44 protein-coding genes are annotated in these 47,225 nt (G+C 68.7%); 29 read left to right on the top strand and 15 right to left on the bottom strand.

Going from position 1 to position 47,225, the window contains the following annotated elements; genetic code table 11:
• The 4 genes from CRP45_RS14305 to CRP45_RS14290 all read left to right on the top strand — a co-directional run.
• Positions 1–621: ferredoxin--NADP reductase domain-containing protein (locus tag CRP45_RS14305; RefSeq protein WP_483869973.1), on the top strand; the 621-nt coding region annotated here is incomplete at its 5' end.
• A 103-nt stretch (positions 622–724) separates the two neighbouring features.
• Positions 725–1,594, top strand: a complete 870-nt coding sequence (locus tag CRP45_RS14300) for an amidohydrolase family protein (RefSeq protein ID WP_067791606.1) — start codon at positions 725–727, stop codon at positions 1,592–1,594.
• Positions 1,595–1,695: 101 nt separating this feature from the next.
• Positions 1,696–3,024 (top strand): glycosyltransferase 87 family protein, encoded by a 1,329-nt coding sequence (locus CRP45_RS14295; protein WP_245910113.1) that lies wholly within the window; start codon positions 1,696–1,698, stop codon positions 3,022–3,024.
• 66 nt (positions 3,025–3,090) lie between these two features.
• A complete protein-coding gene (locus tag CRP45_RS14290; protein ID WP_097245517.1) occupies positions 3,091–3,729 on the top strand; it encodes a class I SAM-dependent methyltransferase in 639 nt (212 codons plus the stop codon).
• Positions 3,730–3,959: 230 nt separating this feature from the next.
• On the opposite strand, the gene CRP45_RS14285 is transcribed toward CRP45_RS14290, so the two are convergent.
• On the bottom strand, positions 3,960–4,397 hold the full coding sequence (locus CRP45_RS14285) for a DoxX family protein (protein WP_097245382.1): 438 nt from the start codon (positions 4,395–4,397) through the stop codon (positions 3,960–3,962).
• 368 nt (positions 4,398–4,765) lie between these two features.
• Between CRP45_RS14285 and CRP45_RS14280 the strand changes: the two genes are divergently transcribed.
• From CRP45_RS14280 to CRP45_RS14270, 3 genes are all read left to right on the top strand, one after another.
• A complete protein-coding gene (locus tag CRP45_RS14280; RefSeq protein WP_097245381.1) occupies positions 4,766–5,215 on the top strand; it encodes an RpiB/LacA/LacB family sugar-phosphate isomerase in 450 nt (149 codons plus the stop codon).
• Between the two features lie 78 nt (positions 5,216–5,293).
• Positions 5,294–5,929 carry a type 1 glutamine amidotransferase family protein gene (locus CRP45_RS14275; protein WP_097245380.1) on the top strand — a complete coding sequence of 212 codons (636 nt, stop codon included), beginning with the start codon at positions 5,294–5,296 and terminating at the stop codon, positions 5,927–5,929.
• A complete protein-coding gene (locus CRP45_RS14270; protein WP_097245379.1) occupies positions 5,926–6,381 on the top strand; it encodes a MarR family winged helix-turn-helix transcriptional regulator in 456 nt (151 codons plus the stop codon). Before CRP45_RS14275 ends, CRP45_RS14270 begins: the two co-directional genes overlap by 4 nt.
• A 15-nt stretch (positions 6,382–6,396) precedes the next feature.
• On the opposite strand, the gene CRP45_RS14265 is transcribed toward CRP45_RS14270, so the two are convergent.
• Positions 6,397–7,152 (bottom strand): HAD-IIA family hydrolase, encoded by a 756-nt coding sequence (locus tag CRP45_RS14265; RefSeq protein WP_179830877.1) that lies wholly within the window; start codon positions 7,150–7,152, stop codon positions 6,397–6,399.
• A gap of 202 nt (positions 7,153–7,354) precedes the next feature.
• Here CRP45_RS14265 and fgd point away from each other — a divergent pair, with 202 nt between their 5' ends.
• Positions 7,355–8,365: a glucose-6-phosphate dehydrogenase (coenzyme-F420) gene (gene fgd, locus CRP45_RS14260; protein WP_067791618.1), complete on the top strand. Its 1,011-nt coding sequence runs from the start codon at positions 7,355–7,357 to the stop codon at positions 8,363–8,365.
• A gap of 200 nt (positions 8,366–8,565) precedes the next feature.
• Positions 8,566–9,876: a ferredoxin reductase family protein gene (locus tag CRP45_RS14255; protein WP_218841139.1), complete on the top strand. Its 1,311-nt coding sequence runs from the start codon at positions 8,566–8,568 to the stop codon at positions 9,874–9,876.
• 174 nt (positions 9,877–10,050) lie between these two features.
• Here CRP45_RS14255 and CRP45_RS14250 read toward each other — a convergent pair whose 3' ends face one another.
• Entirely contained in the window at positions 10,051–10,557 is a 507-nt protein-coding gene (locus tag CRP45_RS14250; protein WP_067791622.1) for a nitroreductase/quinone reductase family protein, read from the bottom strand.
• Between the two features lie 99 nt (positions 10,558–10,656).
• On the opposite strand from CRP45_RS14250, the gene pta reads away from it, so the two are divergent.
• Complete coding sequence (gene pta, locus CRP45_RS14245) at positions 10,657–12,729, top strand: phosphate acetyltransferase (RefSeq protein ID WP_097245377.1); 2,073 nt, start codon at positions 10,657–10,659, stop codon at positions 12,727–12,729.
• Between the two features lie 103 nt (positions 12,730–12,832).
• Positions 12,833–14,032, top strand: coding sequence for an acetate kinase (locus CRP45_RS14240; RefSeq protein ID WP_097245515.1), 1,200 nt, complete (start codon positions 12,833–12,835; stop codon positions 14,030–14,032).
• Positions 14,033–14,054: 22 nt separating this feature from the next.
• Here CRP45_RS14240 and CRP45_RS14235 read toward each other — a convergent pair whose 3' ends face one another.
• The 3 genes from CRP45_RS14235 to CRP45_RS14225 all read right to left on the bottom strand — a co-directional run bounded on the left by CRP45_RS14235 (position 14,055) and on the right by CRP45_RS14225 (position 19,008).
• Positions 14,055–16,409, bottom strand: a complete 2,355-nt coding sequence (locus CRP45_RS14235) for a serine/threonine-protein kinase PknG (RefSeq protein WP_245910112.1) — start codon at positions 16,407–16,409, stop codon at positions 14,055–14,057.
• Positions 16,410–16,639: 230 nt separating this feature from the next.
• Entirely contained in the window at positions 16,640–17,620 is a 981-nt protein-coding gene (locus CRP45_RS14230) for a glutamate ABC transporter substrate-binding protein (protein WP_097245376.1), read from the bottom strand.
• Positions 17,621–17,631: 11 nt separating this feature from the next.
• Entirely contained in the window at positions 17,632–19,008 is a 1,377-nt protein-coding gene (locus CRP45_RS14225) for a hypothetical protein (RefSeq protein ID WP_097245375.1), read from the bottom strand.
• 142 nt (positions 19,009–19,150) lie between these two features.
• Between CRP45_RS14225 and CRP45_RS14220 the strand changes: the two genes are divergently transcribed.
• Positions 19,151–19,828 carry an NUDIX hydrolase gene (locus CRP45_RS14220; protein WP_097245374.1) on the top strand — a complete coding sequence of 226 codons (678 nt, stop codon included), beginning with the start codon at positions 19,151–19,153 and terminating at the stop codon, positions 19,826–19,828.
• On the opposite strand, the gene thiE is transcribed toward CRP45_RS14220, so the two are convergent.
• Entirely contained in the window at positions 19,829–20,533 is a 705-nt protein-coding gene (gene thiE, locus CRP45_RS14215) for a thiamine phosphate synthase (RefSeq protein WP_067791635.1), read from the bottom strand.
• 120 nt (positions 20,534–20,653) lie between these two features.
• On the opposite strand from thiE, the gene thiO reads away from it, so the two are divergent.
• From thiO to CRP45_RS14185, 6 genes are all read left to right on the top strand, one after another.
• A complete protein-coding gene (thiO, locus tag CRP45_RS14210) occupies positions 20,654–21,751 on the top strand; it encodes a glycine oxidase ThiO (RefSeq protein ID WP_097245373.1) in 1,098 nt (365 codons plus the stop codon).
• The gene (gene thiS, locus CRP45_RS14205) at positions 21,748–21,966 is read left to right on the top strand and encodes a sulfur carrier protein ThiS (protein ID WP_097245372.1); all 219 of its coding nucleotides are present in this window, start codon (positions 21,748–21,750) and stop codon (positions 21,964–21,966) included. The genes thiO and thiS overlap by 4 nt, the downstream gene beginning before the upstream one ends.
• Positions 21,959–22,717 (top strand): thiazole synthase, encoded by a 759-nt coding sequence (gene thiG, locus CRP45_RS14200; protein ID WP_067791642.1) that lies wholly within the window; start codon positions 21,959–21,961, stop codon positions 22,715–22,717. The genes thiS and thiG overlap by 8 nt, the downstream gene beginning before the upstream one ends.
• Before the next feature lie 96 nt (positions 22,718–22,813).
• Positions 22,814–23,758: an ABC transporter ATP-binding protein gene (locus tag CRP45_RS14195; protein WP_067791704.1), complete on the top strand. Its 945-nt coding sequence runs from the start codon at positions 22,814–22,816 to the stop codon at positions 23,756–23,758.
• On the top strand, positions 23,758–24,558 hold the full coding sequence (locus CRP45_RS14190) for an ABC transporter permease (protein WP_097245371.1): 801 nt from the start codon (positions 23,758–23,760) through the stop codon (positions 24,556–24,558). Before CRP45_RS14195 ends, CRP45_RS14190 begins: the two co-directional genes overlap by 1 nt.
• 567 nt (positions 24,559–25,125) lie before the next feature.
• Positions 25,126–25,893 (top strand): adenylate/guanylate cyclase domain-containing protein, encoded by a 768-nt coding sequence (locus CRP45_RS14185; RefSeq protein WP_067791706.1) that lies wholly within the window; start codon positions 25,126–25,128, stop codon positions 25,891–25,893.
• Between the two features lie 83 nt (positions 25,894–25,976).
• Here CRP45_RS14185 and CRP45_RS33830 read toward each other — a convergent pair whose 3' ends face one another.
• The gene (locus CRP45_RS33830; RefSeq protein WP_179830861.1) at positions 25,977–26,135 is read right to left on the bottom strand and encodes a hypothetical protein; all 159 of its coding nucleotides are present in this window, start codon (positions 26,133–26,135) and stop codon (positions 25,977–25,979) included.
• A 165-nt stretch (positions 26,136–26,300) separates the two neighbouring features.
• On the opposite strand from CRP45_RS33830, the gene CRP45_RS14180 reads away from it, so the two are divergent.
• From CRP45_RS14180 to CRP45_RS14145, 8 genes are all read left to right on the top strand, one after another.
• Positions 26,301–28,016, top strand: coding sequence for an acyclic terpene utilization AtuA family protein (locus tag CRP45_RS14180; protein ID WP_097245370.1), 1,716 nt, complete (start codon positions 26,301–26,303; stop codon positions 28,014–28,016).
• Positions 28,013–29,170: an acyl-CoA dehydrogenase family protein gene (locus CRP45_RS14175; RefSeq protein WP_097245369.1), complete on the top strand. Its 1,158-nt coding sequence runs from the start codon at positions 28,013–28,015 to the stop codon at positions 29,168–29,170. Before CRP45_RS14180 ends, CRP45_RS14175 begins: the two co-directional genes overlap by 4 nt.
• A complete protein-coding gene (locus CRP45_RS14170) occupies positions 29,167–30,765 on the top strand; it encodes an acyl-CoA carboxylase subunit beta (RefSeq protein WP_097245368.1) in 1,599 nt (532 codons plus the stop codon). Before CRP45_RS14175 ends, CRP45_RS14170 begins: the two co-directional genes overlap by 4 nt.
• Positions 30,766–30,773: 8 nt before the next feature.
• Positions 30,774–32,891, top strand: a complete 2,118-nt coding sequence (locus CRP45_RS14165) for an ATP-binding protein (protein ID WP_097245367.1) — start codon at positions 30,774–30,776, stop codon at positions 32,889–32,891.
• Between the two features lie 4 nt (positions 32,892–32,895).
• Positions 32,896–34,056: an acyl-CoA dehydrogenase family protein gene (locus CRP45_RS14160; protein ID WP_097245366.1), complete on the top strand. Its 1,161-nt coding sequence runs from the start codon at positions 32,896–32,898 to the stop codon at positions 34,054–34,056.
• Between the two features lie 72 nt (positions 34,057–34,128).
• Positions 34,129–34,911, top strand: a complete 783-nt coding sequence (locus CRP45_RS14155; protein ID WP_097245365.1) for an enoyl-CoA hydratase family protein — start codon at positions 34,129–34,131, stop codon at positions 34,909–34,911.
• A gap of 4 nt (positions 34,912–34,915) precedes the next feature.
• A complete protein-coding gene (locus CRP45_RS14150) occupies positions 34,916–35,530 on the top strand; it encodes a TetR/AcrR family transcriptional regulator (protein ID WP_067791658.1) in 615 nt (204 codons plus the stop codon).
• 102 nt (positions 35,531–35,632) lie between these two features.
• The gene (locus CRP45_RS14145; RefSeq protein WP_097245364.1) at positions 35,633–36,415 is read left to right on the top strand and encodes an SDR family oxidoreductase; all 783 of its coding nucleotides are present in this window, start codon (positions 35,633–35,635) and stop codon (positions 36,413–36,415) included.
• A gap of 169 nt (positions 36,416–36,584) precedes the next feature.
• On the opposite strand, the gene CRP45_RS14140 is transcribed toward CRP45_RS14145, so the two are convergent.
• From CRP45_RS14140 to CRP45_RS14115, 6 genes are all read right to left on the bottom strand, one after another.
• Positions 36,585–37,214 (bottom strand): class I SAM-dependent methyltransferase, encoded by a 630-nt coding sequence (locus tag CRP45_RS14140; RefSeq protein WP_097245363.1) that lies wholly within the window; start codon positions 37,212–37,214, stop codon positions 36,585–36,587.
• A 242-nt stretch (positions 37,215–37,456) separates the two neighbouring features.
• Complete coding sequence (locus tag CRP45_RS14135; protein ID WP_097245362.1) at positions 37,457–38,500, bottom strand: ferredoxin--NADP reductase; 1,044 nt, start codon at positions 38,498–38,500, stop codon at positions 37,457–37,459.
• 8 nt (positions 38,501–38,508) lie between these two features.
• Positions 38,509–39,357, bottom strand: a complete 849-nt coding sequence (locus CRP45_RS14130) for an SDR family NAD(P)-dependent oxidoreductase (RefSeq protein ID WP_097245361.1) — start codon at positions 39,355–39,357, stop codon at positions 38,509–38,511.
• Positions 39,358–39,367: 10 nt separating this feature from the next.
• Positions 39,368–40,933 (bottom strand): flavin-containing monooxygenase, encoded by a 1,566-nt coding sequence (locus CRP45_RS14125; protein WP_097245360.1) that lies wholly within the window; start codon positions 40,931–40,933, stop codon positions 39,368–39,370.
• 19 nt (positions 40,934–40,952) lie between these two features.
• A complete protein-coding gene (locus CRP45_RS14120; RefSeq protein ID WP_067791669.1) occupies positions 40,953–41,945 on the bottom strand; it encodes an AurF N-oxygenase family protein in 993 nt (330 codons plus the stop codon).
• Positions 41,942–42,898 (bottom strand): diiron oxygenase, encoded by a 957-nt coding sequence (locus tag CRP45_RS14115; RefSeq protein WP_097245359.1) that lies wholly within the window; start codon positions 42,896–42,898, stop codon positions 41,942–41,944. The genes CRP45_RS14120 and CRP45_RS14115 overlap by 4 nt, the downstream gene beginning before the upstream one ends.
• A 135-nt stretch (positions 42,899–43,033) precedes the next feature.
• Here CRP45_RS14115 and CRP45_RS14110 point away from each other — a divergent pair, with 135 nt between their 5' ends.
• Entirely contained in the window at positions 43,034–43,360 is a 327-nt protein-coding gene (locus CRP45_RS14110) for a DUF4873 domain-containing protein (protein WP_097245358.1), read from the top strand.
• Between the two features lie 24 nt (positions 43,361–43,384).
• Complete coding sequence (locus tag CRP45_RS14105; RefSeq protein ID WP_067791676.1) at positions 43,385–44,107, top strand: TetR/AcrR family transcriptional regulator; 723 nt, start codon at positions 43,385–43,387, stop codon at positions 44,105–44,107.
• Between the two features lie 386 nt (positions 44,108–44,493).
• On the opposite strand, the gene thiD is transcribed toward CRP45_RS14105, so the two are convergent.
• Positions 44,494–45,336, bottom strand: a complete 843-nt coding sequence (gene thiD / locus CRP45_RS14100) for a bifunctional hydroxymethylpyrimidine kinase/phosphomethylpyrimidine kinase (protein ID WP_097245357.1) — start codon at positions 45,334–45,336, stop codon at positions 44,494–44,496.
• A gap of 156 nt (positions 45,337–45,492) precedes the next feature.
• On the opposite strand from thiD, the gene CRP45_RS14095 reads away from it, so the two are divergent.
• Positions 45,493–46,641 carry a GTP-binding protein gene (locus CRP45_RS14095; protein ID WP_097245356.1) on the top strand — a complete coding sequence of 383 codons (1,149 nt, stop codon included), beginning with the start codon at positions 45,493–45,495 and terminating at the stop codon, positions 46,639–46,641.
• Positions 46,642–47,225: the final 584 nt, after the last annotated feature.

Raw genomic sequence — 47,225 nt, 5'->3', positions numbered from 1 at the left:
GCCATCCGCGACCAGGGCAACCGCCCGCACAAGCTGTTCCTGCACTTCTTCGAGTCCCCGGCCGAGGTGCTCGGCGACGAGAACGGCAAGGTCGTCGGTCTGCGCACCGAGCGCACCCAGCTCGACGGCACCGGCAACGTCAAGGGCACCGGTGTGTTCAAGGACTGGGACGTGCAGGCGGTCTACCGCGCCGTCGGTTACCTGTCGCAGAACATCAACCAGCTGCCGTTCGACGACCAGGCGGGCACCGTGCCCAACGAGGCGGGCCGCGTCATCGCCGACGAGAACGCCGACGGCCCGGCGCGCTACATGCCCGCCACCTACGTCACCGGCTGGATCAAACGAGGCCCTGTCGGCCTGATCGGCCACACCAAGGGCGACGCCAACGAGACCATCGCCTGCCTGCTCGACGACGCCCCCGGCTTCGCCCCGGCCGAGAACCCGGACCCGCAGGCCGTGACCGAGTTCCTCGAGGGCAAGGGCATCCCGTTCACCACCTGGGCGGGCTGGTACCGCCTCGACGCGCACGAGCGCGCGCTCGGCGAGCCCGAGGGCCGCGAGCGCGTCAAGGTCGTCGAGCGCGAGGACATGCTCCGCGCCAGCGAGCCGCACAAGGTGTGATCACGAAGAGGGGCGCCGACGAGCGCCCCTCTTTCGCTTTCCCGACCGCCCGGTAGCCGCGAGCGGATGCGACAGCGAAGAGATCTCGAGGCATTCTGTACAAGTGTTCGATGCCCATGTCCACATCATCGATCCGCGGTTCCCGCTGATCGAGAACGAGGGCTACCTGCCCGACCCGTACACCATCGCCGATTATCGAAAGCGCATGTCTCGCTTCGATATCGGTGGTGGCGCCGTGGTCAGCGCGTCGTTCCAGGGGACCGATCAGACCTATCTGAAGGCGGCGCTCGCCGAGCTCGGTGAAGGGTGGGTCGGTGTCACCCGGCTCGACCTGGACGCCTCGGACGAGGAGATCCTCGAACTCGATCGCGTCGGCGTGCGCGCGCTGCGCTTCAACCTCAAGCGCGCCGCCGCCGATATCACCCAGATGACGTTGCAGGCCCTGCGCGCCCACGAGCTGGCGGGCTGGCACGTCGAGCTGTACATGGACGGCCAGATGCTGGCCTCCCTGCAACCGGTGATCTCCAAGTTGCCCGCCCTGTCGGTCGACCATCTCGGGATGTCCGAGGAGGGGCTGCCTTTCCTGCTCGACCTCGTCGACCGCGGCGCCCGCGTGAAGGCGACCGGTTTCGGGCGGGTGGCGATGAACGTCGCGGAGACCCTGCGCCGCATCCACGCCGTGAACCCGCAGGCGCTGATGTTCGGCACCGATCTGCCCGGCACCCGGGCCGGACGCCCGTTCCGCGACTCCGACGTCGACCTGATCTGCGATGTGGTCGGCGTCGACATGTACGCGGTCCTGGAGGACAACGCCCGTTCCTTCTACCGGCTCCCCGCCAGGGAGCGCGTGGCGGAGGATCCGGTGCCGACACTGCCGCTGCATCGCACCGAGCAGCCGACGCTACCGCTGCGCCGCGACGAACTGCCGAAACCCGCACCGGCGGACACCATTCCGTTCCGGGCCATCGAGTGAGTCGTAGCTCCGGGTAACTCGCGCGTCGAATTGCGCTGCGGCGCAAGCGCGTCCGCATCCGCCGAGACCATCGAGCCGACGAGCCGATATCGTCGAGGACGATGAGGTTTGGCAACGAGTGGCTGCGACTCGGTAGGTACTTCCCGTCGCGGCGAACAGAACGTACCCCGAGCGCGCGGCCCCTGGAGTTTCCGCGGAGCACCGCGACTCTTCTCCTCCTGCTCGCCTGCGCGATCACCGCGGTGACGCTGATCTTCACCACTGTCGACCCGTGGCTGGACAAGGCGGGCATTCTGGCAGGCGGGCTCGACGTGCACGTCTATCGGGACGGCGCTTGGCGGATACTGCACGACCACCCGCTGTACACCGAACCCACCGTCCGCGGGTTGCTCTATACCTACACACCGTTCTCGGCGATCGTCTTCCTGCCGACCAACCTCATAGCCTGGGAACTTCTGAGTCCGATCTGGCTGACGCTGAACCTCGGTGTCCTGTTCGGCTGCGTCATGATGAGCTGGCGGCTGCTCGGCTACCGATGGACCGCGCGACTGGCGACGGCGAGCGGCCTGCTCGCGCTCACCTTCGCCTTCATCGAACCGGTCCGCACCACGCTGTTCTACGGGCAGATCAACCTCATTCTGATGCTGCTCGTGCTCTGGGTCTTCTCGCGTGACGAACACGCCAGGCTTCGGGGCGTGGGTGTCGGCATCGCCGCGGGCATCAAACTCGTGCCGCTGTACTTCGTCGTCCAGTTGCTCGCGTTGCGGCAATGGCGCTCGGCGGCCACGGCGGCGCTGACCTTCCTCGGCTCCGTCGTCCTGACCTGGCTCGTGCTGCCCGCCGACTCCCGCCAGTATTGGACCTCGACGTTCTTTCACTCGGAGCGCATCGCGCCGGACACCCATCCCGCCAACCAATCCCTGCGCGGCGTCATCGCGCACCTGCTGCACGGTCCCGCGCCGCTGTGGCTGTGGCTGCTGCTCGCGTTGCCGATGCTGGCCGCCGGATTGGTTCTCGCGACCGCGCTGGATCGGCACGGCGAACGGCTCCTCTCGGTCACGGTCGCGGGCCTGACTTCGTGTGTGGTGTCGCCGTTTTCGTGGGGGCATCACTGGGTGTGGTTCGTTCCGTTGCTCGTCTACCTGGTGCATCGGGCGCAATCCAACCCGCGCTGGTGGTCGGCCGCCGCCGTCCTCTGTCTCTCGATCGGTGGCTGGGCCTACCACTGGAGCGAAACCTGGGTCAGTATCGGCGTTTTCCTGCTGCCGCCGTCGTGGCCGATCGCGCCGGTGCTGATGAACATGTACGTGATCGCGTACCTGGTTGCGCTCGGTGCGATCGCCCTCATGCTCCGCCGCCGCGCTCAGGCGAGCGCCTGTGAGCGCGTGACGGAATCGGATTGCGAGGAACCGGATTTGGTTCGCTGCTGAAAGACACCTGACGCGATCTCGGCTGCCGCGGCCCGTCGCGCGTCGGCGGGGACGATGATGGTCGGCATGCGCATTGCAGATCGTTTGTGGGATTCAGTCGCCTCGCAGTTGGGACGACCGCACGGGATAGCCGGACGCGTGGTCGGCCGGATCCTCAATCGCGGCAACTACGCCACCGTGACCGCGGCGGTAGCGGCCGCGGAACCTACTCCGGGTGCGACGGTGGCCGATATCGGATTCGGCGGCGGCATCGGGCTCGACAAGCTACTGGCGGCGGTCGGCGCTACGGGTGTCGTGCACGGCGCGGAGATCGCACCGACGATGATCGACGAGGCGGCCAAGCGGTTCCGATCCGAAGTCGCCGACGGCCGACTCGTGTTGCACACCGCCGCGATGCACGAACTACCTTTGCCCGCAGCATCTCTGGATGCGGTGATCAGCACCAACACCGTCTACTTCATCGAGGACCTCGCCCCGGCGTTCGCCGAGTTGGCGCGCGTGCTGCGCCCATCCGGACGGGTGGTGCTCGGCATCGGCGACCCCGCCGACATGGCGCGGATGCCGTTCACCGAGAACCGTTTTCGGCTGCGGCCGATCTCGGAGATCACCGAGCGGCTGGCGGACGCCGGTTTGGTTTTGCGGGAGGACCGTCGTATCCGAAACGGGCGCATCGAGTTCCACCTGCTGGTCTGTGGGCGCCCATAGCCTTTTCGTTTGGGCACTCAAGGGGTTCAGCGCTGTTCGGTGGGCCTGTCGCATGGACTCAGTGAGTCCGGCCGCGACGACGGCCACCTGGTGCGGCGCCCTGCGGTGCTGCCGCGGACCAGATGGCCGCCTGATCGATCGCCGCCAACCCGACGGGCGATCGATCCGAGAACGCACGACCGGCGATCGGTGGGTGGTCCACCGATCGCCGCTCGTACTTTATGGATTTGTCATCGCGAGAGCGAGTTGCGCAGATCGGTGATGGTGGCGCGGCGCTCGTAGGCGATCCAGGCGAAGATCGCGGCAAGCACCAGCGGGAAGATTCCCATCAGGGGCTTGTCGGCGATGAAAGCCTGTGTCCCGGCGGCGAGTACGGTGAGAACGGACAGACCCGCGGCAGCCAAGGCACTGAGCCGCGGCACCATCAGGCCGATGCCACCCGCGACCTCCACGACTCCGATGAAGATCAGCAGCCCGAAGGGGATGGTCAGATTCTCGGGGGCGTTCTCCGTCAAGGTATTCGGAATAACCAACTTCGGCCCGCCCGAGGCGATGATGAAGAACAGGCCGAGCAGGATCTGCAGGGTCCACAGGACGCGGTTGCGGACCTTGCCGGGGCGGTAGGTGACGTCGTTGGAGAAGCCGGCGGTGGAGTTGGCGGTGGTCATTTCTGGTCCTTCTGGTCGGTCGCGCCGGGTTGGTAGCGCGTTCAACGGATAGGACGGAGCACCGCCCGGGAACTCATCGCTGTCCGCGAAAATTCTCGAAACAGGAGCTCAGCGGCCGCGATTCGCAAGCTCGGTGCGACGGACCTCGGCGTACATCAGGACACTCTCATCCGTCGGGACGGCAGTGTGCGTCGCAGCCTGTTCTTCCGTCTCGACCGCCCGACGACGTAGTTGTAGCGAGGTCGCATTCGGTCCGGTCGATCCGGGATGCGTACCCACGGCATTGACCGCGCTGCTCACTGGCGGTCGGGTGCCGACTCCGGCTCGATCTCGGCTCCGAGGGCTGCGCGGCGTCCTATCGTGGTGGCATGCGGATCTCGGTGGCGGCGGACGAGTGTGTCGGGGTGGCAAGGGACCTGGTCGACGAGCTGGGTAGGCGGGGGTTCGAGGGTGTGTTGACGCACGGTGCGTTGTCGGAGGTCGAGCGGGACGACTGGGCTTGGGCCAGCGAGGCTGCGGCGCGTGATGTCGCGGAGGGGCGCGCCGACCAGGCGATCGTGTGTTGTTGGACGGGGACCGGTGCGTCGATCGCGGCGAACAAGGTGGCGGGGATTCGGGCCGCGCTGTGCGGTGATGCCGCGACGGCCGCTGGTGCGCGGAAGTGGAACGACGCGAATGTGCTTGCGCTGAGCCTGCGTTCGACTTCGGCGGCCGAGCTCACCGAGATTCTCGATGCCTGGTTCGCGGGGGAACCGAGCGCGGACGCGGCCGATCGGGCGAATATCGCGCACTTGGCCAAGATCGAGCGGGGGCGCTGAGCCTTCGGGGTTACAGCCCGCTACGTCCGGTGGGATCAGATGTTGACAGCATCCTGTCAAATATGACAGCATACTGTCATGACGACGAAGACGGTGCACACCGCGATCTACGACACGCTCGCCGACTGGGAGGTGGGAGCCGCCACCGCGCACATCAACAACCCGGCCTGGCAGGTCGCGCCCGGCACGTTCCAGGTCAGGACGGTCGGACTCACTCGGGAACCGATCACAACCAAGGGCGGCATGCGCACCACGCCCGATCTCACGCTGGACGAGCTGTCCCCAGCCGAGAGCGCGATGCTGATCCTGCCGGGCGCCGACACCTGGATGACCGGCGAACTCACCCCGTTCACCCGCAAGGCGCGCGAATTTCTCGACGCGGGCGTTCCGGTCGCGGCCATCTGCGGCGCGACTTTCGGCCTGGCCAAGGAAGGACTGCTGGACGACAAGGCGCACACCAGCAACGTCGCCGAATTCCTCCTCTACAGCGGCTACGCGGGCGCGGACCGCTACGTGGAGCAGCCCGCGGTGACCGACGGCAACGTCGTCACGGCCTCGGCGACAGCCCCGTTCGAGTTCGCCCGCGAGGTGCTCGGCTTGCTCGGCGTCTACGAACCGCGCATCCTCGACGCCTGGTACCGGCTCTTCGCGCACAGCGATCCGGCGGCTTACGCGGAGCTCGACGCCTACGACAAGGCAGCATCGGGGGCATGACGCAAACACCGGAGCAGGAGCTGTTCAGCACCGCCGCGATCACCTCGTTCCGGCTCAACGGCCAGTTCCTCGCCATCGCCGAGGAACTGGCCAAACCCGCAGGCATCACTGCGGCGTGGTGGCAGGTGCTCGGCGCGGTGCTGCACGAGCCGCTGCCGGTGGCGGGCATCGCGCGCGCCATGGGCATCACCCGCCAGAGCGTGCAGCGCATCGCGGACCTGTTGGTGGACAGAGGACTAGCCGAATACCGCCCGAATCCCGCGCACCGCCGCGCCAAGCTGGTCGCCATCACCGAGGAGGGCCACGCTGCCGTCCAGCGCATCAACCCCCGGCACGCGGTCTTCGCCGACCGGCTCGCCGCCGAGCTCGGCACGGACGAATTCGCCCGCATCGTCGAAGCGCTGACCCGGCTGTCCGCAGCGGTCGATGCGATGACCGAGCGCGAAGGCTAGCCGCCGCCAGCACCCTCAGTCGAACGGCTTGTCGGTACGCCCCACCAAATCCGCCACCGAATCGATCACGCTCGTCGGCCGATACGGATACTGCTCGACCGACGCCCTGGTCGAAATGCCACTGGTCACCAGAATGGTGCGCATCCCAGCCTCCAACCCGGAGATCACGTCGGTGTCCATGCGATCGCCGATCATCACCGTCGACTGCGAGTGCGCGCCGAGGCGCCGCAACGCCGAACGCATCATCAGCGGGTTGGGCTTGCCGACGTAATACGGCTCGCGGCCGGTCGCGCGGGTGATCAACGCGGCGACCGAGCCGGTGGCGGGCAGCACGCCCTCGCGCGACGGTCCGGTGGCGTCGGGGTTGGTGGCGATGAAGCGGGCGCCGCGTTCGACGAGGCGGATGGCGGTGGTGATGGCTTCGAAGGAGTAGGTGCGGGTCTCGCCGAGCACGACGTAGTCGGGGTCGCTGTCGGTCAGCACGTACCCGATCTCGTGCAGGGCGGTGGTGAGCCCGGATTCGCCCACCACGTAAGCGGTTCCGTTGGGGCGCTGGTCGTCGAGGAAGCTGGCGGTGGCCAGCGCGGAGGTCCAGATGGCCTCCTCCGGGATGTCGAGGCCGGTCTTGCGCAGCCGCGCCTGGAGATCGCGGGGTGTGCGGATCGAGTTGTTGGTGAGCACGAGGAACGGCGTTTCGTTGGCACGCAGTTCGGCGAGGAACTCGTCGGCGCCGGGCACCAGGTGCTCCTCGCTCACCAACACCCCGTCCATGTCGGTCAGGTAGGACAGGATCGGCTCGTTGTCTGCGTTCACCAGACAATTGTCGGTTATCCCGGCGCGCGAGTCAGCGGACTCGGCGCAGATGCGGCCGGTCACACACTCGTGCGACACCGTGACTATGGTCGAAGCAGGCCGTGCGAGAACGGGGTGCGGAAGGCCGCACCGGCACAGCGAAGCGACAGGAGTGGCGCACATGGGTGATCTGAAGCTCGGGTACAAGGCGTCCGCGGAGCAGTTCGGGCCGCGCGAGCTGGTGGAGATCGCGGTGCTCGCCGAGGAGCACGGTTTGGACAGCGCCTCGGTGAGCGACCACTTCCAGCCGTGGCGGCACAAGGGCGGGCACGCGCCGTTCTCGCTGGCTTGGATGGCCGCCGTCGGCGAGCGCACAAAGCGCATCCAGCTCGGCACCTCGGTGCTCACCCCGACCTTCCGGTACAACCCCGCGGTGATCGCGCAGGCCTTCGCGACCATGGGCTGCCTATACCCGAACCGCGTCATGCTCGGTGTCGGCACCGGCGAGGCGCTCAACGAGATCGCCACCGGCTACACCGGCGAATGGCCGGAATTCAAGGAGCGTTTCGCGCGACTGCGCGAGTCGGTGGACCTGATGCGCGCGCTGTGGACCGGTGACCGCGTCGACTACGACGGCGAGTACTACCGGACCGTCGGCGCCTCGATCTACGACGTGCCCGAGGGCGGCATCCCGATCTACATCGCCGCGGGTGGCCCGCTGGTCGCGCGGTATGCGGGCCGCGCGGGCGACGGCTTCATCTGCACCTCGGGCAAGGGCATGGACCTCTACACCGAGAAACTGATGCCTGCCGTCGCGGAGGGCGCCGCGAAGGTCGGACGCACCGTCGAGGACATCGACAGGATGATCGAGATCAAGATCTCCTACGACACCGATCCCGAACTGGCGCTGGAGAACACGCGCTTCTGGGCGCCGCTCTCGCTGACCGCCGAGCAGAAGCACAGCATCACCGACCCGATCGAGATGGAAGCCGCCGCCGACGCGCTGCCCATCGAGCAGATCGCCAAGCGCTGGATCGTCGCCAGCGATCCCGACGAGGCCGTCGCCCAGATCCAGCCCTACCTCGACGCGGGCCTGAACCACCTGGTCTTCCACGCCCCCGGCCACGACCAGCGTCGCTTCCTCGACCTCTTCCAGCGCGACCTGGCCCCTCGCCTGCGCAAGCTCGGCTGAGAGGTTCGAACTCACGGATGGGTGGCGCCGTTGTTTCGGTGCCACCCATCGGCATGTTCGGCGTGCCAAGGCGGGCCGTCGCCGAGTCTTGCGGACACGCGTGACCATGAACAGGATCGGTAGCGTAGTCGCGGTTACCTTGGGACGCGTGCCGACCGGGCGCAGCCGTACACCCCTTCGATCGGGAGGTAGTGGTGTCCGTGGTGGTTCGGGGTATCGGATGGTTCGCGCTGTATGTGGCGGTGGCGGTGGTGCCGCTGGTGTTCGCCGTGATCGGGCCCGTCGAGGGCGGCCGGGGTTTCTGGGTGGAGTTCTCGGTGGCGCTGGGATTCGTCGGTATGTCGATGCTCGGCGCGCAATTCGCGTTGGTCGCCCGGTTCCGGGCCGTCGCGGCGCCGTTCGGTGAGGACGCGCTGGTGCAGTTCCACCGCCAGATCTCCTACGTGGCGCTGGCGTTCATCCTCGCCCATCCGATCCTGTTGCAGATCGGTGGTATCGACATCGTGGCGCTGCTGAACCTCGCCGAGGCGCCTTGGCGTGCCCGCTGCGCGGTCGCTTCCACGGTGCTGTTGCTGATCGTGGTGGCGACCTCGGTGTGGCGGCAGCGGCTACGGATCCGCTACGAGGTATGGCAGCTGGCGCACGGTGTGCTGTCGGTGGCCGTGGTGGGGTTGGCGTTGGCGCACATGCTGCTGGTCGGCTATTACCTCGATTCGATCTGGAAGGTGTGGCTGTGGCTATCGATGACGATCGCACTGGTCGGGCTGCTGGTGTGGGTGCGGGTCGTCGCACCGATCCGGCGGCTGCGACGACCGTGGCGCGTCGAACACATCACCGCTGAACGCGGCGACGCCCGAACCCTGACCCTGATCCCGGCCGGACACAGCGGTTTGCGTTTCGCGCCAGGGCAATTCGGGTGGCTGACCGTCGACCGGTCCCCGTTCGCGGTCACCGCCCACCCGTTCTCGTTCTCCTCCAGCGCCGAAGACCACGACCGCGTCGAGATCACCATCAAGGCGCTCGGCGATTTCACCTCCACCATCGGCGATATCGCCCCCGGAACCCGCGCCTTCCTCGACGGTCCGCACGGCGTGTTCACCCCCGACCGCCACGAAGGGCCGGGATTCGTCCTGATCGCGGGTGGTGTCGGTATCACGCCCATGAGGTCGATCCTGCGCACGATGGCCGACCGCGGCGACCGTCGCCCGTTCCTGCTGATCTACGCGGTGCGGACGGTGGCCGAGCAAACCTTCGACGACGAGATCACCGCGTTGACGCAGCGTCTGGACCTCACCGTGGTGCTGGTCCCACAGGACCCGCCGCCGGATTGGCCCGGCGAAAGCGGGTTCGTCGATAGCGCGCTGCTCCAGCGGCACCTGCCGGACAGGTATCGACGGCAGCAGTTCTTCGTCTGCGGACCCACGCCGATGGTCACCGCCGTCGAGGACGCGCTCGCCGAGCTGAACGTGCCGGCCGACCGCGTCCACACCGAACGATTCGCCTTCGTCTGACCAGGAAGGTCCGGTATGCGACACACCTACACCACCCGCGCGGTCTGGGTGATCACCGTCGTCCTGCTCGCCGCGTGCACATGGTTCGCCCTGGCCCTCGCCTGAATCCGAGCCGGCCTCGGCGCCTCCCGCTGGTCCACCGACTCGCCCGCGCGGGCGGAACGTCGGGTCGAATCAGGCGCGGGTCAGCGCGAAGATCCGCAGGTCGCGGGTGGTGCGGTCGCGGTAGGCCGAGTACGCCCCGGTCACCTCGACGAACCGCTGGAAGATCGGCTCCTTGGCCGCGCCCTCGACCGGCGTCGCGGTGACCCGGATGCGCTCGCCCGCGATGGCGACGGTCGCGTTCGGGTCGGCGAGCAGGTTGGCGGTCCAGGCCGGGTGGTGCGCCTGGCCGAAGTTGCTGCCGATGACGTACAGCGTGTCGCCGTCGTGCACGTACAGCAGCGGCTGGGTGCGCGGCTGACCCGATTTGCGGCCGGTGGTGGTCAGCAGGATCACGGGAGCGCCGATCGGTCCAAGGATCGTGTACTTGGCGTCGGTGCGCTCGAGCACTCGGCGATCCAGGGGCGTGATCTTGCGAATCACCCACGATCCCGGCTTGGTCGCGGCGAACTTGTTCGCCACGCGGGACAGAAGATTGGTGCGCGAACCCCACTGCCGGTCCGGGAACTGCGTCGTCATACGCCGGAATATAGGCGAGGTCGGTGCGGAAAGTGATTTCCCGAATATTTGCCATCGGTTGGCGGAGTACCGGCGTGGCGGCTCACTAAGCTCGGGATCATGGTCGAATCCGCTCCGTCCACCGTCTACATCGCCTCTCCGGAGGGCGACACCGGAAAGTCGACGGTCGCGCTCGGCGTGCTGCAGATGCTGTGCGCCACCACCGCGCGGGTCGGGGTGTTCCGGCCGATCACCCGCTCGACCACCGAGCCCGACTACATCCTGGAGCTGCTGCTCGAGCACAGCACCGCCGACATCGACTACGCCCAGGCCGTCGGCGTCACCTACGAGCAGGTGCACGCCGATCCGGACGCGGCGATCAGCGAGATCGTGATGCGCTTCCACGACGTGGCCAAGGCCTGCGACGCGGTGGTGGTGATCGGCAGCGACTACACCGACGTGGCCAGCCCCAGCGAGCTGCGCTTCAACGCCAGGATCGCGGTGAATCTCGGGGCGCCGGTACTGCTGGTGGTCCGCGGCGCCGAGCGCACGCCGGACGAGATCAAGCAGCTCGTCGAGCTGTGCGCGAGCGAATTGCAGCAGGAACACGCGGCGCTGATGGCGATCGTCGCGAACCGCTGCGATCCGGACGCGTTGCGCGAGATCTGTTCCATGCTGGGCGGTTTCGAGGTGCCGTCCTGGTCGCTGCCGGAAGTCCCGTTGCTGATCGCGCCGACGATGGCCGAGTTGTGCGAGGCGGTCGGCGGCGAAATGTACAGCGGCGACCCGGAACTGCTGCAGCGTGAGGCGCTGAAGGTGATGGTCGGCGGCATGACGGCCGAACACATTCTGGAGCGGCTGGTCGACGGCGTCGTGGTCATCGCGCCTGGCGACCGCTCCGATGTGCTGCTGAGTGTCGTGAACGCGCATGAGGCCGAAGGGTTTCCGTCGCTGTCGGGTATCATCATGAACGGCGGCATGCTGCCCCACCCCGCGGTCGCGCGGCTGATGGCGGGCCTGAAGCAGAAGCTGCCGATCCTCACCACGGAGCTGGGCACCTACGACACGGCGAGCGCCGCGTACCGCACGAGGGGCCGGATGTCGGCGGGCAATCCGCGCAAGGTGAACACCGCGCTGGCACTGATGGAGCAGCACGTCGACGCGCCGGAGTTGTTGCGGCGCATCAGTGTTCCGCGCAGCTCGGTGGTGACACCGCAGATGTTCGAGTACCAGTTGATCGAGCAGGCAAGGGCCGATCGCAAGCGGATCGTGCTGCCCGAGGGCGACGACGATCGCATCCTGCGCGCGGCGGGCCGTGTGCTGCAGCGCAAGATCGCCGACCTGGTCGTCCTCGGCGACGAGTCCGCCATCCGCGCCAGGGCCGCCGAACTGGGCGTCGACATCTCCGAGGCCGAGGTGCTCGATCCGCGCACCTCCGGCTACCTCGACGAATTCGCCGCCGAATACACCGAATTGCGCAAGCACAAGGGCATGACGCTGGAGCGGGCCCGCGAAACCGTCGCCGACATCTCCTATTTCGGCACGATGATGGTCTACAAGGGCATCGCCGACGGCATGGTCTCCGGTGCGGCGCACACCACCGCGCACACCATCCGGCCGTCCTTCGAGATCATCAAGACGGTGCCGGGCGTCTCCACCGTCTCCAGCGTGTTCCTCATGTGCCTGGCCGACCGGGTGCTCGCCTACGGTGACTGCGCCGTCGTCCCGGACCCGAGCTCGGAGCAGCTGGCCGATATCGCGATCTCCTCCGCGCAGACCGCCGCGCGCTTCGGCATCGACCCCAAGATCGCCATGCTGTCGTATTCCACAGGCGAATCCGGCAGCGGCGCCGACGTCGACAAGGTGCGCGTCGCGACCAAACTGGTCCGCGAGCGCGCGCCGGAACTGTTGGTGGAGGGCCCGATTCAGTACGACGCGGCGATCGAGCCGACGGTCGCCGACGCGAAGCTGCCGGATTCCGAGGTGGCCGGGCGCGCGACAGTGTTCGTGTTTCCGGATCTCAACACCGGCAACAACACCTACAAGGCGGTGCAGCGCAGCGCGGGCGCCATCGCGATCGGCCCGGTGCTGCAGGGTCTGCGCAAGCCGGTCAACGACCTCTCGCGGGGTGCGCTGGTCGCCGACATCGTCAACACCGTGGCGATCACCGCCATCCAGGCGCAGGGGCAGTGACACCGCGCACCCCACCGGAACGGAACAAACGTGCGGTGACCCGGGTTGCCGCCGGTAGGGACGTCGCTTCAGTGCGGGGTTTCGAGCAGACGCAGGAGGCATGATGAGCAACGACGACCTTGTGCTGGTGATCAACTCCGGCTCCTCGTCCATCAAGTACCAGCTGCTCGACCCGGAGACGGGCGCGGTCGCGGCCTCCGGACTGGTGGAGCGGATCGGGGAGCGCGAGGGCGCCGTCGAGCATCGCGCTGGCGAGCGCACCGTGCGGCGCACCGAGCCGATCGCCGACCACAAGGCCGGGTTGCAGCTGGTCTTCGACATTTTCGCCGAGACGGGCCACGATCTGGCCGGTGCGGGTGTGCGCGCGGTCGGGCATCGAGTGGTGCACGGCGGCGAGGTGTTCTACCAGCCGACGCTGATCACCGACGATGTGGTCGAGGAGATCTCGAAGCTGTCCGCCCTTGCGCCGCTGCACAATCCGGCCAACGTCACCGGCATCGAGAGCACAAGGGAGCTGCTGCCCGGCGTGCCGCAGGTCGCCGTCTTCGACACCGCGTTCTTCCACGGCCTGCCTGAGGCGGCGCGGACCTACGCCATCGACGCGAAAGTCGCCGCCGCGCATGGCATTCGCAGGTACGGCTTCCACGGCACCTCGCACGAATACGTGTCAGGGCGGGTCGCCGAGGTGCTCGATCGTGACCCGAAGACCTTGCGCCAGATCGTCTTCCACCTCGGCAACGGCGCGTCCGCGTCGGCGATCCGCGGCGGGCATCCGATCGACACCAGCATGGGGCTGACCCCGCTGGAGGGCTTGGTGATGGGCACCAGGGGCGGCGACCTCGACCCGGGCATCATCGGCCACCTGGTGCGCTCTGCCCACTTCGACGCCGACCGGATCGAGGAACTGCTCAACCGCAATTCCGGCATCAAGGGGCTCTCCGGCGTCAACGACTTCCGCGAGCTGCGACGGCTGATCGACGCGGGCGACGCCGCGGCCCGGCTGGCCTACGACGTCTACATCCACCGGCTGCGCCGCTACCTCGGCGCGTACCTGATCGAACTCGGCGGCGTCGACGCCATCACCTTCACCGCCGGTGTCGGCGAGAACAGCGCCCAGGTCCGCGCCGACGCACTGGCCGGCCTGTCCGGTTTCGGCATCGAGGTCGACCCGGCGCGCAACACCGCCGCCGACCGCACCGCCCGCCTCATCTCACCGCCGGACGCCCCCGTCGCGGTCCTCGTGGTGCCGACCAACGAGGAACTCGCCATCGCCCGCGCCGCCCGGCAGGTCGTTTCGGACTAGAGATCCGGCCCGGCCCGGTCTTTCAGAACCAGGTTTTGGCGCGGATGGAGTTGGCCAGGTCGACGAGGGCGTAGCGGTGTTGGCGGCCGGGGGCGTGGCGGGCGAGGGCGCGTAGGCCCGATTCGGTGCCGTCGCGGAGGTCGCGTTCGGTGAAGGCGGCGCCCAAGAGCTTGGCGTTCGGGCGTTTCGGGGTGTTGCCCGCTTGCAGCCAGGCCAAGGCGGCACCGAGGACGAGCACTCGTAGCTGAAGTGCGCGGCTCTCACCGGCGGGCAGTGCCTGCACTCGCGAGGCCGCCACGTGCAGGGTCGATTCGTCGAGCTCGGCGACGGGAGAAGCGGTGAGCAGCAACAGGACCGCGGTCATCCGCGCGACGGTGTAGCAGCGCGCGGAGGTAGCCACCTCGTCCAGCGCGTCGACCGCGGCCTCGACCCGGCCCGCGGCGGCGAGCTGCCTGGCCAGCCCGAAAGCCGCGCTGACCACCGCGCGATCGGTGCGCCAGACGGTGCCGTAGAACTTCTCCGCGTAGGCCCGCCACTGCTCGGGGTCCGGTGAATCCCACTGCTGCAGAACGAGTTCGGCGGTAGCGGCGAGGGCGAGCTTGGGCGCGATCTCGCCGGGCAGCACGTGCAGCACGGCCTCGAACGCCGCGAAGGCCCGCTCGTAGTTCTGCTCACGCAGCTCCGCGAGACCGGTGTACCAGTCGATGCGCCAATCGTAGGTTCGGATGCGGGACAACTGGTAGAGCACCGTCGCCGACTCGCCCATGTCCAGCCGCAGCCGCGCCTCGGCCAGCGAGAGCTCCAGATCCAAAGTCTCGGGGGCGTTCTCGGGGTCGGTGGCGGCCCGATCTCGCGCCTCTTGGAGGGCGTCGAGCGCCTGGCGTGGCTCCGGGTGGACCGCGGCGGCGAGCAGGGGTGCGGAGGGGTCGGCGGGATCCATCAGCGGAATCGGCAGCGCGGCAGCGATTTCGGACGCTTGCAGTTGCGGGCTTCGGCCGATGCCGTCGGCGTACGCGTCTGTCTGTCTGATCAGCTCGTCGGTGCCGAAGCTGCTGCGCTGTGGACTGAACACTGTGGACAACTGTGGATGCTCCGCGCCGGTGTCCAGCGCGAGGATCTCGCGAAGCACGCCCGCCAGCTGCGCGGCCATCGCGCGGGCCGAGCCGAACCGGCGCGCCGGGTCCGGATCGGTGGCGCTGAGCAGCAACCGGTGGAAGAACTCGTAGCGTCGCAACACGGGATGCTCGGCGGGATCGGGGATTCCGTCCCGGTAGCGGCCGTGCTCCATGGGCATGTTCAAGGTGAGCACGGCCAGCGTGCGGCCGACCGTGTAGATGTCGGTGGCCACCGTCGGGCCGGTCTTGGCGATCTCGGGAGCCTGAAAGCCCCTGGTGCCGTAGAGGTTTCCGTACGCCTCGATCGTGGAGACGGCACCGAGGTCGATCAGTTTGACCTGGTCCTCGGTGAGCATGATGTTGTCCGGCTTGAGGTCGTTGTAGGTCAGGCCGATCGAGTGCAGGTAGTCCAGTGCGGGCAGGACCTCCAGCACATACGCGATCGCCTCGGCGACCGGCATCCGCGCTGGCCGTTCGTAGGTGTCCAGCACTGCGCGCAGCGACTGCCCGCCGACGTACTCCATCACGATGTAGCCGATAGGCGAGCCGTCCGGGCCGGGATGCTCGACGAAGTTGTGGATCTTGACGATGCTGGGATGGGCGACCTCGGCGAGGAATTGGCGCTCGGCCACCGCAACGGCCTGCGCGTCGGCATCGCCGGCGTGCAGCAAGCCTTTGAGCACCACCCACCGGTCGCTGACGTTGCGGTCGATGGCGAGGTAGATCCAGCCGAGCCCGCCGTGCGCCAGACAACCCTGGATCTCGTACTGGCCGGACACCATGTCGCCCGGATGCAGCGACGGACGGAAATCGTAAGGCGCCTCGCAGGTCTCGCAAGTGCCGACCGTAGTCGCCGGACGCACGGCGGTTGACCGGCCGACGGGATTGCCGCAGCGCCAACAGAAGCGCCTGCCCTCGGACACCACCGGATCGGTGAGCACGGCCGCCATCGGATCCGCCGGCGGCACCGTCGGAATGGGCACAAGACCGCCACCGAGCCTGCGCACCGAAGGCCGAGACCGTGCCGTGCGCACACTTCGACCCGAAGTACGCGATGCCCCACCGGAATCCGGCTCCGAGCGCCGGGTCTCGTCCGGGACGGGGGCGGCCATCGTGCCCGCCGGTCCAGGAGCGGCCGCCACGGTGCCGGGCGGCTCCGGAGCAACCGCCATCGTGCCCGGCGGTTCCGGTGGGACCGCCATGGTGTCGGGTGGTTCTGGAGCGGCGGCCGTGGTGTCGGGTGGTTCCGGGGTGGCGGCCATGGTGCCGGGCGGCTCGTCCGATCGGTTCGGCTCTCCGCCAGGCGAGCTCGCTCTGGCAGTCTCTCCACTGTCGCTGGACGCACTTTCCCACTCCCCGTGCGGGGCAACCGGATCGGACCAGCGAACGGTCGGCGGCGCTTCGTGTGCCTCCGCCCCGTAAGGCACCGAACCGCCAGCGGGCCGGTCGTCCTCCGGTCGGGGGAAGGGGTGGTATCGCGTCGTCATCGCCCTCAGTCCTCGTACGTGGGAGCGGGCGGATCCGGCGTCGGACCGAGGGAGGCCAGCCACTGCTGGTACAGCCTGGTCCAGGTGCCGTCGGTGCGCAGCCGTTCCAGCGTGCCGTTCACGAACCGCACCAAATCGTCTGCGTCCTTGGGGATTCCGATACCGTACGGCTCGGCGCTGATGCTGTCGCCGACCAACTCGGTATACGGATCCTGCCCGGCGAGACCGGCCAGGATCGCGTCGTCGGTGCTCACCGCGTCGACCTGCCGCTGTTGCAGGACGACGAGGCAATCGGCCCAGGTCGGCACGGTCAGGATGGTCGCGGCGGGCTGTTCGCGGCGGACGCGGTCCAGCGAGGTGGTGCCGCTCACCACGCACACCCGCTTGCCCGCGAGATCGGTGATGCCGGTGATGCCGGAGTTCTTCATGGCAAGCACCCGATGGTCGGCGCGCAGATAGACGGTCGAGAACGCCACCTTCTTGCGGCGTTCGCAGGTGATGGTCATTGTCTTGGCGACCACGTCCACCGTGCGCTCCTGGAGCGCCTTCTCCCGGTCGGCCGAGGCGAGGCTGCGGAATTCGATCAGATCAGGGCTGCCGAGCAGGTCGCGCGCGATCTCGCGGGCGATGTCGGCGTCGAAGCCGACGATGGCGCCGCTGACCGGATCGCGGAAGCTGAACAGGTTGCTTCCGGTGTCCAGGCCGACGAGCAACCTGCCGCGGGCCCGGATGGCATCGATGTTCGGCCCGCGGGCGGCGCGGCCGGAACCGGTGGGGCGCAGGCTTGCAGTCGGGTCGCCGCACTCCGGTTCGGTGCCGCTCGGCAGCGGCGCATCGGTGTGCACCGGACTGGCGTTCGCGGGAAGCGGCGGTTCGGTGTAGGTGCCGATCGTGGCGTGGTCGGCGGGGTCGGGTCCAGCCGCACAACCACCGAGGAAGGCGGTGGCGGCGAGCGCGGCGGCCAACAGGCCGCGCGCTGTGCTCATCGGTGCCGTGTTCATCGATATTCTCGCAATCGAGGCCAGAGACCGAGACCGACGTAGGCGGCGGCGACGATGCCGAGCGCCATGGCGCCGGTCGCGAGGTAGTCGAGCACCCGAACGGCCTGGGAGATGTCGTCGCGCAAGGTGTTTCGCGTCTCGGTGATGCCGGTGCCGAGCGAGCGGTCCAGTGCGTCGACGTGCGCGGTCGACTGTGCCGCGCCGGGTCCGGTGGCCACCGCGGCCGCGCCGATGAAGTCGCCGCGCGCGAGCGCCTCGTTCATCCGCTGGTGCGACGCACGCCAACGGTCAAGCGCGGCACGGGCATTCGCGACACTCTCGGTCGCGGGCGCGCCATGGGGATAGCCGACGAGCAACTCGTCGAGGCGGGTGATGCCCGCGTCGAAGGTGCGGTCGTAGTCGCCGGTCGCGTCGCGGCGCACCAGTTTCAGTGTCTCCGCGGCGCGGGCCTGCTGGGCGAGGATGCGGCCCTCGATCAGCCGGGAGGCGGGCACGGCGCCGTCGTCGCGTCCGCTGATCATCGAAGTCGCCGACACCGATCCGGCGATCACCGTCCACGCCAACAGAATCAGCATCGCGGCGGAGGCGAGCAGCAGACCGGCGTTGAAGGTGCGCCGCCACCGCCGCGCCAGCTGGATCTGCGCCCAGACCAGCACGGCCAGCGCGAGAATCAACAGGCCGATGGCCGTCCACGGCGGGCGGACGTGCGCGCGCTGCGCGGCGTTCACGGCCTCCGCGCGATGGTCTTGGAGCTCCTCGGCCATCGGAAGCACTGTGGTCTGCATCTGATTCGACGCTTCGCTCAAATAGGCCGCTCCGACGGGATACCCGCTGCGGTTGTTGGCGCGCGCGGACTCGATCAGCCCGGTGTACACCGGCAGCGCGGTCGCGATGCCGGTCCGCAGCCGCGTATCCGCGCCCGGGTCGGGGTGGCCGACGGCGTACCCGGACTGGGCCACCAGCTCGGCCGCCGCCTCGCCGACCGCCTGGGAGTATCTGTCGCGCACCGCTTCCGGCTCCACGCCGCCCGCGATGAAAGCGGTGCTCGCGGCCGCGTCGGCGATGGACAGCGACGTGTAGAGGCGGTGCGCGGAGTGCGCGTCGGGCTCGGTGTCGTCGAGCAGAATGCGCAGCGACTCTTGGCGATCGCTCACCGTCGACGCCGTCACCGCGCCTGCGGTCAGGCACAGGCCGATGAGGAGCAATCCGATGGCAATCAGACGGCCGGGGGACGAATTCGCGAAGGACCGCAGGTTGGCGGGATCGAGGTGCTCGCGGACCGCGGCGGCGGACGCGGCGCCGAACGGTGCGCGCGCGGGCTCGGCGACGGCCGACGGCGGCCGCCCGGCCGCCAGCTGCTCGGTCCGAGCCATCGTCCACCTCCGGGTCCGCGCCCCACCTGTGCGCCTGCGTCGCAGTTTATTGTGGTCCTACCGGTGCCGTGGCGTGTGAAACACCCCCTGCTGGATGCTCTGCGGTGCGAACACGACAACGGTTGGATGAGGATGGTCAGTGATGCGCGGTGACGGCGACGGGTGGTCGCGAGGGCCGGACGGCCTGAAGCATTGGGGTCGGTTCGGCGCTGCCGGATTGTTGCTGCGCGCGCCGCTCGCGGCGGGTGGTTCGGCGGTGCTGCTCCAGCATCGCGCCCTGTGGAGTCACCAGGGCGGCACCTGGGCGCTGCCCGGCGGCGCCCGCGACAGCCACGAGACCCCGGTGCACGCGGCGGTGCGCGAAGCATGGGAGGAGGCGGGGATCCACCCCATCGACGTCCGGGTGCGCGGCGAACGAATCACGGCGTCCGCGCTCAGCGGCTGGACCTACACCACGGTGATCGCCGACGCGGTGATGACCTTGCCGACCAACGCCAACCGGGAGAGCACCGAACTGGCCTGGGTGCCCGAGGACGAGGTCGAGGCTCGGCCGCTGCACCCCGGTTTCGCCGTCGCCTGGCCCGCATTGCGCGCGGTCCCGGCCCGCGCCGATCTCACCGAGCTGAACGACTCGCGTGCCCTCGCCGCGGCCCTTCCGCGCACCGTCGACCTCGCCGACCAGGGATTCATCTGGTTGCACTCGGATCCCGAAGGGCCGGGCGGCGTCGCGCGAATCGTCGAGACGGCGGAACCCGCTGCCGAAGAACTACCGTCCCCGGTCGCGGTCCTCTCGCTGACCAGGGGACAGATCCTGGGCTGACTACGTCCTGCTGTTGGCGAGCAGCGCGGACTTCAGTTCGCGGGCCGCTGCCTCGGGATCGCGGGCCTCGGTGATCGCCCGCACCACCACGATCCGGTCGGCGCCCGCCGCGAGCAACTCCGGCAGCCGCTGCTGATCGATGCCACCGATGGCGAACCAGGGCCGCGTCGGGTGGGCGTCCGCGGTGGAACGGATCAGCTCGATGCCTGCGGCCTGGCGGCCAGGCTTGGTCGGCGTCGACCACACCGGACCGGTGCAGAAGTAGTCGATGTGCTCGTCGATGGCGGCGAGACCGGCCTGCGCCCGGTTGTGCGTCGAGCGGCCGATCACCACGTCCGGCCCGAGGATGCGGCGCGCGTACCAGGGCGGCAGGTCGCCCTGACCGAGATGCAGCACGTCGGCGTTCGCGGCGAGCGCGATGTCGGCGCGGTCGTTCACCGCGAGCAGCGCGCCGTGTCTGCGGGTGGCGGCCTTCAGCTCCGCGAGCGCGCCGAGTTCCGCCTTGGCCTCCATCGGCCCGAACTTGGCCTCGCCCGGTGAGCCCTTGTCTCTGAGCTGGATGATGTCGACCCCGCCCGCGAGCGCGGCTTCGGCGAACTTGGCCAGATCGCCCTTCTCGCGCCGGGCGTCGGTGCACAGATAGAGCCGCGCGGTGGCCAGGCGCTCCCGTGGCGGCAGCGTTCGGTTCGGAAGGGAGGGTTGCACGCCTTCGACGGTAGCCGCGCTACCGTGGGGATGCGAACAGGACGCGGACCGAGCACGGTTGCCGCGGTGCGCCGACACGGCGCGCGCGTCCCGCGCGGATGAGAATTGTAGGTGGAAAGAATGCGGACTCTCGCCGTCGTCGGTGGCGGCGCCATCGGGCTGGCGGTGGCGTGGCGGGCCGCCGAGGCGGGATGGCAGGTCACGCTGTTCGATCCCGCGGTGGGATCGGGTGCCTCGTGGGTAGCCGGGGGGATGCTCGCTCCGCTGTCGGAGGGCTGGCCCGGTGAGGATCGCGTTCTGGAATTCGGCGCCGCCGCGCTGGCCCGCTGGCCGGAGTTCGCGGCCCGGCTGGAGTCCGCCTCCGGAGCAGAGGTCTTCGTCGCCGACGAGACCTTGACCGTCGCGCTGGACGGCGCCGACGCCGCCGATCTGCGCACCGTCGCCGATTGGGTCGGCGGACACGGTCACGAACTGCGCGTGCTCGACCGCGCGGGCGTCCGCGAACTGGAACCGGCACTCGCTCGCACCGTGCGCGCGGGTTTGCTGGCGGCGGCCGAACCCGCCATCGACAACCGGCGGCTGCTCGACGGCCTGCGGCACGCTGTGGCCGTCGCGGGCGTCGAACTGCGCGCCGAGGAGGTCACCGACCTCGACGCGCTCGCCTTCGATCAGATCGTGCTCGCCGCGGGCGCCGCCTCGGCGCGGCTGTGGCCCGGACTTCCGGTGCGGCCCGTCAAGGGGGAGATCCTGCGCCTGCGCCACCGGCCGGGCGCTGCGCCCGCGCCGCGGCGGGTGATCCGGGCCAGGGTGCACGGCAGGCCGGTGTATCTGGTCCCGCGCCGGGACGGAATCGTCGTCGGCGCAACGCAATACGAGGCGGGATTCGACACAGCGGTGACCGTGGCCGGCGTCCGCGACCTGATCGCCGACGCCGAGGCCGTGCTGCCCGGCATCGGCGAATACGAACTTGCCGAGGCCGCCGCGGGTTCCAGGCCGGGCAGCCCCGACAATCTGCCGCTGATCGGCAGACTCACCGACCGGGTGATCGCCGCCACCGGGCACGGCCGCAACGGCATGCTCACCGTGCCGCTGACCGTCGACGCGGTACTCAGCCTGTTGTCCGGAGCAGTGCTGCCGGAAGCGGAAGCCGCCGACCCGCAACGCTTTTCGACGACGCCGGAAGCGCCGTCCCTATCCACCGCAGGAGGAGTTCGATGACCGCGACATCCGTTCCCATCGGCGTCACAGTGAACGGGCAGGATCACGAATTCGCCGAACCGCTCACCGTCCGTGAGCTTTTGGCCCGCCTCGACCTGCCGTGCCAGGGCGTCGCGCTCGCGGTGGATGGCGCGGTGTTCCCGAAGTCGCGCTGGAACGAGCCGGTCGGCCGCGGCTGGAGCATCGAGGTCCTGACGGCGGTTCAAGGTGGGTAACGCTCCGCTCCGCATCGCCGACCGCGAGTTCGGTTCCCGGCTCATCATGGGCACCGGCGGCGCCGAAAGCCTCGCCGTGCTCGAGGAGGCGCTGGTCGCCTCCGGCACCGAGCTGACCACCGTCGCCATGCGCAGGGTGGACGCCGCGGGCGGGACCGGTGTGCTCGACCTGCTCAAGCGCCTTGACATCGCGCCGCTGCCCAATACGGCGGGCTGCCGCACCGCCGCCGAGGCCGTGCTCACCGCGCAGCTGGCCGCCGAGGCGCTCGACACCAACTGGGTGAAGCTCGAGGTCGTCGCCGACGAGCGGACGCTGCTGCCCGATCCGATCGAATTGCTCAGCGCCGCCGAGCAATTGGTGGACGCCGGCTTCGTCGTGCTGCCCTACACCTCCGACGACCCGGTGTTGGCCCGGCGCCTGGAGGACGCCGGCTGTGCCGCCGTCATGCCGCTCGGCGCCCCGATCGGCACCGGTCTCGGCATCGGCAACCCGCACAACATCGAGATGATCGTGGCCGCCGCTGGCGTCCCGGTGATCCTGGACGCGGGCATCGGCACCGCGAGCGACGCCGCCCTGGCCATGGAGCTCGGCTGCTCCGCGGTGCTGCTCGCCACCGCCGTCACCCGCGCGCGGCACCCCGAGCTGATGGCCGCCGCGATGGCCGACGCCGTCCGCGCGGGGTACCTGGCCAGGCAGGCGGGCCGCATCCCCAAGCGCTTCTGGGCGCAGGCGTCCTCCCCGGAGCTCTGACAACCGCGACTCAGGGGCCGACTCATCCGCAAGGATGACGCGATTGACCCCTTTGTAGTGACGCGCGAGGCGCGGTTTTGCGGAATGCTGGACGGCATGATCGAACTGAGGGGCCTGACCAAACATTACGGCCAGACCGCCGCGGTTCAGGATCTGTCCTTCACCGTGCGACCCGGACAGGTGACGGGCTTCCTGGGACCGAACGGTGCGGGCAAGTCCACGACGATGCGGATGATCCTGGGCCTCGACAAGCCGACCGCGGGTACCGCGCTCATCAAGGGCAAGCCGTACCACGACCTGGACCATCCGCTGCGGACCGTCGGCGCGCTGCTGGACGCCAAGTGGGTGCATCCGAACCGTTCGGCGCGCTCGCACCTGCAATGGCTCGCGGCGTCCAACGGTATCGCCAAGTCACGGGTGGACGAGGTGCTGCGGCTGGTTGGACTCTCCGAGGTCGCAGGCAAGAACGCGGGCGGTTTCTCGCTCGGCATGTCGCAGCGGCTCGGCCTGGCGGGCGCGCTGCTCGGCGATCCCGAGGTGCTGCTGTTCGACGAGCCGGTGAACGGCCTCGACCCGGAGGGCATCCTGTGGATCCGCCGGTTCATGCAGCGGCTTGCGGCCGAGGGGCGCACGGTACTGGTCTCCAGCCACCTGCTCTCCGAGATGGCGCAGACGGCCGAGCACCTGGTGGTGATCGGGCGCGGTCAGTTGATCGCCGACACCACCACGCGGGAGTTCATCGAGCGCGCCTCCGAGCAGTCGGTGCGGGTGCGCAGCCCGCAGCTGGACCAGCTGCGCAGCCTGCTCACCTCCAACGGCATGACCGTCCGTGAGGACGGCGCGGGTTCGGACGGACCCGCACTGTTGGTGGCGGGCGTTCCGAGCGACGCGGTCGGCAAGCTGGCAGGCGCGAACGACATCACGCTGTTCGAGCTCTCGCCGCAGCGGGCCTCGCTGGAGGAGGCGTTCATGCGGATGACGGGCGGTTCGGTGCAGTACCACGGCGAAGGTTTCGATCAGGTGATGGGAGGTGCGCTCTGATGGGCGTGTTGGCAGCGGAACGAATCAAACTCACCTCGACCAGGTCGCCCTGGTGGTGCGCGGCCCTGACGGTGGTCTTCGCCCTCGGCATCACCGCGCTGTTCAGCCTGCTGCTGAACGTGTCGATGAACGCCTACCAAGACGATCCGACGATCGCGCCGGAACCGCCGTACGCGGAGAACGTGATGGCGGGCCTCGGCATCACCGGCGTCTCGTTCATCCCCGGCTTCGGCTACATCCTGATCATGATCCTGGCCGCGTTGGCGGTGACAAGCGAATATCGCTTCGGCACCATCAAGGCCACCTTCCTCGCTGCGCCGCACCGTTCCACGGTGCTGGTCACCAAGGCGAGCATGATCGCGGTCGGCGCCGCGGTGCTCTCCGCGATCCTGACCTTCCTCAGCTTCCTCATCCTGAAGGCGCTGACCGACAGCGATGTCGGCAGCAAGCTCAGCCTGACCGACGGCGACCTGAAGGTCTTCTACGCGGTCCCGATCTTCGCCGCGCTTGTCGTGTTCCTTTCGGTGGGTGTCGGCGCCCTGGTCCGCCAGTCGGCGGGCGCGCTGTCGCTGCTGATCGTCTGGCCGGTGCTGATCGAGCCGATCATCGGCGCGTTCGGCAAGTACGGCCGCAACATCCAGGTGTTCCTCCCCTTCCAGAACGCGAACCGCTTCCTCGGTCTCGAGGACACCGGGTTGCCGTGGCACTGGGGCGCCTGGCCCGCGTTGCTCTACTTCGCGGCCTTCGTCGCCATCGTGTTCGGCGCGGCCCTGGTCGTGGTGAACAAGCGCGACGCCTGAGACAACCGAAGACTGCCCGAGCTGCCCTCCCTCGCCGCTCGGGCTCGGGGGACGCGACCTTGTCGGGAGGTCCGCGAACCCGGTAGCACTGCCCGCCACTGCCCGGCGGACTGTGCGGGCCACCGGCCCGGCGCCCGAAGCAATCCCCCTTCGGCGCCGGGCCGGTGGTGCTTGTGTACCGGGCTCGGTCGTGCGATGGAGCGGTCCGGTCGGCTTTTCGTGTGCCCGCCGTCACTGCCGAAATGCTGATACCGGCAGTAGCATTAACTTGGATTCGGCAACCATCTCGCTATCGGTCGGCAAACTAGTCGGGATGGTCGCTCCGTCCGATCGGGAGGCGGCGGGAGGTGTCGGGTGGCGATCTCGAGTAGGCAGCAGAGCGCCGCATGGCTGAGATACGCTCGGGGCGTGAGTGATACACCTTCCGGCGGTGCCGAGCGAGGGTCGCGGCCGGAGGACAACGGCGGTGTCGAACCCGAGGTCGTGATTCCGCTGGTGCCCGCCGAGGAGGCGGGTGGCGCCCGGCGTTCGGGGCCGGGTCTTCGCAAGGCGCAGATCTCCGCGCTGATGAACGCGGCGAACCAGCGGCCGGACCTGATCGGGGTGCTGCGCAAAGCGCGCGAACAACTTCCCGGCGATCCGTCCTTCGGCGATCCGCTGTCGGTCAGCGGGCCAGGCGGCGCCCGCGCGGTCGCGCGGGCCGCCGACAAGCTGGTCGGCGACACCCCGAGCGCGGCGCGCGAGATCGGCTTCGGCGCGCTTCAGGTCTGGCAGGCCATGCTGGAGCGGGTCGGCCGCGGCAAAGGTAGCGAAGAAATAACTGTCATGTTCACCGACCTGGTGGCCTTCTCCAGCTGGTCACTCACGGCGGGCGACGAGGCGACCCTCGAACTGCTCCGCGAGGTCGCCAAGGCCATCGAACCGCCGATCGCCGAACGCGGCGGCCGGGTGGTGAAGCGCATGGGCGACGGCCTCATGGCCGTGTTCCCCTCCGCCGACCGTGCCGTGCGCGCCGCGATCCAAGCCAAGCGCAACCTCGCCGACATCGATTTGCGCGGCTATCGCCCACGGATGCGCATGGGCCTGCACACCGGCTCACCCCGCGAGATCGGCGGCGACTGGCTCGGCGTCGACGTCACCATCGCCGCGCGCGTCATGGAGGCGGGCGGCAACGGCAACACCATGATCTCCGAGGCCACCCTCCAGTCCCTGGAGCCCGAAACACTCGCCGAACTCGGCTTGACCGTCAAGCCCTACCGACGCAGCTTCTTCGCGGCCCCCCTCAGCGGCGTCCCCGAAGACCTCCGCATCTATCGCCTCTCCCGAAACGGTTAGGACCTTCCCGCGCACCTTTCACACGCTTCGCATAGGCGGTGCCTATGTGAACCGTGTGCACGGTTTGTGGCAGCGGTGGACACTCAGATGAAGCCCCAGGCGATGGCGCCGCCCGCGGCCAGGACGGCGCAGACCGCGAGGGAGATGGCGAGCGGGCGGGAGGTCTTCCAGGTGGAGTACGCGCCGCCGAGGAGGAAGCCGGAGAGGGCGAGGAGCAGGATCACGGTGACGTCGGTGGACATGGGTTCATTGTGCTGGGTTGGCGGGGTGCGCCGGTTCGCAGCCCCCGAGCGTGGGCCGCTGACCTGCTCCAACTATTAACAAGCACGCGAGCTTGATTTTTTCGCGGGTGGATGTGATGCTGAATTCCGGAACGCGAACTCCACCGCAAGGGAGGCCTCCGGCTGATGAGTAAGTTGGCCGCCGATCCGGATGTCATCCGCATCGGCAACTGTTCCGGGTTCTATGGTGATCGGCTCAGCGCCATGCGCGAGATGCTCGAAGGCGGGCAGCTCGACGTGCTCACCGGCGACTATCTCGCCGAGCTCACCATGTTGATCCTGGGCAGGGACCGGATGAAGGACCCGAGCCTCGGCTACGCCAAGACCTTCGTCAAGCAGATCGAGGACTGCCTCGGGCTCGCGCTGGAGCGCAACGTGCAGATCGTCGCCAACGCGGGCGGTCTGAACCCGGCCGGGCTGGCCGAGAAGCTGCGCAAGGTGGCCGCCGATCTCGGGCTGGACGCGAAGATCGCGCACGTCGAGGGTGACGATCTGCTCTCGCGCGCAAGCGAACTCGGCCTCGGCAGCCCGCTCACGGCGAACGCCTACCTCGGCGCGTGGGGCATCGTCGAATGCCTGAACGCGGGCGCCGATATCGTCGTCACCGGCCGGGTCACCGACGCTTCGGTGATCGTCGGCCCGGCCGCCGCGCACTTCGGTTGGGGCCGAACGGATTACGACGCGCTCGCGGGAGCGGTCGTCGCGGGTCACGTCATCGAGTGCAGCACCCAGGCGACCGGCGGCAACTACGCCTTCTTCACCGAGCTCGCCGATCTCGGCAGGCCCGGCTTCCCGATCGCCGAGATCCGCCGCGACGGCAGCAGCGTGATCACCAAGCACGAGGGTACCGGCGGCGCAGTCACGGTCGACACGGTCGAGGCGCAGTTGATGTACGAGATCCAGGGCGCGCGCTACGCGGGCCCTGACGTCACGACGCGGCTCGACACCATCCGGCTGACCCAGGAAGCCCCCGACCGCGTGCTGATCACCGGCGTCGTGGGCGAGGCGCCGCCGCCGCAGCTCAAGGTCTCGCTGAACACCCTCGGCGGCTTCCGCAACGAGATGGAATTCATCCTCACCGGCCTGGACATCGAGGCGAAAGCCGCACTGGCGCAACGTCAGCTGGAATCCTGGCTGCCCGTGCGCCCGGCCGAGCTGGAGTGGACCCTTGCCCGGCTGGACCGGCCGGACGCCGACACCGAGGAGCAGGCCAGCGCGCTGCTGCGCTGCGTGGTCCGCGATCCGGACCCGAACAAGGTCGGCCGCGCGTTCTCCAGCGTCGCGGTGGAACTGGCCCTGGCCAGCTACCCGGGGTGCAGCTTCACCGCCGTGCCTGGCAACGGCTCGCCGTACGGCGTGTACACCCCTGGCTTCGTGGACGCCACCGAGGTGCCGCACACCGCCGTGCTTGCGGATGGGTCGCGCATCGAGATTGCACCCGCAGCGGAAACAAAAGCACTGGAAGATGTTTCGGTACCTGATCTGCCGGAGCCTCTGCCCGCCAGCGAGACTCGCCGCGCGCCACTCGGTGCTGTCGCATTGGCCCGCAGTGGTGACAAGGGCGGTGACGCGAACATCGGCGTCTGGGTGCGCACCGACGAGCAGTGGCGCTGGCTGGTGCACACGCTCACCGTTGACCGCATCAAGGAACTGCTGCCGGAGGCCGCGCCGCTCACCGTCACCAGGCATGTGCTGCCGAACCTGCGCGCCGTGAACTTCATCATCTCCGGCCTGCTCGGCAAAGGCGTGGCCTACCAGGCCCGCTTCGACCCGCAGGCCAAGGGGCTCGGCGAATGGCTGCGCTCCCGTCACCTCGATATCCCCGTGGAGCTGCTCTCATGACCGTAGTCAGTCCGTGGAACACGCCGGAGCGGCGCGAATTGCGCGCCACCGTGCGCGGTTTCGTCGAGCGCGAGATCCTGCCGTACCTCGACCAGTGGGAGCGTGACGGCGAGATCCCGCGCGAGCTGCACAAGAAGGCGGGCGCTCTCGGCCTGCTCGGCGTCCAATTCCCCGAATCCGCGGGCGGTTCCGGCGGTGACGGTGTCGACGCCATGATCGTCTGCGAGGAGATACACCAGGCGGGCGCCTCCGGCGGCCTGTTCGCCTCGCTGTTCACCTGCGGCATCTCGGTGCCGCACATCATCGCCTCCGGCAACGAGGACCTGATCGAGCGCTTCGCCCGCCCGACCCTGGCCGGTGAGAAGATCGGCTCGCTGGCCATCACCGAGCCGGGCGGCGGCTCCGACGTCGGCCACCTCACCACCACCGCGCGCCGCGACGGCGACCACTACATCGTCAACGGCGCGAAGACCTACATCACCTCCGGTGTCCGCGCCGACTTCGTGGTCACCGCCGTGCGGACCGGCGGCGCCGGCTCGGGCGGTATCTCGCTGCTGGTGGTGGAGAAGGGCACGCCCGGTTTCACTGTCAGCCGCAAGCTGGACAAGATGGGCTGGCGCGCCTCCGACACCGCGGAACTGTCCTACGTGGACGTGCGGGTGCCGGTGGAAAACCTGGTGGGCCCGGAGAATTCCGGCTTCTATCAGATCGCGGGCGCGTTCGTCAGCGAGCGGGTCGGCCTCGCGGTGCAGGCGTATTCGCAGGCGCAGCGCTGCCTGGAGCTGACCCTCGAGTGGGTGCGCAACCGCGAGACCTTCGGCCGCCCGTTGATCAGCAGGCAGGCCGTGCAGAACACGGTGACCGAGATGGCGCGACGCATCGACGTCGCCCGCGTCTACACCCGAGATGTGGTGCAGCGCAGCGCCAATGGCGAAACCGACCTGATCGCCGAGGTGTGCTTCGCCAAGAACACCGCCGTCGAGGCGGGCGAGTGGGTGGCCAACCAGGCCGTTCAGCTCTTCGGCGGGCTCGGCTATATGAGCGAGTCCGAGGTGGAGCGCCAGTACCGTGACATCCGCATTCTGGGCATCGGCGGTGGCACCACCGAGATCCTGACCGCACTCGCCGCCAAACGATTGGGGTACCAGTCATGACGACTCTGCGCAGCACTCTCGACAGCGGCTCGGCGGAGTACGCCGCCGCCGCCGAGGCGATGAACACCAAGCTCGCCGAGATCGGCGCCGAGTTCGCCAAGAACGTCGCGGGCGGCGGCCCGGACAAGATGGCGCGGCACCGCAAGCGCGGCAAGCTGACCGCGCGCGAACGCATCGAACTGCTCATCGACGAGGACTCGCCGTTCCTCGAGCTGTGCCCGCTCGCCGCGTGGGGCAGCGACTTCCACGTGGGCGGCAGCGTCATCGCGGGCATCGGCATCGTCGAGGGCGTCGAATGCATGATCGTCGCACCGGATCCCACGGTCCGCGGCGGCACCTCCAACCCGTGGACGTTGCGCAAGAACCTGCGCATGAACGACATCGCGATGGAGAACCGGCTGCCGGTGATCGGACTCGTGGAGTCGGGCGGCGCCGACTTGCCAACGCAGAAAGAGGTTTTCGTCCCCGGCGGCCGGATGTTCCGCGACCTGACGAAGCTCTCCGCGATGGGCATCCCGACCATCGCGCTGGTGTTCGGCAACTCCACGGCGGGCGGCGCGTACGTCCCCGGCATGTCCGACTACACCGTGATGATCAAGGAGCGCTCCAAGGTGTTCCTCGGCGGTCCGCCGCTGGTGAAGATGGCCACGGGCGAGGAGTCCGACGACGAATCCCTCGGCGGTGCCGAAATGCACGCTCGGACTTCCGGTCTCGCGGACTACCTGGCCGTCGACGAGCAGGACGCGATCCGCATCGGCCGCTCCATCGTCAAGCGCCTGAACTGGAAGAAGCAGGGTCCCGCGCCGCGCGCGGAAGTGATCGAGCCGCTGTTCGACCAAGAGGAACTGCTCGGCATCGTCCCGTCGGATCTGAAGATTCCGTTCGACCCGCGCGAGGTGATCGCGCGCGTCGTGGACGGCTCCGATTTCGACGAGTTCAAGCCGCTGTACGGCAGCAGCCTGGTCACCGGTTGGGCCGAGCTGCACGGCTATCCGGTCGGCATCCTTGCCAACGCCCGCGGTGTGCTGTTCTCCGAGGAGGCGCAGAAGGCGGCGCAGTTCATCCAGCTGGCCAACCAGTCGGACACGCCACTGTTGTTCCTGCACAACACCACCGGCTACATGGTCGGCAAGGAATTCGAGCAGAAGGGCATCATCAAGCACGGCGCGATGATGATCAACGCCGTCTCCAACTCGAAGGTGCCGCACATCTCGCTGCTGATGGGCGCCTCCTACGGCGCGGGCCACTACGGCATGTGCGGACGCGCCTACGATCCGCGCTTCGTCTTCGCTTGGCCCAGTGCGAAATCCGCGGTCATGGGCGGTGCGCAGCTGGCCGGTGTCATCTCGATCGTCGGCCGCGCCGCCGCCGAGGCCAAGGGCATGCCGTTTAACGAGGAGGCCGACGCGGGCATGCGCGCCATGATCGAGGCGCAGATCGAGGCAGAGTCGCTGCCGATGTTCATGTCGGGCAGGCTCTACGACGACGGCGTCATCGACCCCCGCGACACCCGCACGGTATTGGGCATGGCCCTCTCGGCCATCCACAATGCCCCGATCAAGGGCGCCGAGGGCTTCGGCGTCTTCCGGATGTGAGGCCGACCATGACTGCCAGTGATTCGACGAGCCTCGTTGCGGGCGGGACGATTACGACCGTGCTGGTCGCCAACCGCGGCGAGATCGCCCGCCGCGTGTTCGCCACTTGTCGGCGAATGGGACTCGGGACCGTCGCCGTGTACTCCGACGCGGACGCCGCCGCCCCGCACGTCGGCGAGGCCGACGCCGCGGTCCGGCTGCCAGGCAACACGCCCGCCGAGACCTATCTGCGCGGTGAGTTGATCGTCGAAGCCGCGCTGTCGGCCGGTGCCGACGCGATCCACCCGGGCTACGGATTCCTTTCGGAGAACGCCGAATTCGCGCGTGCCGTGCAGGCGGCCGGGCTGGTCTGGATCGGACCGCCGATCGAGGCCATCGAGCAGATGGGCTCGAAGGTCGCGTCCAAGAAGATGATGGACGCCGCGGGCGTGCCGGTGCTCGCCGAACTCGACCCGGCCGAGGTCACCGAGGCGCACCTGCCGGTGCTGATCAAGGCCTCCGCCGGTGGCGGCGGGCGCGGCATGCGGGTGGTGCGCGAACTCGCCGACCTGGAACCGCAGATCGCGGCGGCCCGGCGCGAGGCCGAGTCGGCGTTCGGCGACCCGACCGTGTTCTGTGAGCGCTACCTGGAGACAGGTCGGCACATCGAAGTCCAGGTCATGGCCGATACGCACGGCACGATCTGGTCGGTCGGCGAGCGCGAGTGCTCTATTCAGCGCCGTCACCAGAAGGTCGTCGAGGAGGCGCCGTCGCCGCTGGTCGAGCGCGTCGACGGGATGCGTGCGTCAGGCCCGGAGGTGGTAGCGCAGCGTAGCCACGGAGGGCCCGCGCGCATGGCCGATGGGCAGAGCATGCGTGACCGGTTGTTCGAGGCGGCTAGGCTTGCCGCGAATGCGATCGGTTACACCGGTGCGGGCACCGTCGAGTTCCTCGCCGACGAGCAGGGCGACTTCTTCTTCCTGGAGATGAACACCCGTCTCCAGGTGGAGCATCCGGTCACCGAATGCACTACGGGTCTGGATCTCGTTCGCCTGCAACTGGAGGTGGCCTCCGGCGCGGCGCTGCCCGCCGAACCGCCAGCCATGCGCGGACATTCCATCGAGGTCCGGCTCTACGCCGAGGACCCGGCGCACGACTGGCAGCCGCAGAGCGGCACCGTGCACCGCCTCGACATCCCTTCGGTGACAGCGGAATTCGATCTGCTCGACCGCGCGGGCGTGCGCTTGGATACCGGTGTCGTGGATGGATCGGTGGTTGGCGTGCACTACGACCCGATGCTGTCCAAGGTCATCTCCTACGCCGAGACCCGCACGGAGGCGGCGCGTCTGCTCGCCTCGGCATTGCAGCGGGCCCGCATCCACGGCCTTGTCACCAACCGCGACCTGCTGGTGCGGGTGCTGCGCCACCCGGCCTTCCTGGCGGGCGACACCGACACGGCGTTCTTCGAGACGCATGGAATGGACACGCTCGCAGCGCCTTTGGTGTCCGAGGCGGACGAGGCGCTGTCGATCGTCGCCGCCGCCCTCGCGGACGCCGCGGCCAACCGTGCGACGGCGCGAGTCGGCGGAGGGCTGCCGAGCGGCTGGCGGAACCTGCCCTCGCAGTCGCAGCGCAAGTCCTACGAGAGCCGCACCAGCGGCGTGCACGAGGTCGGCTACCGGTTCACCCGCACCGGCGTACAGGTGGACGGCCACGAGGGCGTCGAGCTTGTCGAACTCGCCCCCGAGCGGGTGGTGCTGAGCGTGCCTGGCGAACGCGGCCCGGTGCGGCGGGTGTTCACCGTCGCGCGCTACGGCGATCTGGTCTGCGTCGACTCGCCGCTCGGTCCGGTGAGCGCGCGCAGGCTGCCGCGGTTCAGCGATCCGGCCGACCAGGTGGCCACCGGCTCGCTGCTCGCGCCCATGCCGGGCAGTGTGATTCGGCTCGGCGCCGAGGTCGGCAGCCGGGTTGACGCGGGTCAGCCGATTCTGTGGCTGGAGGCGATGAAGATGGAACACACCATCGCCGCGCCCACCGCGGGCGTGCTGAGCGCGCTCAATGTCACCGTCGGCCAGCAGGTCGACATCGGCGCCGTCCTTGCCGTCGTGGATCCCGACGACGCGGTCAACGAGAACCAGGAGCAGTAATCAAATGTCCTTCATCGAATCCGACGAGCGCAAGCAGCTGCGGGCCGCGGTGGCCGCGCTCGCCGCCAAGTACACCTACCGCGACTACGTGCTGCCCAAGGCGCGCAAGAACGAGCCGCTCACCGAATTGTGGGACGAGGCAGGCAAACTCGGCTTCCTCGGGGTCAACCTGCCGGAGGAGTACGGCGGCGGTGGCGCCGGCATGTACGAGCTGGCGCTGGTGATGGAGGAGCTGTCCGCGCAGGGCGCCGGCCTGCTGCTGATGGTGGTCTCCCCGGCCATCTGCGGCACCATCATCACCAAGTACGGCACCGACGAGCAGAAGCAGCACTGGCTGCCCAAGCTCGCCGACGGCTCCGGCAAGATGGTCTTCGGCATCACCGAGCCCGACGCCGGGTCCAACTCGCACCAGATCACCACCACCGCCCGCCGCGACGGTGACGACTGGATCCTCAACGGCCGCAAGATCTTCATCTCCGGCGTCGACCAGGCCGAGGCGGTGCTGATCGTGTCGCGCACCGAGGACCACAAGACCGGCAAGCTCAAGCCCGCCCTGTTCATCGTGCCCACCGACGCGCCCGGCTTCACCAAGGTGGCGCAGGAGATGGACATCATCGAGCCGGACCACCAGTACAACCTGTTCCTCGACGACGTCCGCCTGCCGTCCGATGCCTTGGTCGGCAAGGAGGACGCGGCGCTCATGCAGCTGTTCGCCGGCCTCAACCCGGAGCGCATCATGGGCGCCGCGATGGCCGTCGGGCTCGGCCGCTACGCCATCGACCGCGCCGTGGAATACGCCAAGGAGCGCACGGTGTGGAAGACGCCGATCGGTGCGCACCAAGGCATTTCGCATCCGCTGGCGCAGGTGAAGATCGAGCTGGAAATGGCCAAGCTGATGATGCAGAAGGCCGCGACCCTCTACGACGCAGGCGAGGAGATGGGCGCGGCCGAGGCCGCGAACATGGCCAAGTACGCGGCGGCCGAGGCCAGCATCAAGGCGCTGGACCAAGCGATCCAGACGCACGGCGGCGCTGGCCTCACCGCGGACTACGGTCTGGCGGCCATGCTCGCCGCGTCCCGCATCGGCCGGATCGCGCCGGTGAGCCGCGAGATGGTGCTCAACTTCGTCGCCCAGTTCTCGCTCGGTCTGCCGAAGTCCTACTGACACAGCCGATTCCGCCCCGGCCGGACGTTGCCGGGGCGGGATTCCCTGATCGACGAATCCTATGGAGACCCGATGACCGACACTTCCACCGCGCCGCTCGTTCGCTACGAGATCCGCGACGGCTTCGCGGTCCTCACCTTCGACTCACCGCACAACCGCAACGCGCTGTCCTCGCGTCTGGTCACCGAGCTGCTGCGCGGCTTGGACGACGCGGCCGCCGACCCCGCGGTGCGCGGCATCGTGCTCACCCACATCGGCAACACCTTCTGCGCGGGCGCGGATCTCAGCGAGGCCAGCGACGCCGACCCGGCGGTGGCCGCCGACCAGCGCACCCGCGTGATGATCGGCGTGCTGCGCAGGCTGGTGGAGGTGCCCAAGCCGGTGATCGCGCAGATCGACGGCAATGTGCGCGCGGGCGGCATGGGCATCGTCGGGGCCTGCGACCTGGTGGTGGCCGGGCCGGGCAGTTCTTTCGCGCTCACCGAGGTGCGAATCGGGTTGGCGCCGTTCATGATCTCGCTCACCCTGCTGCCGCGGCTGAGCCCGCGCGCCGCGAGCCGCTACTACCTGACCGGCGAGAAGTTCGGCGCCGACGTCGCCACCGAGATCGGGCTGGTCACGGTCACGGCCGAGGACCCGGCGGCCGAGGTCGCGCGGCTGATCGGCGAGCTGTGCAAGGGGTCGCCGCAGGGTCTGGCCGAGGCGAAGCGTCTGGTCAACGCGGACATCCTCGCCGGGTTCGACGCCTCCGCCGAAGAGCTGGCGCGGCGTTCGGCGAGTTTCTTCGGCACGCCGGAGGTGCACGAGGGCATGCTGGCCTTCCTGCAGCGGCGCGCACCGAGCTGGGCAGAATAGCGCCATGGCGACACCCCACGAACCCAAGCAGGACCGCAGCCGAGCGACGAGGCAGCGCCTGCTCGAGGCGACCATCGACTGCCTGGCCGAGATGGGCTGGGCCGCCGCGACGGTCGCCGTGGTCGCCGAGCGGGCGGGGGTGTCGCGCGGTGCGGCCCAGCACCACTTCCCGACCAGGGAAGACCTGATCACGGGCGCGCTGGAGTACATGTTCGACACCCGCATGGACCAGGCGAAAGCCGAGGCGGTGACGATCGCCGGGGTGGCCGAGGGCGTCGGCCGGACCCAGGCCGTCGTCGCGGGTCTCGTCGAGTCCTACACGTCTCCGCTGTTCAAGGCGGCGTTGCAGGTGTGGACGCACGCGGCCGCCGACCCGGTGCTGCGCGAACGCATCGTGCCGCTGGAGGCGAAGTTCGGTCGGATCGCGCACCGAAGGGCCGTCGAGGCGCTCGGTGTAGACGACTCCGATCCCGTCGCCCACCACCTGGTGCAGGCCACGCTCGATCTCGCCCGCGGCCTCGGGCTCGCCGACGTCCTCACCGACGACTCGGCCCGCCGCAAGGAGATCGTCCAGCAGTGGTCGGCGACACTGCATTCGGCGCTCACCGCGCCGCGCTGAAACGCAGTTCGACCTGCGCGTTCGATGCGATGTCACACTCGCGCGTCCGGCGCCGTCCTCTCTGTGAACGCGGAACACCGCAGCGTCGCAGAAGGAGCAGACATGAACGCCAGCAAGAAGATCGCCGTCGCCGGAGCCACCGGACGCCTCGGCCGCCACGTCGTCGACGTGCTGAACGAGCAGGGCCACGAGGTGGTGGCCTTCTCCCGCGCCAACGGCGTTGACATCGAGACCGGCGCGGGCCTCGCCGAGGCGCTGGCGGGCGTCGACGTGGTGATCGACGCTTCCAGCACGCCCTCCGCGGACAAGGACATCGCCACCGAGTTCTTCACCGCGTCCGCGCGCAACTTGCACGAGGCGGGCAGCGAGGCGGGCGTCGAGCGGCTGGTCGTGGTGTCCATCATCGGCATCGACGACTCCGTCGCGGGCTACAACGCGGCGAAGCTGGTGCACGAGCGGGAGCTCGCCAAGGGCCCGCTGCCGGTGCAGGTCCTGCGGGCCGCGCAGTTCCACGAGCTGGTCGAGGTGATGATGATGTGGGGCACCCAGGGCGACGTCGCCTACCTGCCGAACATGCGCACCCAGCTGGTCGCGGCCCGCACCGTGGCCGAGAAGCTCGTCGAGTTGGCCGTGAACCCGGCCCCGGAGACCACCGACGGACCGTTCCCGGAGATCGCCGGACCCCAGCCGGAGACGATGGCGGGCGCGGCCGCACTGCTCGCCGCCCGCCGCGGCGACGCGATCCGCGTCCAAGAAATGAGCGACCCGGCCAACCCGGACCGCGAGCAGTTCGAGAACGGCACCCTGCTCCCCGGCTCGCACGCCACCCTCGCGGGCCCGACCTTCGCCGAGTGGATCGAAGCGACCTACACCGCAGCAAGCTGAACATCCACCGTCGCCGCGCACCGGATCTCGAAAGAGCCGGTGCGCGGCGGCGTTTCAGCGATCAGCCGGGTGGTGCGGTACGCGATCGACCGGGCGGTCCCACAGAGGTTTGGTACTCCTCACACAGGCGGTGCCTATGTGACGCGTACGAACGCTTTGTGGCAGCAGCTCAGCGCAGGCGGCGGATGCGGAGGACCGTGTCTTCCCTGCGGCCCTCCTGGCCCTCGGGGCCGATCCATTCGCGTTCGGCGAGATCCTGGGTTTCGACCCGCCATTCGTCGGGCGGCAGTGCGAGTGCGGCGAGAGTCCCTGGGATCGTGGGGAATTCGAAGAAGGGTGGCTCGATCATCCAGGTCGGCCACCCCGCGTGCGCCACGATCAGCAGCGTGCCGCCCGGGGCGACGGCATCGGCGGCGTGGCGCAGGATCTTGTCGCGCTCACCGTCCCCCGCGACCGGCGAGTGCAGGAACTGTGCCGAAACGAGGTCGTAGGAGCCCTCGGGGAAGGAGTGCGCGAGGTCGTGCCGCGCCCAGGTGATGCGATCGGCGACGCCCGCGGCCGCGGCGTGCTCGGCGCCGCGCGCCAACGCGATGGTCGACACGTCGACGGCGTGCACCCGCCAGCCGCGCTCGGCCAGCCAGAGTGCGTCCCCGCCCTCGCCGCAGCCGAGATCGAGCGCGGTGCCCGGCGCGAGATCGGCGACTTCGCGAACCAGCAACGCGTTCGGTTTGCCGGTCCAGGCCCGCTCGCGCTCGCGGTAGAAGTCTTCCCAGTACTCCTCAGCGGTGGTTTCGGTCATCGAACGCCTCTCCTGACCTGCGTATGCCTCGTGATGGTCGAGCGGGTAACCCGCACAAGGCATGGTGCGCCCAGGCCGCCGCCCCGCGCCAGTTCCGGTGCCGTTTCGGCAAACGATCACCGGCAAGTGATCTTGTGCGGAGTCGGCCCACCATCAGGCCAAGCCATTTCCGTTGGCAGGCGCTCGTGCGGAGAACCACATGAGGAGCAGGCACACCCGCCCCCGCTGTTCCGGCAACGTGATTACTGATCGAAGTCGACGCGCACGTGGTCGGAGACGGGAACGGTTTGGCACGCGAGGGTCAGGCCGAGCGCGAGATCGGCGTCGACCAGCGTCTCGTTGCGCAGCATCCGCACCTCGCCCGCCCGAACCGTGCAGGCGCACGCGCTGCACTCGCCCGCCCGGCAGGAGAACGGCGCGTCGTAGCCGTTGGCGAGCAGCACCTCGAGCAGGGTGCGGTAACGCGGCCACGGCAACTCCAGCGTGCGTCCGTCGAGGGTGATCGTGGCGGTGGCCGCGCCGGATTCGGCGTCCGTGCCCGAGAGTTCTATGTCCGCGAACGGGTCGCCGGTCAGCGATTGGAACTTCTCGTGGTGGATGTGCGACTCCGGCATGCCGATCGCCCGCAGTGCCGCGGTGCACGTCGCCATGAAAGATGCTGGGCCGCAGACGAATGCGTCGTAGCGCGGGTACGGGATCAACAGCTCGCGCAGGGCGGGCACCGTCGGAAGGCCGCGCTCGTCCACCAGCCAGTGCACCACGGTGAACCGATCCGGGAACTCGACCGCCATCTCCTCGAGTTCCGCGCCGAAGATCACCGCGTCCGCGTCGTCGTTGGCGTAGACCAGCAGCACCGTGCCGGTACCAGCGATCAGCGCCGACTTGGCGATGGACATGATCGGCGTGCTGCCGCTGCCCGCCGCGAGCAGGAGCAGGTCGGCGTCGAGCGACTTCGGCACGAACACACCGGACGGCGCGAGTACGCGCAGCCGCATTCCGACGGAAGCGTTGTCGCACAGCCAATTCGACGCGTATCCGCCGGGCATGCGCTTGACCGTCACGATGGCGTCGTCGTCCAGATATGGTGAGCTGGAGAGTGAATAGCAGCGCGCGACCGACCCCGTGCGTTCGCTCGGTACCTCCAGCGTCAGGAATTGCCCTGGGTGGTAACGGAATCGGTGGACCAACGCGTCGGGAATCTCGAAGACCAGCGAGATCGCCGCGTCCGTCTCCTTGATCACCTCCACCACTTCCAGGGTGTGCACGTGGGAATCGGCCTGCGCCATCGCCCCTCCTACAGTTCGATGCCGAGACGGCCTGCTGCCCGCTTGCCCAGCCGGTACAGCGGAACGCCGAGATCCTCGTAGCGCGGCCCGAGCAGCCGCGGCACCAGGTCGAAGCCGCGCGCGTCCGGCCCGATCAGCACCCGCGCCTTGTTCTTGCGCACGCCGCGCAGGATGATCTTTGCCGCGGCTTCCGGGCTGGTCATCGTGATCAGCTCGAAGCCGCGCCGCACCGTTTCCCGATCGACCCCGTCCGAAAGGCCGCGCGCGTTGACGGCGATGTCGGTCGATACGCCGCCGGGATGCACGCAGGTGACCCCGACCGGGTGCCCGGCGATGCGCATCTCCTGCCGCAGCGCCTCGGTGAAGCCGCGTACCGCGAATTTCGCGGCATTGTAGGCACTTTGGGACGGTATGCCCATCAGGCCGAACACCGAGGACACGTTGACGACGTGCCCGTCGCCGGAGGCGATCAGGTCGGGCAGGAAGGCCTTGGTGCCGTGCGCGACGCCCCAGAAGTCGATGTTCATCAACCAGTCGAAATCGTCCCATTCCATGTCGATCACATCGGCGCTGAGCGCGACACCGGCGTTGTTGATCACCAGGTCGACGCCGCCGAACTCGGCGCGCACGGCCTCGGCGTGCGCGTAGACGGCGGCCCGCTGCGCCACGTCCAGTTGGTACGGAACGGCGGTGGCGCCGAGCTTTTCGCAGCGACCCGCGGTGTCGGCGACCGCGCCGGTGTCGATGTCGGACAGCGCCAGACGGCTGCCGTGCCGCGCCAGCTCCAGCGCGAGCGCCCGGCCGATGCCGGAGCCCGCGCCCGTGATGACGGCGACCTTGTTGTCGAAGTGGCGCACGGGATCCCCCTCAGTTGCCTGCGAGCGTGGTCGGAAAGCGCTGGGCGGGCCGGTCTTCCAGCACGACGGTCGGTCGGACCGGCACGCTCGGCGCCGGACCGATGAACTCGTACTCGTCCGGTCGCAGCCGCCTCGTCTGCAACCAGTACTGCCAGGTGAAGCCGGACCACAGCGTCCGGTTGTTGCCGTGCTCGTCCAGGTACCAGCTGCGGCAGCCGCCGGTGTTCCACACCGAATGCGCCAGCCTGCGTTGGAGTTCGGCGTTGTACCGGTCCTGCGCCGGTCGTCGCGGGACAAGCGCTACCGCGCCGCGCGCCCGGACCTGCCGGATCGCGTCGAGCACGTAGTGGATCTGCGACTCGATCATGAAGATGATCGAGTTGTGGCCGAGCCCGGTGTTCGGACCGAGCAGGAAGAAGGCGTTGGGCATGTCGGCGACGGTGATGCCACGATGCGCCTGTACGCCCTCGATGGTCCATCGCGCGGCGAGGTCGACGCCGTCGCGTCCGGTGATCGACAGGTTGGTGAACGAGTCGATGACGTGGAAGCCGGTGCCGTACAGGATCACATCGGCCGGATGCTCGACGCCGTCGGCGGTGACGATGCCCGCGGCGGTGAAGTGGTCGATGCGGTCGGTGACCAGGGTCGTCTTCGGGTCGGCCAGCGCCGGATAGTAGGTGTCCGAGCCGAGCAGGCGTTTGCAGCCCGCCCGATAGTCCGGCGTCACGGCGGCGCGCAGCGCGGGATCGTCGATCTGGCGCGCGATGTGCCGTCGACCGACCCATTCCACCGCTTTCAACAGGTCGGGTCTGCGTGTCATCCCGTAGGCGGCGACCTCCGCGCCCCAGTAGATGCCGTTGCGCAGCGCGAACCGCAGTCCGGGCACCCGCCGCAGCGCGGTGCGGAAACGCTCGGAGAAGACCACGTCGGCGCGCGGCAGCACCCACGGCGCGGTGCGCTGGAACACCGTCAGCGCGCCCACTTCGTCGATGATCTCCGGCACGAACTGGATCGCACTGGCGCCGGTGCCGATCACCGCGACCTTCTTGCCGCGCAGCTCGACATCGTGATCCCACTGAGCGGAATGGAAAGCAGCGCCGCCGAATTCGGTGCGACCGGGGAATTCGGGAATGCTCGGGACATGCAGCGCCCCGATGGCCGAGACGATGAACCGCGCGATGTACTCCCGCCCGTCGGCGCTGAACGCGTGCCAGCGGCGCTCGTCCTCGTCCCAGTAGCCGCGAACCATGTGCTGGCCGAACCGAATTCGCTCGCGTAGCCGGTACTTGGCGACGACTTCCTTCAGGTAGCCGAAGATCTCCGGCTGCCCGGAGAACAGCCGCCGCCAATTCGACCGCGGCTCGAAGGAATACGAGTACAGGTGCGTCGGCACATCGCAGGCGCAGCCCGGATAGGTGTTGTCGCGCCAGGTGCCGCCGATCTCGTCGGCCTTCTCCACGATCAAGTAGTCGCCGAGACCCGCCTTGTCCAGCGCGATTCCCATGCCGAGGCCGGAGAACCCGCTGCCGATGATCAGCACCCTGGTGTGTACCGGGGCCGAGGATTGCGCTGCCATCGCGTCACTTCCGATCGGATCACGCCGCCGCGCGGCGCTCGAGTTCGTCGAGGATGTCCTGCGGCACGCTGCGCGAGAGGCGGTACAGCCGCCGCGTCACGGCGCCGTCGAGCATGCCCACTTCGTGCGCGAAGCGGAGCAGCGGTTCGCCTGCGAAGGTCGCGTTCACCTGGAAGTTCGGCGAGGTGAAGGCCGCGAAGAACCCGACGAGCGGATCGATGCCCACCGAGCGGTACACGCGCGGATTGATCAGCACCGGGTACACACCGAGCACCATCACCGCGAACACCAGCCGGTGGAAGGCGTTGGACACCTTGCCGCGCTCCTCGATGGCGCGCACCAATTCCTCACGGGCGTAGGTGATGTGGCGCGCCTCCTCCAGCACGTGGATCTTCATCAGTTGGCGCACATGGGGTTGCAGGTCCGGATCGTTCATCGCCTCGCGCTGCAACCGGTCCAGGATCTCCTCGATCAACAGGGTGCCCGCGTAGGCCGAAGGGCCGAGCGGGATGAACGTGGCGAGTCGGGTGAGCTTGCGCGCGGTCTTCGGCAGCAGGTACGGCCGCAGCCCGGTGAGGTTCACCAGGCGGCTGAACATGGTGGAATGCCTTGTTTCCTCGCCGATTTCGGCAAGGGCGTAGCGGGTGTGGTCGTCCACCAGCCGCTCGCTCTCCAGCACGGTGCGCAAGAGCATCGTGCTCAGCCCGGCCTCCGCGAAGATGCCGAAGCTGAGCACACTGACCAGCTCGTGCAGGCCGAGCTCGGTGCGCTGCTCAGGGGTGAGCCGCTCCCACAGCGCGGTGCCGTACAGCGATTGCCGGTGTTCGGGTATCCAGTGTTTGCCGGGCTCGATCGGTGCGTCCCAATCGATGTCGAGCTCACCGTCGTAGGCGCGTTCGGCGGAGGAACGCAGCAGCCGCTGAGCGGTCTTCTGTCGATCGCCGACCGTCTTGCGGCGCACCGTCGATGCGCCCGCGGTGGTGACGACGGGTCCGGTGGTCTCGGTGGTCATCGCACCGCTCTCCTGTTCCTGATCGAGCGAACGCCCGGTGTGCCATGCGTTTCGCGGAGGAAGTCACGCACGGTCGCGGTCGCGGCGCGTGCGTTGCGTCGGTAGGCGCCGGTGGTCAGCGCGGCGGCTGCGCCCGCGATGGGGTGGATCCCGACGGCCCGGTACACGGCCGGATGCACGAGCGCCGCATAAGCGACGGCGGCCACGGCGCTCAACGCCCACCGGTGCAGTGCGGCGCGGATCGGACCGCGAGAGTCGATGGCGCGCAACAACTCCGCGCGCGTCGCCTCGACGTGCCGCGCGCTGGAGGCGGCGTGCAGCAAGGCCAGCTGACGCAGGTGCGGCTGGATGTGCGGATCGGTGGTCAGCTCGCGCAACAGCTGCGCCGCCATCTCCTCGATGAGCAGGCGGAAGCCGAGCGCGGTCGGCCCGTCGGGGATCCAGAGGGTCAGCTTGGTCAGCGCGCGCAGCGGCGCGGGCAGCCGATAGGGCGGGAGGCCGGTGGCGTTGATCAGCCTGCTGTACATGGTGGAGTTGCGGCTCTCGTCGTGAACCGCCGCCAGGGTGAACCTGGTGTGATCGTCGACGGGGTCGCGGCTTTCGATGACGTCGCGGAACATCAGCATGGACAGCATCGATTGCGCGTAGATGCCCACGCTGAGCATGCTGACCAGCTCGTGCTTGCCGAGTTCACGCCGCTGCTCGGGGCTCAGCCGCTCCCACAGCCTGCTGCCGTACAGCGAAACACGCTCGGGCGGCAGCCAATTCAGCGCCGGGTCGGGCGGCGCGTCCCAATCGATGTCGAGGTCTGGATCGTAGGCCGCCTCGGCGACGCCGGCGAACAGCAGCCGTCGGGCGGTGCTCTGCCGGTCGCCGATGTGGCGACGACGGCGCACGGCCGCGCCGGACGGCGTGGTGGCAGGCCGAAAGCCATGGTTGTGGCTGGACGTCATTGTCCCCACCAGCTCTCTGTGTGAATGCGGAACTTCTAGTACCCAATACCATCGGTTCCGTGTACATTCACGAGTGTGTCCCACGTCTCACTCGATGTCAACGGTCGAGGTGAGGCGGGGTTTCGAGGAGTCGAGATGAACAGCGACAGTCCGCACGCGCGGTCCGATTACCTGGGCGCGGCAACCCTCGTCGTGCACGGCCGCGAGATTCCGGTGCAGGTCGAGTTGCGCGGCTATCGGGAACCGATCGACGGCGTCTACCGGTGGTTCGGCCGGATCCGTCCGAACGACGATCTCGCGGCCGCGCTCGGTGACGAGCCGCGCACCAAGGTCACCATTCGCACCGAGCACGGCGCCCGCGAGGGCTACGTCGGCGACCCCGATCCGTGGCGGCGGTTCCGGATAACCGGCAAGAGCACGCCACCGTTTCCGGTGCCGACCGAGTTGACCGAGGTGGAGTGAAGAATTGGTACGGTCGGATTCGTGATGCACAGCCGCCGGGAAGTCGACCAGGCGCGGCCCAAGCGGGTCGACGCCCGGACCGAGCGGTGGCGCGCGCACCGGGTGAAGGTGCGCGACGAGTTCGTCGACGCCGCGTTCCGCGCGCTGGACAAGTTCGGTCCGGAAGTCAGCATGGGCGATATCGCCAAGGAGGCGGGCGCCGCGAAGCCGAAGCTGTACCGGCACTTCGAGGACAAGACCGACCTCTACAACGCGATCGTCGACCGGGTGCGCGACATGCTGTGGGAACGGATCATCTCCAGCATCGATCTGAGCAACGACTCGGCGCGCGAACTGGTTCGGCGCGGCGCCGCGGAATACGCGCTGGTGGTCACCGAGCACCCGAACGTCTTCCGCTTCATGCTGCACAGCCACTTCACCCAGCAGGCCGACGAGTCCGAGCGAGCGCTGCAATCGGCTCGGCAGTCGGCGCGGCGGGCCGCCGAGATGTTCGCCGGGCTTGTCGAGGACGAGTCGATCGACGTGGCCAGCATCGAGCTCGTCAACTATTCGATATTCGGCGCGGTCGCCTCGGCCACCGACTGGTGGCTCGGCGCGAACCGTCTCCAGGGCAATGCGATGCCGATCGAGAAGTTCGTGGCCTACATCGCCGAGATCGTCTCGGCGCTCGCCGAGGCGAATGCTCGCCTCAACGGCATCGTCATCAACGCCGATCTACCCCTGCACTCTGCCTTTTCGACGATCTGAGCCTGTTCGACGAGCGACAACTTGAGCGCCTTTCGAACACTTGGCTGTGCATCGGCCTACTGCGCCTTTCGACCAACTGCGCCTTTCGGCCTACTGGGCGTCTCGGCCCCGGCGGTGCCGCCCGAGGGCGGCACGGGGGCGTAAGCCAGCGCTGGACGTGATCCGTCGTCAGCCGCGCATGGCCAGAGCGAAGGCGGAAGTCCGCATGACATGCGCTGCCGGACGAAGTACGTCTAGCCGCGCACGGCCGGTGCGGAGGTACGCCTTGTCGCGTCCACTGCGAACGCCGTTGTTCTCAGCCGAGCCGCGCCGTTGAGGCCGGCCGTGTTCGCGACATCCCCAGTATGGACCTGCCCACCGACAAGTTTCGGCGCCAGGCTCGATGGTCAGGAGTGCAGCCGCCACAGCGGGGAGACCGGGCCGTGGCCTGCGCCGAGATCATAGGAGGCGGCCAGGCAGCGGCGGGTCCATTCCTTGGCGAACTCGACCGCCTCTGGCACCGGATACCCGTGCGCGAGGGCGCACGCGATGGCCGCGGCGAGGGTGTCGCCGCCTCCGTGGTCGTTGCCGGTGGTGATGCGCGGCGCGGGGAACTCGTAGAAGTTCTCGCCGTCGAAGAGGAGGTCGGTGCTCAGCTCGGAGGAGCGCATATGTCCGCCCTTCACGATCGCCCAGCGCGGGCCGAGTGCGTGCAGGGCCTCGGCGGCGCGTCGCGCCTCGGCATCGTCGGTGACCGTGATCCCGGTGATCAGCCTGACCTCGTCGAGGTTGGGCGTCACGATCGTCGCCAGCGGAATCAGCGTGTGGCGCACCGCGTCCAGCGCCTCGGCGTGCAGCAGCGGGTCGCCGTGCATGGAGGCGGCCACGGGGTCGACGACCAGCGGAATCTCGCCGTCACGCCCGATGCCCACTTCCCGGCAGACCTCGGCGACCGCCTCGATGATGGCCGTCGAGGCGAGCATGCCGGTCTTGGCCGCGCCGACGCCGATGTCGCCGACCACCGACCGCACCTGATCGGCGACGATCTGCGGCGGAATCTCGTGGAAGCCGCTCACGCCCACCGAGTTCTGCACCGTCACCGCCGCCACCGCGACGCACGCGTGCACGCCGCACATCGCCATGGTGCGCGAGTCGGCCTGGATTCCGGCGCCGCCGCCGGAGTCGGTGCCTGCGATGGTGAGGACGCGGACCGGGGTCTGCCCGTCGGCGGGAAGGGGGAGCAGTTTCACAGGCCGACCCTAACCGGCGCGGTCGGAAGCAAGTTGGTCGACAGGTGAGCGTGAGTCTCCGTGATGGGTGTCGCCGGGCTGCCGTACGTGTGCGGAGTGTCGGGTCGGCCGAGGCCCGCCGTGCGTCATGTAAATGAAAACCATTACCATTAACTCGTGACCACTTCTCCGCGCTCCGACCTGCTTCCCGTCACCGTGCTGTCCGGCTTCCTCGGGGCGGGCAAGACCACGCTGCTCAACCACATCCTGGCCAACCGTGAGGGCCGCCGGGTCGCGGTCATCGTCAACGACATGAGCGAGGTGAACATCGACGCCGCGCTGGTCGCGGGCCAAGGGCACCTGGACCGCACCGAAGAGAAACTGGTCGAGCTCACCAACGGCTGCATCTGCTGCACGCTGCGCGAGGACCTCATCGAGGCGGTCGGCAGGCTGGCTCGCGAGGGGCGCTTCGACCAGCTGGTCATCGAGTCGACCGGCATCTCGGAGCCGATGCCGGTCGCGGCGACCTTCGACTGGGAGTTCGAGGACGGCTTCCGGCTCGGCGACATCGCCCGGCTGGACACCATGGTGACGGTGGTGGACGCCTCCACCTTCCTCGGCGAGGTGGTGCGCGGCCAGGCGTTGGCGGAACGGAAATTGGAGGCAGGCGAGGGTGACGAGCGCACCATCGCCGATCTGCTTGTCGACCAAGTGGAATTCGCCGACGTGTTGCTGATCAACAAGACCGATCTGGTGAGCGCGAATGCCGCGGGGACGGTGGAAGCCACGGTGCGGCGGCTCAATCCGCGTGCGCGGGTATTGCGCACCTCGCGCGGGGTGGTGGAGCTCGACGAGGTGCTCGATACCGGTCGCTACGACCCGGTGGTGGCATCGGGCGCCGAGGGGTGGGCCGAAGAGCTTGCGGGCGGCCATGTTCCGGAGACCGAGGAGTACGGCATTCGGAGCATCACCTATACCGCTTCGCGCCCATTTCACCCGGGACGGTTGGCAGGGGTGTTGAAAGAGTTGCGACGGGTATTGCGCAGCAAGGGTTTGTGTTGGATTGCCAGTCGTCCGGGTTTGGCGGCTGTTTGGTCGCAGGCCGGGCCGAACTTGAGCTTCGAGCCTGCGGCGTGGTGGTCGTCGTTGGAAGTTCCCGCGGGGCAGGAGATTGTTTTCATCGGGGTGAAGTTGGATGGGGAGCGGGTTCGGGCGTTGCTGGATGGTGCGCTGTTGACCGATGCGGAATATGCGGCTGGGCCTGATATTTGGGCTGAGTTCGATGATCCGTTTCCGGTGTGGGGGGAGTTGCATGAGCACGTGTGAGTTCGGTTGACCACGGTGGTGTTTGGGGCCTGCGGTCAGGTTGTTGGGTTATGTGTTTCCGGGGCCGGACTTGCCAGTTCATGCGCGGTTGTCCCATGGGCTGAACGGTGCGGGTGTCGTTGGTTGCGTTGGGTGACGTGGTTACGGGGGTAGGCCTTGGTAGTTCACGCGCGGTTGTCCACGGGCCGAACGGTGCTGGTGTCGTTGGTTGCGTTGGGCGACGTGGTTCCGGGGGATCGGGCCTGCTCGTTCATGCGCGGTTGGCCCAGGTTTGCCTCGAACGGTGCTGGGCGCGTTGGGTGCCGTACCCGGCTTACCTCCCGCTGTTGGTGAGCGTGGGTGTGGCTTCCGGCATGGTCATCTGGCTGTGGTTGCGTCTAGGGAGGGCAGCGAGCGGGAGTTGGTGGGTGGAGCTGCGGTGTTGGGTTGTCGTCGCGTGCAGGTCGCGTGCAGTTGTGCACAGTGCTCGCACGAGTACTGGCGCTGTGTGGCGTGGGCAGCGGTCGCGAGCTGGTCCGATGCGGCGGCGGTGCGCCCGATGCGGGCGCAGGGGGTGCCCGCGAAAATCGACGGTAGTCAAATGG

It is taken from the genome of Nocardia amikacinitolerans, from assembly GCF_900215415.1.
In the GTDB taxonomy this organism is placed as follows: domain Bacteria; phylum Actinomycetota; class Actinomycetes; order Mycobacteriales; family Mycobacteriaceae; genus Nocardia; species Nocardia amikacinitolerans.
This window is presented reverse-complemented; position numbering and strand designations above follow the sequence as displayed.

Excerpts from the sequence above, each read along its gene's own strand:
- CRP45_RS14190 (WP_097245371.1), top strand. The coding sequence starts at position 23,758 with ATGGGCGTGTTGGCAGCGGAACGAATCAAACTCACCTCGACCAGGTCG.
- CRP45_RS14125 (WP_097245360.1), bottom strand. The coding sequence starts at position 40,933 with ATGGCAGCGCAATCCTCGGCCCCGGTACACACCAGGGTGCTGATCATC.
- CRP45_RS14285 (WP_097245382.1), bottom strand. The coding sequence starts at position 4,397 with ATGACCACCGCCAACTCCACCGCCGGCTTCTCCAACGACGTCACCTAC.
- pta (WP_097245377.1), top strand. The coding sequence starts at position 10,657 with ATGGTCGAATCCGCTCCGTCCACCGTCTACATCGCCTCTCCGGAGGGC.
- CRP45_RS14175 (WP_097245369.1), top strand. The coding sequence starts at position 28,013 with ATGACCGTAGTCAGTCCGTGGAACACGCCGGAGCGGCGCGAATTGCGC.
- CRP45_RS14250 (WP_067791622.1), bottom strand. The coding sequence starts at position 10,557 with ATGACGACGCAGTTCCCGGACCGGCAGTGGGGTTCGCGCACCAATCTT.
- thiO (WP_097245373.1), top strand. The coding sequence starts at position 20,654 with ATGCGGACTCTCGCCGTCGTCGGTGGCGGCGCCATCGGGCTGGCGGTG.
- CRP45_RS14150 (WP_067791658.1), top strand. The coding sequence starts at position 34,916 with ATGGCGACACCCCACGAACCCAAGCAGGACCGCAGCCGAGCGACGAGG.
- CRP45_RS14195 (WP_067791704.1), top strand. The coding sequence starts at position 22,814 with ATGATCGAACTGAGGGGCCTGACCAAACATTACGGCCAGACCGCCGCG.
- CRP45_RS14225 (WP_097245375.1), bottom strand. The coding sequence starts at position 19,008 with ATGGCTCGGACCGAGCAGCTGGCGGCCGGGCGGCCGCCGTCGGCCGTC.
- CRP45_RS14145 (WP_097245364.1), top strand. The coding sequence starts at position 35,633 with ATGAACGCCAGCAAGAAGATCGCCGTCGCCGGAGCCACCGGACGCCTC.
- CRP45_RS14230 (WP_097245376.1), bottom strand. The coding sequence starts at position 17,620 with ATGAGCACAGCGCGCGGCCTGTTGGCCGCCGCGCTCGCCGCCACCGCC.
- CRP45_RS14295 (WP_245910113.1), top strand. The coding sequence starts at position 1,696 with ATGAGGTTTGGCAACGAGTGGCTGCGACTCGGTAGGTACTTCCCGTCG.
- CRP45_RS14110 (WP_097245358.1), top strand. The coding sequence starts at position 43,034 with ATGAACAGCGACAGTCCGCACGCGCGGTCCGATTACCTGGGCGCGGCA.
- thiS (WP_097245372.1), top strand. The coding sequence starts at position 21,748 with ATGACCGCGACATCCGTTCCCATCGGCGTCACAGTGAACGGGCAGGAT.
- CRP45_RS14270 (WP_097245379.1), top strand. The coding sequence starts at position 5,926 with ATGACGCAAACACCGGAGCAGGAGCTGTTCAGCACCGCCGCGATCACC.
- fgd (WP_067791618.1), top strand. The coding sequence starts at position 7,355 with ATGGGTGATCTGAAGCTCGGGTACAAGGCGTCCGCGGAGCAGTTCGGG.
- CRP45_RS33830 (WP_179830861.1), bottom strand. The coding sequence starts at position 26,135 with ATGTCCACCGACGTCACCGTGATCCTGCTCCTCGCCCTCTCCGGCTTC.
- CRP45_RS14290 (WP_097245517.1), top strand. The coding sequence starts at position 3,091 with ATGCGCATTGCAGATCGTTTGTGGGATTCAGTCGCCTCGCAGTTGGGA.
- CRP45_RS14120 (WP_067791669.1), bottom strand. The coding sequence starts at position 41,945 with ATGACCACCGAGACCACCGGACCCGTCGTCACCACCGCGGGCGCATCG.
- CRP45_RS14155 (WP_097245365.1), top strand. The coding sequence starts at position 34,129 with ATGACCGACACTTCCACCGCGCCGCTCGTTCGCTACGAGATCCGCGAC.
- CRP45_RS14280 (WP_097245381.1), top strand. The coding sequence starts at position 4,766 with ATGCGGATCTCGGTGGCGGCGGACGAGTGTGTCGGGGTGGCAAGGGAC.
- CRP45_RS14220 (WP_097245374.1), top strand. The coding sequence starts at position 19,151 with ATGCGCGGTGACGGCGACGGGTGGTCGCGAGGGCCGGACGGCCTGAAG.
- CRP45_RS14160 (WP_097245366.1), top strand. The coding sequence starts at position 32,896 with ATGTCCTTCATCGAATCCGACGAGCGCAAGCAGCTGCGGGCCGCGGTG.
- CRP45_RS14180 (WP_097245370.1), top strand. The coding sequence starts at position 26,301 with ATGAGTAAGTTGGCCGCCGATCCGGATGTCATCCGCATCGGCAACTGT.
- CRP45_RS14185 (WP_067791706.1), top strand. The coding sequence starts at position 25,126 with ATGAACGCGGCGAACCAGCGGCCGGACCTGATCGGGGTGCTGCGCAAA.
- CRP45_RS14235 (WP_245910112.1), bottom strand. The coding sequence starts at position 16,409 with ATGGCCGCCACCCCGGAACCACCCGACACCACGGCCGCCGCTCCAGAA.
- CRP45_RS14265 (WP_179830877.1), bottom strand. The coding sequence starts at position 7,152 with ATGGACGGGGTGTTGGTGAGCGAGGAGCACCTGGTGCCCGGCGCCGAC.
- CRP45_RS14240 (WP_097245515.1), top strand. The coding sequence starts at position 12,833 with ATGAGCAACGACGACCTTGTGCTGGTGATCAACTCCGGCTCCTCGTCC.
- CRP45_RS14165 (WP_097245367.1), top strand. The coding sequence starts at position 30,774 with ATGACTGCCAGTGATTCGACGAGCCTCGTTGCGGGCGGGACGATTACG.
- CRP45_RS14275 (WP_097245380.1), top strand. The coding sequence starts at position 5,294 with ATGACGACGAAGACGGTGCACACCGCGATCTACGACACGCTCGCCGAC.
- CRP45_RS14140 (WP_097245363.1), bottom strand. The coding sequence starts at position 37,214 with ATGACCGAAACCACCGCTGAGGAGTACTGGGAAGACTTCTACCGCGAG.
- CRP45_RS14105 (WP_067791676.1), top strand. The coding sequence starts at position 43,385 with ATGCACAGCCGCCGGGAAGTCGACCAGGCGCGGCCCAAGCGGGTCGAC.
- CRP45_RS14115 (WP_097245359.1), bottom strand. The coding sequence starts at position 42,898 with ATGACGTCCAGCCACAACCATGGCTTTCGGCCTGCCACCACGCCGTCC.
- CRP45_RS14135 (WP_097245362.1), bottom strand. The coding sequence starts at position 38,500 with ATGGCGCAGGCCGATTCCCACGTGCACACCCTGGAAGTGGTGGAGGTG.
- CRP45_RS14170 (WP_097245368.1), top strand. The coding sequence starts at position 29,167 with ATGACGACTCTGCGCAGCACTCTCGACAGCGGCTCGGCGGAGTACGCC.